General features: G+C 72.4%; 49 protein-coding genes and 2 pseudogenes (1 of these 51 cut by a window edge). 25 read left to right on the top strand and 26 right to left on the bottom strand.

The annotated features are described in order from the left end of the window. Positions 1-660, bottom strand: the 5' portion of a protein-coding gene (locus IO39_RS32800) for an endonuclease/exonuclease/phosphatase family protein (RefSeq protein WP_043631242.1). It extends 156 nt beyond the left edge of the window; the window shows 660 of its 816 coding nt (coding positions 1-660); its start codon is at positions 658-660; its stop codon lies off the left edge, out of view. 392 nt (positions 661-1,052) lie between these two features. Continuing rightward, a complete protein-coding gene (locus IO39_RS32795) occupies positions 1,053-1,541 on the bottom strand; it encodes a DUF6326 family protein (protein WP_043631238.1) in 489 nt (162 codons plus the stop codon). Between the two features lie 377 nt (positions 1,542-1,918). On the opposite strand from IO39_RS32795, the gene IO39_RS58150 reads away from it, so the two are divergent. Continuing rightward, entirely contained in the window at positions 1,919-2,599 is a 681-nt protein-coding gene (locus IO39_RS58150; RefSeq protein WP_043631235.1) for a TetR/AcrR family transcriptional regulator C-terminal domain-containing protein, read from the top strand. Here the strand turns inward: IO39_RS58150 and IO39_RS32785 are convergent. The 4 genes from IO39_RS32785 to bla form a co-directional block, all read right to left on the bottom strand. Then, complete coding sequence (locus tag IO39_RS32785) at positions 2,586-2,747, bottom strand: hypothetical protein (protein WP_157549187.1); 162 nt, start codon at positions 2,745-2,747, stop codon at positions 2,586-2,588. The two genes, IO39_RS58150 and IO39_RS32785, sit on opposite strands and share 14 nt — an antisense overlap. A 183-nt stretch (positions 2,748-2,930) precedes the next feature. Next, entirely contained in the window at positions 2,931-3,119 is a 189-nt protein-coding gene (locus IO39_RS32780; protein ID WP_043631230.1) for a DUF5708 family protein, read from the bottom strand. 246 nt (positions 3,120-3,365) lie between these two features. Next, on the bottom strand, positions 3,366-5,558 hold the full coding sequence (locus tag IO39_RS32775; protein ID WP_052423652.1) for a transglycosylase domain-containing protein: 2,193 nt from the start codon (positions 5,556-5,558) through the stop codon (positions 3,366-3,368). 44 nt (positions 5,559-5,602) lie between these two features. Next, positions 5,603-6,709 (bottom strand): class A beta-lactamase, encoded by a 1,107-nt coding sequence (bla, locus tag IO39_RS32770; RefSeq protein ID WP_245642437.1) that lies wholly within the window; start codon positions 6,707-6,709, stop codon positions 5,603-5,605. A gap of 249 nt (positions 6,710-6,958) precedes the next feature. On the opposite strand from bla, the gene IO39_RS32760 reads away from it, so the two are divergent. The 6 genes from IO39_RS32760 to IO39_RS32735 all read left to right on the top strand — a co-directional run bounded on the left by IO39_RS32760 (position 6,959) and on the right by IO39_RS32735 (position 10,142). Next, positions 6,959-7,909 (top strand): alpha/beta fold hydrolase, encoded by a 951-nt coding sequence (locus tag IO39_RS32760; RefSeq protein WP_043631224.1) that lies wholly within the window; start codon positions 6,959-6,961, stop codon positions 7,907-7,909. A 115-nt stretch (positions 7,910-8,024) separates the two neighbouring features. Continuing rightward, entirely contained in the window at positions 8,025-8,417 is a 393-nt protein-coding gene (locus IO39_RS32755; protein WP_043631222.1) for a DUF8711 family protein, read from the top strand. 128 nt (positions 8,418-8,545) lie between these two features. After that, positions 8,546-8,872, top strand: a complete 327-nt coding sequence (locus IO39_RS32750; RefSeq protein WP_043631219.1) for a YidH family protein — start codon at positions 8,546-8,548, stop codon at positions 8,870-8,872. A gap of 6 nt (positions 8,873-8,878) precedes the next feature. Continuing rightward, complete coding sequence (locus tag IO39_RS32745; protein WP_043631216.1) at positions 8,879-9,214, top strand: DUF202 domain-containing protein; 336 nt, start codon at positions 8,879-8,881, stop codon at positions 9,212-9,214. Positions 9,215-9,293: 79 nt separating this feature from the next. Next, the gene (locus IO39_RS32740; RefSeq protein ID WP_043631213.1) at positions 9,294-9,575 is read left to right on the top strand and encodes a hypothetical protein; all 282 of its coding nucleotides are present in this window, start codon (positions 9,294-9,296) and stop codon (positions 9,573-9,575) included. A 135-nt stretch (positions 9,576-9,710) separates the two neighbouring features. After that, the gene (locus IO39_RS32735) at positions 9,711-10,142 is read left to right on the top strand and encodes a hypothetical protein (protein ID WP_157549185.1); all 432 of its coding nucleotides are present in this window, start codon (positions 9,711-9,713) and stop codon (positions 10,140-10,142) included. Between the two features lie 179 nt (positions 10,143-10,321). Here the strand turns inward: IO39_RS32735 and IO39_RS32730 are convergent, their stop codons facing one another. Both IO39_RS32730 and IO39_RS32725 read right to left on the bottom strand, forming a co-directional pair. After that, positions 10,322-12,163: an ABC transporter ATP-binding protein gene (locus IO39_RS32730; protein ID WP_043631207.1), complete on the bottom strand. Its 1,842-nt coding sequence runs from the start codon at positions 12,161-12,163 to the stop codon at positions 10,322-10,324. Continuing rightward, complete coding sequence (locus IO39_RS32725; RefSeq protein ID WP_084773875.1) at positions 12,160-13,884, bottom strand: ABC transporter ATP-binding protein; 1,725 nt, start codon at positions 13,882-13,884, stop codon at positions 12,160-12,162. The genes IO39_RS32730 and IO39_RS32725 overlap by 4 nt, the downstream gene beginning before the upstream one ends. A 203-nt stretch (positions 13,885-14,087) precedes the next feature. On the opposite strand from IO39_RS32725, the gene IO39_RS32720 reads away from it, so the two are divergent. Both IO39_RS32720 and IO39_RS51930 read left to right on the top strand, forming a co-directional pair. Next, complete coding sequence (locus tag IO39_RS32720) at positions 14,088-14,573, top strand: nucleoside deaminase (RefSeq protein ID WP_043631201.1); 486 nt, start codon at positions 14,088-14,090, stop codon at positions 14,571-14,573. 36 nt (positions 14,574-14,609) lie between these two features. Continuing rightward, positions 14,610-15,923: a sensor histidine kinase gene (locus tag IO39_RS51930; protein ID WP_063765383.1), complete on the top strand. Its 1,314-nt coding sequence runs from the start codon at positions 14,610-14,612 to the stop codon at positions 15,921-15,923. 2,370 nt (positions 15,924-18,293) lie between these two features. On the opposite strand, the pseudogene IO39_RS59925 reads toward IO39_RS51930, so the two are convergent. After that, a pseudogene (locus IO39_RS59925) lies at positions 18,294-18,881 on the bottom strand (NACHT N-terminal helical domain 7-containing protein); the annotation flags it as partial. Positions 18,882-18,952: 71 nt separating this feature from the next. Here IO39_RS59925 and IO39_RS32705 point away from each other — a divergent pair. After that, positions 18,953-19,600 (top strand): TetR/AcrR family transcriptional regulator, encoded by a 648-nt coding sequence (locus IO39_RS32705; RefSeq protein ID WP_043631199.1) that lies wholly within the window; start codon positions 18,953-18,955, stop codon positions 19,598-19,600. Positions 19,601-19,627: 27 nt separating this feature from the next. Here IO39_RS32705 and IO39_RS53205 read toward each other — a convergent pair whose 3' ends face one another. Then, positions 19,628-20,098, bottom strand: coding sequence for an aggregation-promoting factor C-terminal-like domain-containing protein (locus tag IO39_RS53205; RefSeq protein ID WP_245642436.1), 471 nt, complete (start codon positions 20,096-20,098; stop codon positions 19,628-19,630). A 321-nt stretch (positions 20,099-20,419) separates the two neighbouring features. Continuing rightward, a complete protein-coding gene (locus tag IO39_RS32695; RefSeq protein WP_043631361.1) occupies positions 20,420-20,809 on the bottom strand; it encodes an aggregation-promoting factor C-terminal-like domain-containing protein in 390 nt (129 codons plus the stop codon). A 216-nt stretch (positions 20,810-21,025) separates the two neighbouring features. Here IO39_RS32695 and IO39_RS32690 point away from each other — a divergent pair, with 216 nt between their 5' ends. Continuing rightward, positions 21,026-21,511 (top strand): glutathione peroxidase, encoded by a 486-nt coding sequence (locus IO39_RS32690; protein WP_043631196.1) that lies wholly within the window; start codon positions 21,026-21,028, stop codon positions 21,509-21,511. A 103-nt stretch (positions 21,512-21,614) separates the two neighbouring features. On the opposite strand, the gene IO39_RS32685 is transcribed toward IO39_RS32690, so the two are convergent. Next, a complete protein-coding gene (locus IO39_RS32685) occupies positions 21,615-22,502 on the bottom strand; it encodes an alpha/beta fold hydrolase (RefSeq protein WP_043631193.1) in 888 nt (295 codons plus the stop codon). A 2-nt stretch (positions 22,503-22,504) separates the two neighbouring features. After that, the gene (locus tag IO39_RS32680) at positions 22,505-25,366 is read right to left on the bottom strand and encodes an AAA family ATPase (protein WP_043631190.1); all 2,862 of its coding nucleotides are present in this window, start codon (positions 25,364-25,366) and stop codon (positions 22,505-22,507) included. A gap of 161 nt (positions 25,367-25,527) precedes the next feature. Here IO39_RS32680 and IO39_RS32675 point away from each other — a divergent pair, with 161 nt between their 5' ends. The 3 genes from IO39_RS32675 to IO39_RS51180 all read left to right on the top strand — a co-directional run bounded on the left by IO39_RS32675 (position 25,528) and on the right by IO39_RS51180 (position 28,714). After that, positions 25,528-26,670 (top strand): 2,5-dihydroxypyridine 5,6-dioxygenase NicX family protein, encoded by a 1,143-nt coding sequence (locus IO39_RS32675; protein ID WP_043631187.1) that lies wholly within the window; start codon positions 25,528-25,530, stop codon positions 26,668-26,670. 113 nt (positions 26,671-26,783) lie between these two features. Further along, positions 26,784-28,031: an AAA family ATPase gene (locus IO39_RS32670; protein ID WP_043631184.1), complete on the top strand. Its 1,248-nt coding sequence runs from the start codon at positions 26,784-26,786 to the stop codon at positions 28,029-28,031. Between the two features lie 5 nt (positions 28,032-28,036). Next, positions 28,037-28,714: an RloB family protein gene (locus IO39_RS51180; RefSeq protein WP_169789163.1), complete on the top strand. Its 678-nt coding sequence runs from the start codon at positions 28,037-28,039 to the stop codon at positions 28,712-28,714. A 13-nt stretch (positions 28,715-28,727) separates the two neighbouring features. On the opposite strand, the gene IO39_RS32660 is transcribed toward IO39_RS51180, so the two are convergent. Continuing rightward, a complete protein-coding gene (locus tag IO39_RS32660) occupies positions 28,728-29,798 on the bottom strand; it encodes a LacI family DNA-binding transcriptional regulator (RefSeq protein WP_043631181.1) in 1,071 nt (356 codons plus the stop codon). 198 nt (positions 29,799-29,996) lie between these two features. On the opposite strand from IO39_RS32660, the gene IO39_RS32655 reads away from it, so the two are divergent. Then, positions 29,997-31,208: an ABC transporter ATP-binding protein gene (locus IO39_RS32655; protein WP_043631178.1), complete on the top strand. Its 1,212-nt coding sequence runs from the start codon at positions 29,997-29,999 to the stop codon at positions 31,206-31,208. Between the two features lie 124 nt (positions 31,209-31,332). Here IO39_RS32655 and IO39_RS32650 read toward each other — a convergent pair whose 3' ends face one another. Further along, positions 31,333-32,082: an SDR family NAD(P)-dependent oxidoreductase gene (locus tag IO39_RS32650; RefSeq protein WP_043631176.1), complete on the bottom strand. Its 750-nt coding sequence runs from the start codon at positions 32,080-32,082 to the stop codon at positions 31,333-31,335. 26 nt (positions 32,083-32,108) lie between these two features. Between IO39_RS32650 and IO39_RS32645 the strand changes: the two genes are divergently transcribed. Further along, positions 32,109-33,254: a PQQ-dependent sugar dehydrogenase gene (locus tag IO39_RS32645; protein WP_052423649.1), complete on the top strand. Its 1,146-nt coding sequence runs from the start codon at positions 32,109-32,111 to the stop codon at positions 33,252-33,254. On the opposite strand, the gene IO39_RS32640 is transcribed toward IO39_RS32645, so the two are convergent. Next, positions 33,214-33,549, bottom strand: a complete 336-nt coding sequence (locus IO39_RS32640) for a carboxymuconolactone decarboxylase family protein (protein WP_245642435.1) — start codon at positions 33,547-33,549, stop codon at positions 33,214-33,216. The genes IO39_RS32645 and IO39_RS32640 overlap by 41 nt on opposite strands. Positions 33,550-33,799: 250 nt before the next feature. Between IO39_RS32640 and IO39_RS32635 the strand changes: the two genes are divergently transcribed. Both IO39_RS32635 and IO39_RS32630 read left to right on the top strand, forming a co-directional pair. Beyond that, positions 33,800-34,477, top strand: a complete 678-nt coding sequence (locus tag IO39_RS32635; RefSeq protein ID WP_043631173.1) for a hypothetical protein — start codon at positions 33,800-33,802, stop codon at positions 34,475-34,477. A gap of 16 nt (positions 34,478-34,493) precedes the next feature. Further along, complete coding sequence (locus tag IO39_RS32630) at positions 34,494-37,790, top strand: AAA family ATPase (RefSeq protein WP_063765382.1); 3,297 nt, start codon at positions 34,494-34,496, stop codon at positions 37,788-37,790. 70 nt (positions 37,791-37,860) lie between these two features. On the opposite strand, the gene IO39_RS32625 is transcribed toward IO39_RS32630, so the two are convergent. Beyond that, entirely contained in the window at positions 37,861-39,084 is a 1,224-nt protein-coding gene (locus tag IO39_RS32625) for a TerC family protein (RefSeq protein ID WP_245642434.1), read from the bottom strand. A 143-nt stretch (positions 39,085-39,227) separates the two neighbouring features. Between IO39_RS32625 and IO39_RS32620 the strand changes: the two genes are divergently transcribed. Beyond that, positions 39,228-40,352, top strand: a complete 1,125-nt coding sequence (locus IO39_RS32620; protein ID WP_043631170.1) for an NAD(P)/FAD-dependent oxidoreductase — start codon at positions 39,228-39,230, stop codon at positions 40,350-40,352. 115 nt (positions 40,353-40,467) lie between these two features. Continuing rightward, complete coding sequence (gene glnII, locus IO39_RS32615; protein WP_043631167.1) at positions 40,468-41,487, top strand: glutamine synthetase; 1,020 nt, start codon at positions 40,468-40,470, stop codon at positions 41,485-41,487. A 41-nt stretch (positions 41,488-41,528) separates the two neighbouring features. Here the strand turns inward: glnII and IO39_RS32610 are convergent, their stop codons facing one another. The 6 genes from IO39_RS32610 to IO39_RS32585 all read right to left on the bottom strand — a co-directional run bounded on the left by IO39_RS32610 (position 41,529) and on the right by IO39_RS32585 (position 46,961). Then, the gene (locus tag IO39_RS32610) at positions 41,529-43,067 is read right to left on the bottom strand and encodes an aldehyde dehydrogenase family protein (protein WP_043631164.1); all 1,539 of its coding nucleotides are present in this window, start codon (positions 43,065-43,067) and stop codon (positions 41,529-41,531) included. A 32-nt stretch (positions 43,068-43,099) separates the two neighbouring features. After that, the gene (locus tag IO39_RS32605) at positions 43,100-43,969 is read right to left on the bottom strand and encodes a UTP--glucose-1-phosphate uridylyltransferase (protein ID WP_043631161.1); all 870 of its coding nucleotides are present in this window, start codon (positions 43,967-43,969) and stop codon (positions 43,100-43,102) included. A 45-nt stretch (positions 43,970-44,014) separates the two neighbouring features. Then, the gene (locus IO39_RS32600) at positions 44,015-44,977 is read right to left on the bottom strand and encodes an aminoglycoside phosphotransferase family protein (protein WP_211267252.1); all 963 of its coding nucleotides are present in this window, start codon (positions 44,975-44,977) and stop codon (positions 44,015-44,017) included. A 73-nt stretch (positions 44,978-45,050) separates the two neighbouring features. Beyond that, positions 45,051-45,959 carry an alpha/beta fold hydrolase gene (locus IO39_RS32595; protein ID WP_043631159.1) on the bottom strand — a complete coding sequence of 303 codons (909 nt, stop codon included), beginning with the start codon at positions 45,957-45,959 and terminating at the stop codon, positions 45,051-45,053. A 73-nt stretch (positions 45,960-46,032) separates the two neighbouring features. Further along, a complete protein-coding gene (locus tag IO39_RS32590; RefSeq protein ID WP_043631155.1) occupies positions 46,033-46,305 on the bottom strand; it encodes a DUF1876 domain-containing protein in 273 nt (90 codons plus the stop codon). A 110-nt stretch (positions 46,306-46,415) separates the two neighbouring features. Further along, positions 46,416-46,961 carry a cupin domain-containing protein gene (locus IO39_RS32585; RefSeq protein ID WP_211267251.1) on the bottom strand — a complete coding sequence of 182 codons (546 nt, stop codon included), beginning with the start codon at positions 46,959-46,961 and terminating at the stop codon, positions 46,416-46,418. A gap of 228 nt (positions 46,962-47,189) precedes the next feature. Here IO39_RS32585 and IO39_RS58145 point away from each other — a divergent pair, with 228 nt between their 5' ends. The 5 genes from IO39_RS58145 (at position 47,190) to IO39_RS32560 (ending at position 54,886) form a co-directional block, all read left to right on the top strand. After that, on the top strand, positions 47,190-48,716 hold the full coding sequence (locus IO39_RS58145; RefSeq protein WP_043631152.1) for an SWIM zinc finger family protein: 1,527 nt from the start codon (positions 47,190-47,192) through the stop codon (positions 48,714-48,716). Then, a complete protein-coding gene (locus IO39_RS32575) occupies positions 48,713-50,074 on the top strand; it encodes a DUF5691 domain-containing protein (protein ID WP_043631149.1) in 1,362 nt (453 codons plus the stop codon). Before IO39_RS58145 ends, IO39_RS32575 begins: the two co-directional genes overlap by 4 nt. Beyond that, on the top strand, positions 50,071-51,135 hold the full coding sequence (locus tag IO39_RS32570) for an AAA family ATPase (RefSeq protein ID WP_043631146.1): 1,065 nt from the start codon (positions 50,071-50,073) through the stop codon (positions 51,133-51,135). Before IO39_RS32575 ends, IO39_RS32570 begins: the two co-directional genes overlap by 4 nt. Before the next feature lie 95 nt (positions 51,136-51,230). Further along, positions 51,231-53,654, top strand: a complete 2,424-nt coding sequence (locus tag IO39_RS32565) for a DUF5682 family protein (RefSeq protein ID WP_043631143.1) — start codon at positions 51,231-51,233, stop codon at positions 53,652-53,654. A gap of 53 nt (positions 53,655-53,707) precedes the next feature. Next, positions 53,708-54,886, top strand: a complete 1,179-nt coding sequence (locus IO39_RS32560; protein ID WP_043631334.1) for a VWA domain-containing protein — start codon at positions 53,708-53,710, stop codon at positions 54,884-54,886. Between the two features lie 58 nt (positions 54,887-54,944). Here the strand turns inward: IO39_RS32560 and IO39_RS32555 are convergent, their stop codons facing one another. The 3 genes and pseudogenes from IO39_RS32555 to IO39_RS59485 all read right to left on the bottom strand — a co-directional run. Then, positions 54,945-55,139 carry a hypothetical protein gene (locus tag IO39_RS32555; RefSeq protein ID WP_043631140.1) on the bottom strand — a complete coding sequence of 65 codons (195 nt, stop codon included), beginning with the start codon at positions 55,137-55,139 and terminating at the stop codon, positions 54,945-54,947. Positions 55,140-55,473: 334 nt separating this feature from the next. Next, positions 55,474-55,809, bottom strand: coding sequence for a hypothetical protein (locus IO39_RS32550; RefSeq protein WP_157549183.1), 336 nt, complete (start codon positions 55,807-55,809; stop codon positions 55,474-55,476). A 69-nt stretch (positions 55,810-55,878) separates the two neighbouring features. Then, positions 55,879-56,041 (bottom strand): annotated as a pseudogene (locus IO39_RS59485) (IS630 family transposase); the annotation flags it as partial.

Below are 56,041 nucleotides of genomic sequence, written 5' to 3'. Positions count from 1 at the left end.
GTCGATGCGCCGGCCCGTCTCCAACGGCCAGTTTCCGCCCCGCACCAGGGGATTGACCGGCGTGAACGTGTGCCCGGGGTCGTCCGGGTGCGCCCACTGCCACACGTCGCGGTAGGCCACGCTCACTCCCTCCAGGGACTGCAGGCCGCTCCAGAAGCGGACGGAGGCCGACTCCGGTGGCGCGTCGAAGTCCCCGGCCACCACCACGTGCATCCGCCGGTCCCCGAGCACCTCCTCGATCAGCTCGGCCGTCCGTACGGCCTGCAGTTCGCGCTCGCGCTCGTGGCCGAGGCGGTGGGAGGGCTTGTGGTTGACGAACAGCAGCGGCTCCGGTGCGAGCACCTCGGCGAGGCCGGCCCAGCCGGAGAACTCCGCCGGATTCACGCGCGGGGTGACGACCTGCCGGAGCTGCCGGGTCGCGGCCAGGGGCAGGCGGGAGGCGATCGAGGCCCGGGTGCCGTCGGCCTCCCCGTCGCTCTGATGGACGACGTGGTAGCCGGGGCCGAGCAGGTCGATGGCCTGGTCGTAGTCGTCCGTCACGACGGACTCCTGGAAGGCCACGAGATCGGGGGAGAGGGCGCGCAGCCCCGCGATCAGCACGTCCCTGCGCTCGGGCCAGGAACCGTGCCGGGCCCAGAGGTTCAGCGTGGCGATGCGCATGATCCTGGCGCTACCCCGTCCGGCGCGGGGGTAAAGCGGTTGGTGTTCGCCGTGCGGGCCCGGATAGGTCGGGGGCGTGATCCAGAACTGCATCCGTCGTCGCGGGAACAGCTGAGACGCTGTGCCCAGCCGGTCGTCCTGAGACCGGCGGACAGCCGGACAGACGAGCAGGTTCCGCGCTGCGGCAGGTTTCGTGCTCGCCCCTTTCGTTGCTGCGGTTGGCTGGATGAGGTCTGCTGGTCGGTCAGCCACCGTTCGGCCTACGGGCGCGGCCGGCGCGGACACCGGACCGCTCGTGAGCAGGTTCTCTGCGTATACCGCGACTGAGCTGGTCACGGTCGGCCCGGTGTCCGCGGCGGCGGGCTTCACGCCGTAGGGCTTTCCACGGACACCTACTGTCGAAGGTCCTGTCGAAGGCCGGTCGTCGCGGGATCGGCTGGGACGGCGGGAGTTCGCGGCCAGGCCCAGGCGGAGCGCAGGATGAAGGCCAGGAGCAGCACCTCGATTCCGATGGAGAGGCCGTAGAAGGGGGCCCAGTTCCAGGACTCCCCTGCCGCGTTGAACACCGAGTAGGGGATGTAGAGCGATGCAACGACGAGGTTCGTGGCGCGGTTCGCCCGGGCGGGCAGCGTCATGGAGAGCATCACCATCAGGGCCGGGATCGCCACGGACGCGAGCATCACGGTCAACAACGTCGGGCTGATGTCGAACTCGAAGACGACGCCGGCGCGGAGGTTGTCGATGACGCCGGGCTTGTGGAGGTGGAAGTAGTCGACGTAGATGTAGAGGAACATGAAGCTGGTCCATGCGGCGGCGAGCTTGGCCTGCACGGGGACCGGCGGGGTGTCGAGCGGGTTCGGGGTTTTCGTTCGGATGGTCATCGGCTCTTCTTTCGAGAGGAGCGGTCCCTCCGCCGGAGTGGCGGCAGGGATGTACCGAGGCCGCGCCCACCTGGACGAGCACATCGCCTCGACCGGGCAGCGGTAGCCCGGACCTCGGACGATTTCGAGCGCTGAGGGCAGGCCGTAGCGGTGCCGGTCGGCGGCCCGCATCGTCGCCGCCCCGGCGGACTCGCCCCCGGCGCCAGGCGTACTCCGGCACTCGATCGCTGTTCGATTCCCACAGAAGCCTCACGTCCGAGCTACGACTTTCGCTGGTTCGTACATCGTACGTCGTACGCTGTACTACGAGTAGTACGCTGTACCATGACCGCACGCTGGACGATTGTCAAGCCCGGCGGGCGAGCGAGAGGAGACCCGTGTCTGCGAGGGAACAACGCCAGGTGGCGTCAGACGCGGCGCTGAGCAAGCAACGGGTGGTGGTCGAGGCGGTCCGTCTCGCCGACCGCGAGGGGGTCGGAGGGCTGAGCATGCGCCGGCTGGCCGGCGCGCTCGGCGCGGGCGCGATGTCGCTCTACTACTACGTGGCGAGCAAAGAGGAGTTGCTGGACGCCATGATCGACTTCGTGTTCGAGGAGATCGAGCTCCCGCCCGAAGAGGCCGACTGGCAGTCAGCGATGCGACGTCGGGCGGTATCCGCCCGACAGGTTCTCGCCCGCCACCCGTGGGCGATCGGCCTGATGGAGTCGCGGACATCGCCGGGGCCCGCGAACCTCCGCCACCGCGAAGCGGTCACCGCCTGCCTGCGAAGGGCCGGCTTCCCGGTCTTGATGGCGACGCACGCCAACTGGTTGCTCGACAGCTATGTCTACGGTTTCGCCCTGCAGGAAGCCGGCCTGCCGTTCGACACCGCCGATGAGTTCGCGGACATGGCCAAGGACGTCTTCCTGCCCCAGCTTCCTCCTGACGAGTTCCCCTACCTCAACGAGTCCGCCGCGGTGCTCGCCGCTGCCGGCTACGACCCGGCGGAGGAGTTCACCTTCGGCCTCGACCTCGTCCTGGCCGCCCTCGAGCCCCTGAGAGTGCCTACGGGGTCATGATGAACCTGGCGGCGCGCAGAGGGGCGGGTATGGGCTCGGCCTCGGTCTCTGCCTTCGCATCGGTCTCGGCTCCGGCCTGGGGCTCCGCATCGGTCTCGGCTTCGGCCTTGATCTTGGCTTCGGTCTTGGCCCGGGTGGCGTCTGTCACCCGATCAGTCTGCTCGATGGCGGGGTCTTTGTCGCGGTCGGCGTTCCCGGTCCGGCGGTTCCCCGCCACGTGCTCCTGGTCCGGCGGTTCTCAGTCCCGCACGCGCTGCTCCGCCCGGCCCTGTCCAGGCTCTGTCCCGGCGCTGTCCCGGTCCGGTCCCGGCTCTGCCCTGGCCTCGCCGCTTCAGGAGGCGTCGCGGCGGGACTTGTAGAGGCCGTACAACGCTTCCAGACCGCCCAGGATCATCAGCACCATGCCGAGTTTGGTGGGTGCGATCACGTGCCACCCGTCGTCGTTGCCGAACGTCCACAGCGCGGCACCGATCGCCAGGGTGGCCAGGCCGGTCAGGAGCGTCTTGCGGGCGGCTGCCATGAAGGACCCTACCTCGGTTGTCGGGATACGTCGCCACTGTAGTGACGTGCCTGATCATGGCGCTTCCTGCCCCTTGAGGAGATCGGGCTACATCTTTCGACTGACGGGGAGGTCATGGCGCATGCTCACCCCGGCCTCACGCCCGCTCCATCCCGCCCTCGCCCTCCATCCCGCCCCGCACCCGCACCCGCCCCCGCCCCCGGCTCGGGCGAGGGCGAGGGCGAGGGCGAGGGCGAAGGGAAGGGGTTACTCCAGGATGTCCTCCGGCAGGATGGTCGTCTCCGCGTCGGGCTCGGTGCCCGGCCCGGTGTCCGACTCGCTGTCCGACTCGGTGCCCGGCTTCGAGGAGGTCTGCGGCCGGCAGTGCTCGCCGCACCCCTCGAACCGCGCCGAGTCGATCGGCGTGAACCGCGTGGCCGGCACCCCGCGCAGCGCCGACACCATCGTGTCCTTCCAGATCGGGCCGGGGATGCTGGCCCCCTGCACCGCCCCGTAGTACCGGCCGCCGATCGTGACGCCGGTCAGCTTGTGGCGCTGGGAGCCGCGCGGGTCGCCGAGGCTCACGGCGCTCGCCAGGTCGGGGGTGAAGCCGGCGAACCAGGCCGAGGCGTAGTCGTCGGTGGTGCCCGTCTTGCCGGCGGCGTCCCGGCCGATGCCGCCCACGCCGCTCATCGTGCCCTCCGTGAACACGCCCGACAGCACCTCGGCCGTCGCGTCGGCGATGCCCGGGTCCAGGGCCGGGCGGCACTTGGGCCGGTAGGGGGTGGTCTTGCCGTCCCGGTCCGTGATGCGGCTGATCGCCATCGGCGCGCAGTACGTGCCGCGCGCCGCGATCGCCGCGTACGCGGCGGCCACCGTGACCGGGTCGGACTCGTTGATGCCGAGCGTGAACGTCTCGTACTCCTGCAGCTTCTTGCCGTCGGCGCGCTTGATGCCCAGCGCCTTGGCCGTCTTGACCGTGTCGCAGAGGCCGACCCGCTCCTCCAGCATCATGAAGAACGTGTTCACCGACGACCACGTGCCGCTGCGCAGCGTCTTCCAGCCGGGCGTGCCCTCGTCGTTGGTGACGGTGTGGGTGGGGTCGCCGATGTTCTCGCCCGCGCAGTTCTTGAACGTCGAGTACGCCGGCGCCCGGTAACCCGCCCCCGCCGTGAGCCCGTCGTCCAGCTTCATGCCCTCCTGCAAGGCCGTGATCAGCGTGAACGTCTTGAACGTCGAGCCCGGCTGGAACCCGATCCCGCCGCCGTGCGCGGCGTCCGCGACCACGTTGTACGAGATCTCGTTCTTGCCGGCGTTCGTCCCGTAACGCCGGCTGGCGGCCATCGCCTTGATCGCGCCCGTGCCGGGCTGGACCAGGGCCTGCGCGGCGACCGGGCGGTCCGACGGGTTGACGTAGCGCCGGATGGCGCGGTCGGCGGCGCGCTGCATGGCCGGGTCGATGGTGGTCCTGATCGTCAGGCCGCCGCGGTTGAGCATCGCCAGGCGGGCCTTGGCCGTGCGGCCGAAGTCGGGGTTGCTGAGGATCTCGTGACGAACATAGAGGCAGAAGTACGGATATTTGCTGCTCTCGCAGCCGCCGGGAATCCGGGTGCCCCGGTAACCGAGCCTGGTGGCCTTGGCCTCGGCCGCCTCCGCGGTCGTGATCTTGCCCAGTTCGGCCATCCGGTCCAGCACCACGTTGCGCCGCTTCAGCAGGCGTTCGCGGTGCTTCCCGCCCAGGTTGGGGTCCGTCGCGTTCGGGTCCTGGACGGCGCCGGCCAGCGTGGCCGCCTGCGGCAGGGTCAGGTCGGCCGCGGAGACGCCGAAGAAGCGCCGGGCCGCCGCCTCCACCCCGTACGCGCTCGCGCCGAAGTATGCGATGTTCAGATATTTCTCAAGGATCTGGTCCTTGGTGTATTTCTCCTCGATGCCCATCGCGTACCGCAGCTCGTTGAGCTTGCGCGCGTAGCTCGCCTCGACGGCCGCGCTCCGCTCCTCCTCCGTGTCGGCCGAGTTGAGCAGCACCTGCTTGACGTACTGCTGGGTGATGCTCGACCCGCCCTGGCTCACCTTGCCCGACGACAGGTTCGTGGCCAGCGCGCGCAGCGTGCCCTCGATGTCGATCGCGCCGTGCTCGTAGAAGCGGAAGTCCTCGATCGCCACGATCGCCGTCTTCATCGTCTCGGAGATCTCGTCGAAGCCGACGACCTCGCGGTACTCCTCGTAGAAGCGGGCGATCTCGCCGCCCTTGGCGTCCTGCACGATCGTGACCTCGGCCGGCGGCGGCTCGGCCAGGTCGAGCGGCTTGAGGTTCACTTCCTCGGCCGCCGTCACCAGCCCGATTCCCGCGCCCCCCACGGCCGGGATCGCGATGGCGGCCACCAGCAGGCCCGCCGCCGCGCCCGCCCCGGCCAGGCGGGCCACCATCGTCCCCCTGCGCGTCGTCCTCTTGCGCGGCATCGTGCTGCTCCCCCTGCTCGGTGTCGTCGTCCCCCGTCCGGACATCAGAGCCTGCCGAGCCCGCGGGCCAGGATGGTGGCGGTCTTCGCGACGGCCGCGTCGTCGGCGGCGGCGACCTCGCGGTTGGTGTAGACGGCCAGGATGATCGGGGCCTGCGAGGTGCCGGACGGCCAGGCGACGGCGATGTCGTTGGCCCCGCCGATCTCGCCGTTCGTGCCCGTCTTGTCGCCGATCGTCCACGTCTTGGGCAGACCGGCGCGGATGCGGGCGTCGCCGGTCTTGTTCGCGATCAGCCAGGCGTTGAACCGCTTGCGGTCCTTGGCGTGCAGCGCGTCGCCGGACGTGAGCACGCGCAGGTCACGGGCGGCGGCCGCGGGCGTGGTGGTGTCGCGCCGCTCCCTGGCCGTCCAGTCGTTGAGCTCGGTCTCCCAGCGGTCCAGGCGGGAGACCGGGTCCTTGAGGCTGCGGAAGTACCTGGTCAGCCCGGCCGGCCCGCCGATCTGCTTGAGCACCATGTTCGCGGCGGTGTTGTCGCTCTCGGTGATGGCCGCCTCGCACAGCCGCGAGACGCTCAGGCCGTCCTCGACGTGCTTCTCGGTGGTGGGCGAGTTCCGCTTGAGGTCGCCGGTCGTCCAGGTGACGACCTTGTCCATCAGGCCCGGCTCGGCGGTGCGGGCCCGGTGCAGCGCGGCGGCGCAGAGCGGGGCCTTGAACGTGGACAGCAACGGGAAACGCTCGCCCGACCGGTAGCCGACCGTCCTGCCGGTGGCCGTGTCGATGGCGTACGCGCCGATCCGGCCCTGGAAGGACGCCTCCAGCGCGCGCAGCTCCCTGGTCACCCGGGCCTGACCCGACGCCGCCGCGCGGGCGGTGGCGGTCGGGGCCGGAGCCGGCGACGCCGGCGTGACCGCCCCGGTGGTGGTGCTGATGCCGGTGGCAGCGGTGCCAGTGGTGGCGATAGTGCCGGTGGTGGCAGCGGTGCCGGTGGTGCCGGTGGTGCCGGTGGTGCCGGTGGTGCCGGTGGCGGCCGTGGCCGGGCCCGCGGTCAGGCCGCCGCCCGCCAGGAGGGAGATCGTCAGGGCGGTCACCCCGGTCGTCAGGGTTCTCGCCCGGCCGCGGGCCGGGTGGCGCCGGGCGCGAAGGTGTCGCATCGCGGTGTCCTCGCTGTCGTGCGATCGGTCAGAGGGCAGGAGCAAAGCACGCGCGATCAGCGGATGTCTAATAGCGATATCGCGAAGCAGTCGATATCGGTTCCGGTATGAACGCTGGTCACGGCCTTGTGGGGGAGGATGGGCGGCAGGCGGCCTTGCCGGAACGGCAACGTGGTTCGCGTTCCGCGCGCGTCCGGCCGCATAGTGCCAGACGTCCCTGAACAGTATGAGGCGAGGAGGCCGGGACACATGTCACAGAACGTCACCCATCGGCTGGTCGAGGTGCCGGGCGGCCGCATTCACGTGGCCGAGCAGGGCAGCGGGCCGCTGGTCCTGCTGGTGCACGGCTTCCCCGAGTCCTGGTACTCCTGGCGGCACCAGCTCCCCGCCATCGCCGCCGCCGGGTTCCGGGCGGCTGCCATCGACGTGCGCGGCTACGGCCGCTCGTCCGCGCCCGCCCGGGTCGAGGACTACCGGATGCTGGCCCACGTCGCCGACAACGCCGCCGTCGTGCGGGCGCTGGGCGGGGGCCCGGCGGTGGTCGTCGGCCACGACTGGGGCGCGCCGATCGCCGCCAACAGCGCCCTGCTGCGGTCCGACCTGTTCCGGGCCGTCGCGCTGCTCAGCGTCCCTTACTCCCCGCGCGGGCCGCACCGGCCCACCGACGGCTTCGCGGCGTTCGGCGGCGACGACGAGTTCTACGTCAGCTACTTCCAGCGGCCCGGGCGGGCCGAGGCCGAGATCGAGCCCGACGTGCGCGGCTGGCTGGCCGGCTGCTACGCCGCCCTGTCGGCGGAGGGTGGGGGCGCCGCGTTCGTGTCCCCCGGGGGCAGGCTCCGCGACCGCTTCCCCGAGCATGGCCTGCCGTCCTGGCTGAGCGAGGAGGACCTGGACGTGTACGCGGGGGAGTTCGAGCGCACCGGCCTGACCGGCGCGCTCAACCGCTACCGCAACGTGGACCGCGACTGGGAGGACCTGGCCGCCTGGGACGGCGCGCCGATCGCCCAGCCGGCGCTGTTCATCGGCGGCGCGCTCGACGAGACCACCACCTGGATGGGCGGCGCCATCAAGGCGTTGCCGCAGACCATGCCCGGCATGTCGGGCGTGCACCTCCTCGACGGTTGCGGCCACTGGGTCCAGCAGGAACGCCCCGACGACGTCAACCGGCTGCTCACCGACTGGCTCCGGGCCCTGGCCTGACCCTCCCGGCGGTCGCCCCGAGGCCCCGGGCCGTCGCGGTCCGTGAGCACAGACGGTCGCGGAGGTGATGCGCTCGGTCACAGCATGTGGCCGCGGTCTTGGGTAGTGTCGAGGTATGCGCCATCTCAAAAGCCGGTTCGTGCCCCTGGCACTGTTCGCCTCGTGTGTCCTCGCGGCCGGCTGCAGTGACGTCAACAACACCATCGACAGGGCCCAGGCCTGCCTGGAAGCCCCCAAGATCGTGACCGAGCTCGGCACGCAGATCGCCGGCCTCACCAATGACCCGCAGGCCATGGAGAAGGCCATCGACGACGCCGCCGGCAAGCTCAACGGCGTGGCCGACCAGGCCGCCAACACCACGCTCAAGGAGGCCACCGACAGCATGGCCGCCACGCTGACCGGCATCACCGTCAACGACGTCAACGACGCCGTCGACGCGGTGCAGAAGGTTGGCACCGAGAGCGCGGCCTACGTGAAGGAAGTGGCCCAGGCCTGCGGTGGCGGCTGAGCCGAGCATGGGACCAGGTCTGGGGTGACGGCCGGCTCGCGCACGTCGCCCCGGCCTGGGGTGGCGGTTGAGCCGCTACGACAATCCCGGCTTCTCTAGGGGAAAAGGGGACGAATTACCGTTTTTTCATGGAACCCGACCCGCGTTTCACCCTGGCCAACGAACGCACCTTCCTCACCTGGCTGAGCACGGCGCTGGCGCTCAGCGCGGGTGGGGTGGCCATGGCGGCGGTGCCGTCCGACGTGTTCGTGCCGTGGATCCGTACCGGGCTGGCCATCGTGCTGGTCACCCTCTCCGCGCTGGCGGCGGGCATGGCCTACCCGCGCTGGCGCAACATCCAGCGCGCGCTGCGGCAGCAGGCGCCGCTCCCGCCGCCCGCCCTGGCGGCCGTCTTCGGCTACGGCGTGGCGGCCGTGGCCGTGGTCGCCCTGGTCCTCATCATCCTGTCCGCCTGACCTCGCATGACGGCCGAAGAGGAGATCTGGGACCAGGGCCTGCAGAGCGAGCGCACCCGCCTGGCCTGGGTGCGCACGGCCGTGGCCCTGTCCACCGGCGGGCTCGGCGCGGCCGGGCTGTCCGTCCGCTACGGCCTGCCCGCGCCCGCGATCGTCGGCTTCGCCCTGGCCGCGCTCTGCGGCGGCGTACTGCTCATCAGGACCCGGGTGCGCTTCCGCCGGGTGCAGGCGGCGCTGCACGCCGGCAGGCCGCTGGACGCCGGGCTTGACGCCGTTTTCGCCTGGCTCGGTACGTTGAGCGTGGTCGCGGGCGCTTTGACCTTTGTGCTCACCGTTCGATGAGCCTGGTTGCGGGAATCCGAGAGGGAGGCGGACACTCGGAATCAGGGGGTGACCACAAGTGGAAGAAACACGAAGAAGCGTGCCTTTCGAGTGCCGTAGTTGCTGGCACGTCTGGCAGGAGGACTACACCGTCCGGCACGAGGAAGACGATCACGGCAACGCGGGCGAGGTCTGGCTGCGGGGCGGGCTGCCCGCGCCGCCGCCGTCGTCGGGCGCGGTCTGCCCGCAGTGCGGCTGCCAGCAGAGCACCACGTTCCCGGACGGCTATCTGTCGCACCATCCGGAGCTGACCGCGCAGGCCGAGCCCGGCGCGCCCGACGCGACACCGCTGCTCAGCCCGGTGCGCGGGCCACTGTACTGACCCGGAGCTGACTCGACGCTTGACTCCTGGTGAGAATTACCTGGCGTCCGGTGTCAGAAAGCGCGTCTTGCGGGAAGAACGTAACCGGACGGACACTCAGGGCGACATGGCGGCCGACAGCCGGGGGTGGTCTTGGTGCCCGACGGATTCGACACCCGTGAGACATGGCCTTTCCAATGCCTTCGCTGCCTTCACGTCTGGGAAGAGGACTTCGTCGTCAGAAGCCTCACCGACGCCTACGGCAACGAGGGCCACATCTGGCTCAGCTCGGGAGTTCCCGTGCCGCCGCCGTGGTCGGGCGCCTGCTGCCCGTGCTGCGGGGCGTACGGGGTGACCTGGTTCCCCTCCGGGTACTCCACCCGCCATCCCGAGCTGGTGCCCGCGCTCGACCCCGAGCCGGCGCCGGTCTTCGTGCCGGCGCCGGCGCCGCTGCCGGTCAGGAGCCCCGCCGTCGCGCGGACGCACCTGCCCGGCCGGCTCCTGGTGGCGCTGGGCGTGCCGCTGGCCCTGTTCGTGGGGTACGAGCTGTACACGAGCGTGGTCGCCGTGGCCCGCCCGCACCCCTGAGCCGGGACCTCCGGCCGGGCCCAGCGCCGCGCCAGGCCGGACCGGAGCCGGGCGCGGCCCTCGGCCGCGGGCCGCGCCCGGCTCACCCGGCGCGGGACCGCGCTCGTAGCTCGGTCTCCAGCCCGGCGCGGGATCGCGCTCCTAGCTCAGGCGCTCCAGCCCGGCGTGGGGCCGCGCTCCTAGCTCAGGCTCTCCAGCCAGGCGCGGTGCAGGCCGGCGAAGCGGCCCGAGGCGGCGATGAGCTGGTCGGGTGGCCCGTCCTCGACGATCCGCCCGCGATCCATCACCAGCACCCGGTCGGCGATCTCCACGGTCGACAGCCGGTGCGCGATGATCAGCGCGGTGCGCTCGGCCAGGATCGTGCGCAGCGCCCGCTGCACCAGCCGCTCGCTCGGCACGTCGAGGCTGGAGGTGGCCTCGTCGAGGATCAGCACCGCCGGGTCGGCGAGGAAGGCCCGCGCGAACGCGACGAGCTGCCGCTGCCCGGCCGACATGCGGCCGCCGTGCTTGCCCACCTCGGTGTCGTAGCCGTCGGGCAGGCCGGAGATGAACTCGTGCGCGCCGATGGCCTTGGCCGCCTCGCGCACCTGGCGGTCGGTGGCCTCGGGTCGGCCGAACCTGATGTTGTCGGCGACCGTGCCGTCGAACAGGAAGTTCTCCTGCGTCACCATGACCACGGCCTGGCGCAGCGTGGGCTCGTCGAGGTCCCGCAGATCGACGCCGTCGAGCAGCACGCGGCCGCCGGTCGGGTCGTAGAAGCGCGAGATGAGCTTGGCCAGCGTGGTCTTGCCCGCGCCGGTCGCGCCGACCAGCGCCACGCTCTGCCCGGCCGGGACGGTCAGGTCGAGGCGGGGCAGGATCGGCATCTCCTTGACGTAGGCGAACTCGACGCCGTCGAAGCGCACCTGGCCGCGCGCCCTGCCGCCCGGCAGCGCCTTCGGCTCGCGCGGCTCGGGCACGGCGGGCTCCTCCTCCAGCACGCCGGAGAGCTTCTCCAGCGCCGCGCCGGCCGACTGGAGGGTGTTGTAGAACTGGCTGATCTCCTGCATCGGCTCGTAGAACTGGCGCAGGTACAGCATGAAGCCGGCCAGCACGCCGGGGCTGACCTCGCCGCGCAGGGCGAGATAGCCGCCGTAGAGCAGCACCGCGCCGATCGTCATGTTGCCGATCAGCTTGACGCCGGTCATGAACGTCGCGCCGAGGTACATGCTGCGCGCGTTGGCCTCGCGGTAGTCGTCGTTGAGCTGCTCGAAGATCTCCTGGTTGCGCGGCTCCCTGCGGAAGGCCTGCACGGCGCGGATGCCGATCATCGACTCCACGAAGTGCACGATGACCAGGGCGACCGTCTCGCGGGTGCGCCGGTAGACCAGCGCCGACTGCCGCTGGAACCACTTGGTGAACAGCAGCAGCAGCGGCAGCGGGATCAGCGCCACCAGGCCGAGGTGCACGTCCAGCACCAGCAGCAGCACCGCCGTGCCCACCAGCGTCAGCACGGCCTTGACCAGCGCGTCGAAGCCCGACTGCACCAGCTCGGCGATGGCCTCGATGTCGGAGGTCAGCCGGGAGATCACCCGGCCCGAGGTGTAACGCTCGTGGAAGCTCAGCGACAACCGCTGGAAGTGGTCGAACACCCGCCGGCGCAGGGTCAGCAGGATGCTCTGCCCCACCGCGCCCATCAGCCGCAGGAACGCCTGCCGGGTGACCGCCTGCGTGACGGCCGCGGCCAGGATCACCCCGACCACGGTCACCAGCACCCCGGCGCCGGAGCCGTTCGTGAGCGGCGGGATGGCGTGGTCGATGCCCACCGAGACCAGGTAGGGGATCGACAGCCCGGCCGCGTTGGAGACCACGATGATCAGGACGAGCGCTGCGATCTTCCTCCGGTACGGCCTGAGCAGGTCGCCGAGCAGCCGCCGCGAGCGCGCCCGCAGCAGCACGGTCACCCTCTCGGTCAGCTCGTCCTGGTCCTCGGAGGCGACGCCGCGCCAGGAACCGTTCTTCTCCTGGACCGTCGTGGTCATCGCAGCGCTCCTTCCGAGGCGTCGTCGAAGTCGGCGTCCTGGGCCAGCAGCTCGCGGTATTCGGGCACCCGCGCCAGCAGCTCGCGGTGCTGCCCGACGTGGGTGATGGTGCCGTCGCGCAGCAGCGCGACCTTGTCGGCCAGCAGCACGGTGGAGGCGCGGTGGGCGACCACGATGCCGGTCGCGTCGCGCAGCACGTGCCGCAGCGCCTCCTCCACCAGGGCCTCGGTCTCGGCGTCGAGCGCGGACAGCGTGTCGTCCAGCACGAGGACGCGCGGGTTGCTCAGCACCGCCCTGGCCAGGGCGAGCCGCTGCCGCTGCCCGCCGGACAGCGACAGGCCCTGCTCGCCGATGCGGGTGTCGAGGCCCCACGGCAGGTCGTAGACGAACATGGCCTGCGCGGTCTGCACGGCCTGCGCCAGCTCCTCCTCGGTGGCGTCGGGCCGGCCGAGCTTGAGGTTCTCGCGCACGCTCATGGAGAACAGCGTGGGCTCCTCGAACGCGGTGGCGACCACCGAGCGCAGGGTCTTCAGGTCCAGGTCGCGCACGTCGTGCCCGTCGATCGTGACGCGGCCGGAGGTGGGGTCGATCAGGCGGGGCACCAGCGCGGTCAGCGTGGTCTTGCCCGCTCCGGTCGCGCCCACGATCGCGATCGTCTCGCCCGGCCGGACGTCCAGCCAGACGTCGCGCAGCACCGGCTCCTCGGAGTCGGCGAAGCGGAAGCCGACGCCTTCGAAGCGCAGGTGGCCGCAGGGCTCGTCGATCGTCTTTGAGCCGCCCTCGATGGCCGGGACGGTGTCCATGACCTCCATGAGCCGGTCGGCGGAGGTCATCGCCTCCTGGGCCATGACCAGGAGGTAGCCCAGGCTGGCCACCGGCCAGACGAGCTGCAGCATCAGCGTGGTGAAGGCGATCAGCGCACCCAGGGTCAGCGCGCCGGACCCGACCGCCAGCGCGCCGATCAGTAGCACCAGGGCGAGGGTGATGTTGGGGACGATCTCCAGGAAGGAGAAGAACTTGGCCGACAGGCGCACCTTGGCCATCGAGGAGTCGTACACCTTGCGCGCGGCGTCGTCGTAGCGGTCGTAGACGTGGTGGCGGCGGCCGAACGCCTTGATGGTGCGGATGCCGGTCGCGGACTCCTCGACGAGCGTGGCGAGGTCGCCCTGCTCGTCCTGGACCTGGCGGGAGATCTTGATGTAGCGGCGTTCGAAGCGCTGCGAGGTCCAGACGATCGGCACCACCGAGGCGATCACCAGCAGGCCGAGCGGCCAGTACTTGTTCAGCAGCAGCACGGTGACGGTGACGACCTGCAGCACGTTCATGACCAGGAACAGCGCGCCGAAGCCGAGGAAGCGGCGGATGGTCGACAGGTCGGTCGTCGCCCGTGATAAGAGCTGCCCGGACTGCCAGTCTCCGTGGAAGCCCATGGGCAGGCGCTGCAGGTGCCCGTAGAGGTCGCCGCGGACGGCGGTCTCCAGGCCGAGCACCGGTTTGACCTGGATGTAGCGCCGGAAGAGGATCAGCAGGGCCTCCAGGGCGCCGACGCCGATCGCGAGCAGCCCGAGGGGCAGCAGCGCGCCGGGTTCACGCTGCCTGACGGGCCCGTCGATGACCTGCTCGATGATGAGGGGGAAGACGATGACGAGGGCGACACCCACGAGCGCGGTCAGCCAGATGACGACCAGTCTGGCGACGTAGGGGCGGAGATAATGCTTCATCCGCCACAGGGAGTTGGAAGACAGCAGGGGACGGCGAGGTTTGTGCGTATCGGGAGGCATCCCTTCTAGGCTAATACGTGGGATCAACCGATTTTCTGTGACCTGAGGGTGGGGTTCCTGTACGTGACGTGGGGAAACATGAAAGCTCATGCACTTCCGGCAGGCCCTAACCCATGTTGTGACGTGTTGAAGTAGGGAGATTCATGATCGATCCATCTGAGCTGTCCCACCTGAGGCGCTGCGTCGAACTGGCCACGCGCGCCCTGGAGGTGGGCGACGAGCCGTTCGGCTCCGTGCTGGTCTCCGGCGACGGCAAGGTGCTGGCCGAGGACCACAACCGGGTGGCCGGCGGCGACCACACCCGGCATCCGGAGTTCGAGCTGGCCCGCTGGTCGGCCGAGCACATGACGCCCGAGGAGCGCGCCGCCGCCACCGTCTACACCTCCGGCGAGCACTGCCCCATGTGCGCCGCCGCGCACGCCTGGGTGGGCCTGGGCCGCATCGTCTACGCCACCTCCTCCGCCCAGCTCGTCGGCTGGCTGGCCGAGCTGGACGTGCCCCCCGCGCCGGTGCGCCCCCTGCCGGTCAACGAGGTCGCCCCCGGCGTGGTCGTCGAGGGACCGGTGCCCGAACTGGCCGGGGAGGTCCGCGAGCTGCACCGCCGCTTCCACGCCGCCCGGCGCGTCTGACCAGCGATTTGTCCGGCTCGTGGCACAGTCGGACACATGGTGCACGGCCGCTCCATCAGGGCCCGGATGACGATCGCGACGGTGGTTTCGTTCGGCGTCATACTGCTGGCGGGGGTGGGGACGATCTCGCTGACCTACCCCGCCAGGGCGCGGGCCGACCTCGCCGCCCAGGCGGCCAAGGCCAGCCGGCACCTCACCACGATGATCGACACCCGGCGCCTGCCCGCCCCCATCCCGCCCCAGGACGGCGTGCAGCTGCTGCAGATCGTCGACTCCGGCGGCCGGGTGGTGGCCGCGAGCGCCGAGCTGGCCGGCCGGCCACCGCTCACCCGGGCCCGGCCCTCAGGGGGCGACTCGCGGGTCGACGACCGGGTCTGCCGCCCGCACGGCTGCCTGATCGTCGTGGGCACCAGCAACCGCGCCACCCCGTACGGACCCGTCGTGGCCTACGCGGCGGTGCGGGAGCCGTTCCTGCTGCGCACGTCCTTCCTGCCCGCGCTGCTGTTCGGCTCGGCCGCGCTGCTGCTGGCGCTGATGGGCTGGGCCGCCTGGTACGGCGTCGGCCGCGTGCTGGCCCCCGTGGAGCGCATCCGGCGCGACCTGGAGCGGATCAGCGCCGAGGACCTCGGCGATCGCGTCGAGGTGCCCCCGGGCGGGGACGAGGTGGCCGAGCTGGCCGTCACCGTCAACGACACGCTGGCCCGGCTGGAGAACGCCGTCGAACGGAACCGCCGCTTCGTCTCCGACGCCTCCCACGAGCTGCGCACCCCGATCACGGCCCTGATCGTGCGGCTGGAGGCGGGGCTGGACGAGCGCACCGAGGCCGACTGGCGGGCGGCGCTGGACGACGCGCAGCGGCTGTCGGACATCGTGGGCGACCTGCTGCTGATGGCCCGCATGGACGCCGGCGCCGAGCCCGGCGACGACCGGTTCGAGCTGGGCCGGCTGGTCGAGGAGGAGGTCGCCCGGCGGCCCGGGCGGCTGCCGGTGACCCTCGACCTGGAGCCCGGCGTCCACGTGCGGGGGAACCGGCTGCGGCTGGCCCGGGTGTTCACCAACCTGCTGTCCAACGCCGACCGGTACGGCGACTCCATGGTCCGCGTCACGGTGACCGGCCGCGCCGGCGAGGCGATCCTGGAGGTGGCCGACGACGGGCCGGGCATCCCCGAGGAGATGCGGGAGCGGGTGTTCGAGCGGTTCACCCGGCTGGACCGCACCCGGTCACGGGACGCCGGGGGCAGCGGGCTGGGGCTGCCCATCGCCAGGGACATCGCCCGCGCCCATGGCGGCGACCTCCACGTGGCCGAGGGGCCGGAAACCCGGCTGGTCCTGCGCCTGCCGCGCGACTAGCCCGGACAGGTGGGCCACCAGCCGGTCGTCCACGTCCGGGCGGCCGGCCAGCACGCCGACGATCCGCTGCAGGCGGTCGGGGCCCGTCCAGCGCGAGCAGGCGACGGTGACGATCGCCGCCACCTGCTCGCCCGGCAGGTGGCGGGCGTCCAGCTCCAGCTGCCGCAGCACCCGGTCCACGTACTCCCAGCTCGGGCCGCGGGTCACCGCCCGCCGGTACGCGGCGCCGCTCGGGGCCTTGGCCAGCAGGATCGCCAGCAGCGCGGCGACGTGACCGTCCGGATGGGCGTCGAGGTCGTCGTCGATCTCGGCCAGGTAGGGGAACAGGCCGGTGAACAGGTGCCCGAGCGCGGTGTCGTCGCGGAAGGAGATCTCCCGCATCCACGCCACCCGCTTGGAGCGCATGGCGTAGGGGTAGCCGGCCATGGCGTTGCCCGGCCAGGTGAAGAAGACCAGCTCGTCCAGGCCGATGACCGGGTCGCGCTCGAACGACACCTCCATCCGCCGGGCCTCGCCGCTCAGGAAGTGGCGCACCCTGACCGTGCGGGTGAGCGAGTCCCACTCGGCCCGGGTGAGCTGGGAGTGCCACAGCCGGGAGATCCGGCGCCACCGCTCATTGGCCTGCTCCGGCTGCTCCTCGCGGAACAGCTCCGCGCCCGCGATCGGCTCGTCGGACGACAACACGGCCAGCAGCATCAGGTTGGCGCTGTAGGCGGCGCAGCGCGCGGTCAGCTCGGCCGGCACCGGCTCGTAGGCGTCGTAGCCGGGCCTCTGCTTGGCCCGCAGCGACTCGGCGAACAGCTCGCACAGGTAGCGGGTCAGCAGCGGGCGGTGCGCGGGCGGCAGGGTGTGGACCAGGCCGTGCCGGAGGAAGCCGACGACGGGGGCGCGGCCGGAGAGGGCGGCGAAGGACAGCAGCGCGTACAGGAAGGCGTCGTCCGGGCGGGTGGGGCGGCGGCGCGACTCGGCGAAGGCCAGCTCCTCGGCCATGTCGGCGAGCTCCCTGACGACCAGCCGGGCGACCAGGTACTCGCCGAACGTCGCGTGCAGGAACTCGTACGTCTTGAGCCGCTCGTGGTCGCGCAGGGCCTGCGTCGTGTGCATGAAGAAGAAGCTGCCGATGACGCCTTCCGCGCGGGTCAGCGCGCGGCGGAACCCCTGCGGCCGGCGCGGCTCCTGGGGGTGCAGGGCCTGCAGATCGGCCTCCAGGTCGTGCTCCGCGATCCACTGCAGGCCGCGGTTGAACATCGCGAACGCGGTGATCGACAGCCGCAGCAGCTCGTCCTCCACGGCCCGGTCCAGCTCCGCCTCGTCGAGGTACGGGCGCGACTTGCCGACCTCGCGGGCGGCGAAGCCGTGCAGCAGCCGCTCGTACAGCTCGGCCTCGTGCAGGTCCTCGCGCATGTGGCGCAGCGCGTTGGCGTCGGCGTCGTAGAGGGCCAGCATCATCAGCAGCAGGGGCTGCTCGGCGAGCTTGGGCACGGCCGACACCTTGTCCAGGGGCAGCGGCCGCAGGCCCCGCGTCGCGAAATAGCGCTGGTTCTCCCGGTTCCAGATGGTGACCCAGCGCCGGATCTGGTCGTCGTCGAACGGCTCCAGCCGGATCGTCACCGTGCCGATCGGCGCGTGCGCCCGGTCGGCCACCGCCGTCCTGGAGGTGACGATGACGGCCAGGGCGCGGCCCTTCTCCGCCTGGTCGCGCTGGAACTCGGTGACCCGCTCCAGATAGTCGGTCTGATTCACGCCGGTCGCCTGCAGCAGCTCGTCGAAGCCGTCCAGCATGACGACCGGCAGGGCGCCCTCGGCGGCGTGCACGAACTCCGGCCAGGACATCGGCTCGTCCAGCGCGGCCCGGATGCCGTGCTCGATCTGCGCCTGCACGTCGCCGTTGGCGGGCACGGCGCGCAGCTCGACCCGGAGCGGGAGGAACTCGCCGGCCGGCAGCCGGGCCGCCAGCACGCGCGTCAGCACCGACTTGCCCGCCCCCGGCTGGCCGAGCACCAGCAGGGGCGACTCGGTGGCGTACGGGAGCGTGAGATGCCCGGCCAGGAACGTGTCCAGGTCGTCGCGGCGCGGCCGTTGCGCCCACTCCACCTCGGAGGTGACCGGCTTGGGCGAATACCACAGCCGGTAGCCCGGGTTGACGTAGCCCTGGTCGAGCGTGGGGATCGTCATCCCGGCCGGCGTGCGGGCGGGCGACATGATCGGGCGGCCGAGCGCGGCCCGGTTCGACCGGACCAGCGCCGCCAGCCGGTCGGACGGGCGGCGGCCGGAGGAGATCCTGGCGAGCTGGTCCTGCACGCCGGCCAGCCCCTGCGCCAGGTTCCTGACCTCGGCCCGGGTGGCCTGGTGGTCGATGCGGTCGAACCAGCAGGCCACCTCGGGGAACTCGGCCACGAGCCGGCGGAACAGCTCTTCGTACCTGCGGATCGCCCGCTCCGGGATGCCGGTGCGCAGCCGGCTCCTCGTGGTCTCGTCCCAGCCGTCCCAGCAGGCCAGGCCGCTGAGGAAGTCGATCAGCGGGCCGGTGAACTGGTCGTACTCGAACTTCAGCTCCGCGAGCACGGTCTCGTACGGCAGGGCCGCGTCGGGCATCGGCATGTGGGCGTGCAGCGGCAGCCACGCGTCGGTGCCGGTGAGCTTGCGCTGGTCCGCGGGCGAGAGCTCGCGCAGCACGTCCATCTCGGCCAGCGCCTCAAGATAGGCCGTGATCACGATCACCGAGTGCGCCGCGGCCAGCCGCTGCGTCGTGTCGTAGCGGCTCAGGCCCTTGACCTTGTCGCGCAGCCCCCGGAGGAACGCGTCGCCCAGCCGCACCGCCTCGGCGCGGGCGTCGAACAGGTCGATCGCGCCCATGCCGAACAGCGCGAGGGAGGAGGCCTTGTCCAGCACGCTCGTGAGCGTGCTCGGCCCGCCCAGCAGCACCACGGCGTCGCGATAGGTGAGGATCTGCCGCACGTCTCCCAGTCTGCCCGGTGAGATCGTCGCGGCGGGCGCGTCTCCATAGAATCAGCTCCGTAGAATGAGCCATGCCCAGCGAGCCCCTCTCCCGAGGACGCATCGTCGCCGCGGCCATCGACCTCATCGAGCGGGAGGGCGCGGACGCCGTCTCCATGCGGCGCATCGCCGCCGAGCTCGGCGTCGGGGTCATGTCGCTCTACAACCACGTCCCCAACAAGGACGCCCTGCTCAACGGGGTGGCCGAGACGGTGCTGAGCCGGATCGAGTTCACCGACGACCCCGGCGCGCCCTGGACCGAGCGCGTGCGCGAGCAGGCGCGCGCCTTCCGCCAGATCGCCCACCACCACCCGCGCTCCACCATGCTCGTGGTCAGCCGCCAGCTCCACTCCGCCGCCGGGCTGCTGCCCGTCGAACGGGCGCTGGCCACGCTGCGCGAGGCGGGGTTCGAGGGGGCCGACGCCGTGCGGATGGTGCGGATGTTCGTCGCCTACATCGTGGGCTCGCTGCTGCGCGAGGTCGGCGTGACGCCCACGTTCGCCCCCGCCCAGACCCGCACCATCAACGCCGACGGGGTCGATCCCGTGCTGTTCCCCGAGGTCAGCTCGCTGTCGGAGCTGCTGGGGGAGTGCGACCACGAGGCCGAGTTCGAGTTCGGCCTGGAGTTGCTGATCACGGCGATCGAGGCGTACGCGGGGCGTCGGGAGGGCACCCGGTGAGCGGCTCCGGATGCCCTCCTGAGCCGGCTAGTACCAGTTGTGCGATTTCCAGTGCCCCCAGGCGCCGCACGGCCTGCCGTACCTCCCCTTGATGTAGGCCAGGCCCCACCGGATCTGCGTCTCCGGGTTCGACCTCCAGTCCCTGCCCGCGCCGCTCATCTTGCCGGCCGGCAGGGCCTGCGGGATGCCGTACGCGCCGGAGGAGTGGTTGAGCGCCTTGTGGTTCCAGTTGCTCTCCCTGGTCCACAGGTTGTCCAGGCAGCGGAACTCGCGGTAGTTCCAGGCCCGCTGCACGACGTGGCCGAGGGCGATCTTCTTGTTCCTGTTGGCCGGCCGGACGGCCGCCATCTTCGGTTGCGCTGACGTGGTCCAGGTCCGGGTCCTGATCGCAGGCCCGCTTTCTGCCCTGGCCGGTAGGGCGGTGCCGAATGTGGTCACCGCGGTGAACGAGACGATTGTGCCGCTGAGCGCGCGTTTGCCGTCCAACGTGATCCTCACGGTCGGGTCGCGTGCGGACGGGCGCACTCGGCAGGCGCCCCGCCGTCCGCGTCCGTGGCCCGGACGAGGAGGGTCCGCGTGGCCCCCCGGGATCCTGCTTCCGCCCGATCATGCTGGACGGCCCGGAGGGCACCGCGACGTGTCCTTTGGCACGATTCCTATTACGCGCCATCACCGCGGGTCATATACCGGGACACGCGAAGGACAGGTGTTTGCGTGATCGTTGCGGACTGAGTGCCGGTTCGCTGGAACGGGATTGCCCGGTCCGCCGACCCTTTGGCACGGCCTTGCCGCAATCAGCGGGCAAGCCTGGGGTTTGGCTCAGTACCAACGGTGGGATTGGAAGTGCCCCCAGGCGCGACACGGCGAGCTGTAGCGCTGCTTGATGTAGCCGAGCCCCCACTTGATCTGCGTACGCGGGTTGGTCCGCCAGTCACTGCCGGAGGAGGCCATCTTGTGGCCGGGAAGCGCCTGCGGGATGCCGTAGGCGCCTGAGCCGTTGGCGGCGCGGTGGTTCCATCCGCTCTCTCTGGCCCAGAGCCTGACCAGGCAGGTGAACTGGGCGCCGTCCCAGCCACGCGAGGCCGCCATGGGCTTGGCGAGGGCCTTGTTCCTGCCGCTGGACTGGGAGCTCTGCGCCTGTGCGGCCGTGGCGCCGCCCGTCGCCACCAGGGTGGCGGTCAGGGCCAGGGCGCCGATTCGGCGGAGCATGGGCATGCGGGATCCCTTTCGAGGGGTTTCGTGGACCGCGCCACCCTGCCCGAAGAACTACCTTTACTGCGAATTGACCATGAAAAGGTAGATCGTCAGTAAAGATCTCGATATATACCTTTTTCTGGGGTTTTGACCCGAAAATGAGGGCTGTGTCACATTTATCGCCCTGACTGGTTCTGGGGGCCGGAACGGCGTTCGGTAGTCTCGGCGGACATGAGCCTCACCGACATCCCGCTCCGCACCCTCTCCGACGCGCCGACCACGCTGGCGCAGCTCGCGCAGGGCAAGCCCGCGCTCATCGTCAACGTGGCCTCCAAGTGCGGCCTGACCCCGCAGTACGGCGGCCTGGTCGAGCTCCAGCGCCGGTACGGCCCGCGCGGCTTCACCGTGATCGGCATGCCCTGCAACCAGTTCGCCGGCCAGGAGCCGGGCACGGCCGAGGAGATCGAGCGGTTCTGCGTCACGACGTACGGCGTGGACTTCCCGCTGCTGGCCAAGGCCGACGTCAACGGCCCCGACCGGCATCCCCTCTACACCGAGCTGACCCGGGCGGCCGACGAGCAGGGCGAGGCCGGGGACGTGCAGTGGAACTTCGAGAAGTTCCTGGTGGACGGCGAGGGCCGGGTCGTGGCCCGCTTCCGTCCCCGCACCACCCCGGAGGACCCGGCGATCACCTCGGCCATCGAACGCCTCCTCTGACACCGCCGTCCGCCGGCGGTTCGCGAGGCGACCGGCGGTGACGGGCGGGCCGCAGGGCCACCGCCGGTCCGCCGGTGGCCGGTCGCCGGTGGGCGGCCGGGCGTTACCGGCGGTCGCCGGAGGTGTGGGTGAGGATGGCCCGGGCCAGCTCCTCGTGCGCCTCCGGCGGCAGCGTGTGCCCGAGGCCCTCGACCATCATCAGCCGCGCCCCCGGGATCCGCTCGGCGATGAGCGCGCCGTGGCCGGGCTTGGCGGGCTCGTGGGTGCCCTCGATGACCAGCGTGGGCGCCTTGACGCGGTGCAGCACGCCCACCGGCTCGAAGTCCGGGCTCGCCGCGGCGGCCAGGCGGTGGTTGACGACCGCGTCCAGGTCGCGGGCGCGGTCGTAGACGCGCTCCTGGAGGCGGCGGGCCGCGTCCTCGTCGAACGGCAGCGCGGTGCCGTGCAGCACGCGCTGCTCGGCGATCATGGCCTCGATGCGCTCACGCCGGTCCGCCGGCGGCGGGTTCGTGATCATGGCGCGGAAGAAGTCCACGAACTCGGGCGTCGGCTCGGGCAGGCTGCCCTCCGGCTGCGGCTGTCCCATGAGCGCCCGCATGATGACCGCGCCCTCACCGCCGCCGAGCGGCGAGGAGCCGATGACGGTGAGCGTGCGCACGCGCTCCGGCCGCTCCACCGCGATCAGCTGGCCCAGCAGCCCGCCCGCCGAATGGCAGACCAGATGCGCGCTGTCCAGACCGTGCGCGTCCATCACCCGCAGCACGTCGTCCTTGATGTCGTCCCAGGTGTACGGCTCCTTCGCGAAATCCACCGTGCCGGACCGGCCGGTGTCACGGTGGTCGTACCTGATCACCCGCCGCCCCCCGGCGGCCAGCCTGCCCACGAACTCCTCGGGCCACAGGATCCCCTGCGACATCGACCCCATGATCAGCAGGATCGGCTCGTCGGTGGGGGCGCCGAACTCTTCACTCCAGATGTTCACCGTTTGCATGCTCAGAGCATGTCCTGTCCCGCCGCCGGCGCCTTCCGTAGAACTACTAGCCGCGCCAGTTCAGTACGGGTGCCGATGCCGAGCTTCGGATAGATCTTGTACAGGTGGTACTCGACCGTGCGGGGGCTGAGGAAGAGCTGCGCGGCGATCTCCTTGCTGGACAGCCCGTCGGCGACCAGGCGCGCGATGCGCAGCTCCTGCGGCGTCAGCGCCGCGAGCACCGAGCCCGGCGCCTCCTCGGCCCCCTCGTCGGCCGTCCCCGCCGGGAACCCGCCCTCACCGGGCGAGCCCTCGCCCGCCGCGCGCAGCTCGCCCTGCGCCCGGCGCGCCCAGGGCCGGGCGCCGATCCGCGTGAACGTCTCCAGCGCGCTCCTCAGGTACGGCCGCGCGTCGCCGGGGCGGTGCGCCCGCCGCAACCGCTCGCCCAGCAGCAGGCCGGTCCTGGCCGCCTCGTACGGGTTGGACTGCAGCCGCAGCGCCGCCTCCAGCGGGCCGGGGTCCTCGTCCGGCGTCACCAGGGCGCGGCACCGGGCCAGCAGGGCGCTCGTCCCCGGGCTGACCGCGCTCGCCGACCACCGCTCGTACGCCTCCAGCGCCACCCGCGCGCCCTCCAGGTCGCCCGCGCCCACGGCGGCCTCGATGCGATCCGGCGCCGAGCGCCACACCACCGTCGGATGCCCGGCGCCGGGGCCCGCCACCGCGATCGCGGCGAAGCGGCCATGGGCGGCGGCGAAGCGGCCCATCCCCAGGTCCAGCATGGCCAGCGCGTACTCCGCCATGCCCACCCGCAGGCCGACCCGGTGCGGGATGGCGATGGCCAGCGCCTCCTGGGCCAGCCGCCGGCACGTCTCCTCCTCGCCCCGCAGCGCGGCCAGCACCGCGAGATTGGCCAGGTGGGCGGCCACCGTGTTGGTGTAGCCGGCCTCCCTGGCCAGCTCCAGCCCCTCCTCCGACAGGGCCCGGCTCTCCGCCAGCCGCCCGGCGACCCGCTCGCCGGTGGCCACGAACTCCAGCACCACCGGCAGCTGGCCGATCATCCCCGACATCCGCGCCACCCGGCCCGCCCGCGCGGCCAGCTCGGCCGCCAGGTCCGCCTCGCCCAGGTAACTCGCCGCCGCCGTCGCCCACAGGAACTCGGCCGCCTCCGTCAGCTCCCCGGTCCTCCCGAGCGCCCGCCTGAGCAGCCCTTCCCCGCCGTCCGCGCTCGGGGCCGGGCCGTCGCCGGAGAGCATCAGGCCGATGCCCGTGAGGACGTCCCGCAGGAAGCCCTCGGGGAAGGGGGCCGCCCGCCGCCCGATCTCGACGATGGCGGCGCTGTCGCCCACGTACGAGGCCGCTTCGGCGGCGTCGGCCAGCATGCCCAGGCTCTCGCCCGCGGCCAGGATCCGCATGGCCTCGGCGGCGCTGCCGGAGTTCAGCTCGAACCGGCCGCGCAACTGGGCGATCTCCATCCCCAGCGCAGCGTCGTCCCCGGCGCGCTCGCGGGCCTCGGCCAGCAGCGATCCGGCCCGCCCGGGACGGCCGCCGAGCCAGGCGGCCACCGCGGCGTCCTTGAGCCTGGCCGCCCTGGTCCGCGGGTCGGGGGTCAGCTCGGCGGCCCTGGCCAGGGCGGTGGCGGCATCGCCGTACCCGCCGCGGTCGCGGGCCCGCGCGGCGGACTCGGCCAGCGCGGCGGCCACGCTCTCGTCCTGGCCGAGCGCCGCCGCCGCCAGGTGCCGGGCCCTGCGCTCCCCGCCGGCCTGCCCGGCCAGCGCGGCGTGCGCCTCGCGGCGGGCCGCCGGGGTCGCGGCCTCGTACACCGCCGACCGGATCAGGGGGTGGCGGAAGCGTACGGCCGCGCCTTCGACGCGTGCCAGCCCGGCCGCCTCCAGCTCGTGCAGCGCCGCCCGGCCCGCGCCCATCCCTTCGGCGGCCCGCAGGACCAGGTCGAGGTCACCCTCGACGGCCGCGAGCAGCGCCACCAGCCGGGCGGGCGCGGGCAGCGCGGCCACCTGCTCGCCGAAGAGCTGGGCGCCGCCGGGCAGCGGGTCGGGCAGCGGCTCGCGGCCGGCGAGCTGGTCCGGGCTCAGCAGCCGTACGGTCTCCCGCAGCGCCAGCGGGTTCCCCCCGGTCAGCGCCACGAGCTCCCGCTTGACCCCGGCGGAGACCATCCCGCCCCAACCCGCCACCCCATCGCCCGGCCGCGACCCGCCCGGAGGCGTGCGGTCCGGGCCCGTAGCGGGCGGAATCCGGTCGTTCGAGGCAGGCCCGTCTTCCGCGGGGGGTGCGGTCGCGGGCCGGAGGGAGGCGGCCTCCAGGAGTTCGTGCGCGGCCGGCTCCGGCAGGCCGCCGAGCTCCACCGACGGCACGCCCTTGACGAAGGCCGCCGCGTCCCCCCGTACCGCCAGCAGCATGGCGATCCGCTCCGTCCCCAGCCGTCTGGCCGCGAACAGCAGCGCGTCGGCGGAGGCCCGGTCCACCCACTGGAAGTCGTCCACCACGCAGAGCAGCCCGTCCGGCGCGGCGGCCTCGGCCAGCAGCGACAGCACCCCGGCCGCCAGCAGGAACCGGTCGCCGCGGCCGTCCCCGCCCAGCCCCAGCGCCCCGCGCACCGCCTCCCGCTGGCCGCCGGGCAGCGCGTCCAGCAGGCCGGCGACCGGCCGCAGGAGCTGGTGCAGGGCGGCGAAGGCCAGGTCGGACTCGGGCTCGACGCCGATCGTGGTGAGCACCCGCATGGAGCCGCCCCTGGCGGCCGCCGCGCCGAGCAGCGCCGTCTTGCCCACCCCCGCCGCCCCGCTCAGCACGAGGGCGGCGCCCGCGCCGTCGCGGGCCCGGGAGATCAGGTCGTCAATGGCGGCGATCTCCGCCGATCTGCCGAAAAGCATAAAAACACACCTTATGTCCCGTCCTGGCCGCTCCCCAGGACGGGAAACAACCTGGACAGTAGTGGGCCGAGCACGGTACGTAGCTCGTCACGCCGGGTATCGATCCACGCTGTGGCCGATTCGCCGCCGCTCCGCCGAACGCTCGCCCAGAGGAGGTCGCGATGACGATGAACCCGTACTCCGGATCGCCCTTCAGCTACGTCGCCGAGCCGGCGGTGGCCCCGTACTCGATCGTCGAGCTGATGCCCGGCGTGCGCAACCTGTGCGACTACGTCCGGCTGGTCCCGGGGGAGCGGGTGCTGCTGCTGATGGAGCACACCGTTGACCCGGTGGTGGTGCAGGCCATCGCCGCCGCGGCGGCGCTGCGTGACGCGGACGTGCGGATCCTGTCGGTGCCGCCGTTCAGCGCGGGCGGGTGGGACAGGGAGGCGTCCCTGCGCATCGAGGCGGCCGCCTTCCAGGAGGCCGACGTCGTGATCAGCGGCACCTGGTGGGGCGAGGTGCACACGGCGCCGCTCTTCTTCGACCAGATCAGGGCGCGCTCGGCCCGCTTCCTGTCCCTCCACATGACCGCCACGGCCGGCGCGCTGCTGACCGGCGCCCGGTTTCCCGTCGAGGTCTTCTACGCCGTGCTGGCCAGGGCGCTGCGGCAGCTCTCGCCGGCCTCCTCGATCAGGGTGACCTCCGCGCGGGGGACGGACGTCACGTTCTCGGGCCTCACCTTCGAGGACCCCGGCCCCGGCGGGCTGCGTCCGGGCGACTGGCGGCCCTTCCCGTACGGGGGCGCCAACTTCTGGCCGGCCGAGACCGAGGGCGTGATCGTCGTCGAGGACAGCACCGTCACCGGCGTGCCGGAGGAGCCGCTGCGCATCACGCTCGAAGGCAACGTGGTCCGTAAGATCGAGGGCGGCGCCGCCGCCGCGCAGCTGCGCCGCTACGCCCCCGGCGGCTACTACATGCGCCACGGCCTGTTCGGGCTCAACCCGAAGGTCCGCATCGCCGGCGGCGCCCAGTTCGAGCGGGAGAAGCACGCCGGGGCCTTCTACTGCGGCATCGACGGCCTGACCGGCGGCGTGCCGGACCCCACCGAGCCCGGCTACGCCCACTGCGACTGCCAGGTGGACCGGCCGACGGTGGTGGTGGACGGGGAGGTCTTCGTCGAGCAGGGCCGGCTGCTGCTGCTCGACGAGCCGGAGATCAGGCAGGCCGCCGCCCGCTTCGGCCCCCCGGACATCATCCTCGACGACAACCCCGTCATGATCCTCCCCCGCCGCTACACCGCCGGGGGCTGGGGGCGACGCTGAGATAACCTCGGTGACCAGCCTGTAGTACGGATTTCGACGCGATATTCGAGGATTTTCCTCCAAGGAAGGCATAAACTGAGGACGCAGAGCTGGTCTTCGCAGAGGAGCGTGACATGCTCGTGGGGTTCCGGGCCGCGAATGTCCTGTCCTTTCGCGAGGAGTTCGAGCTGTCGTTGCTCGCTCCTGACGGCGGTGACCGCGCCGCCCGCTCCGTCGCGGGCCTGAATGTCTCTCCGGTGGCCGCGATCTTCGGGGCCAACGCGTCGGGGAAGACCAACGTGCTGAGCGCCATGCGCTGGATGCGGCACGCCGTTCTCGATTCCGTGGCCGACTGGGCGCGTGCCGAGGGCGTGCCGAGAAGGCCGTTCGCCCTCGAAAAGGAGGCGTCAGGTGACGCCTCCTTGTTCGAGGTGGACGTCGTCCTCGGGGGCGACAGGCACGTCTACGGGTTCGAGGTGTCCGACGAGAGGGTGGAGACGGAATGGCTGCACGTCTACCCTCGGGGAAGCCGTCGCCGCCAGGTCTGGTTCGAACGTGACGCCGACCGTCTTGGGAGCGGCGCCGGGGAATACCGCTTTCCCAGTGACTGGCTGAAGGGCGCCAAGCGGCCGGTGATCGACTACACCAGGCCGAACGCCTTGTTCCTCACGGCCGCGGGGTCACTGCACCTCAGACAGCTCGCACCGTTGCATGACTGGTTCAAGCACAACCTCTGGCTCGTCGGGCCCGGCGACGACCTGCGCAAACGCGATGCCGCCACGCGATGGCGGCTGCTGCGGCCCGAGTTCCGGCAACGGGTCGAAGGACTGCTGGGCGTCGCCGACCTCGGAGTCGTCGGGGTCGAGGTCGATGACCGGGGAGACGAGACACCGGAGGTCTCCCTCGTCCACCGCGGCAAGGACGGCCCGGTCCCCTTCGACATGGGACAGCAGGAGTCGTTCGGCACGCTGGCCTGGTTCGCCTTCCTGGGGCCGCTGCTCGAAGCTCTTGACGAGGGGGCGGCGCTGCTGGTCGACGAGCTCGACTCCAGCCTGCATCCGTTGCTGGTCGCCGAAGTCGTGCGACTCTTCGAAGATCCCGTGGCCAACCCCCATGGGGCGCAGCTCGTCTTCACCGGCCATGACGTGACCCTGCTGAGCAGGGCGCACGTCGAGCGCCCGCTCGATCGGGAGCAGGTGTGGATCACTGAGAAGCGCCGCACGGGCGAATCGGAGCTCTATCCGCTCACCTCTGTCGGCGTGCGGGCCGACGAAAGTCTCGAACGCGGATACCTGCGCGGCCGGTACGGCGGCGTCCCCCACATCGGGCTCGGTGACATGGCCCTGGAGATCGAACGACGCACGGCCGGAGGCGAGGCTTGACCCGGGTGAGAAAGAAGGGCCCACCACCGGGTGGAGCCCGGGTGCCCCGGGTGGTCGCCGAGGGCAGAAAACGCAAGGTCGTGTACGCGGTCGTCGAAGGGGAGAGCACCGAACGCGACTACCTGGGCTACTTGGAGGAACGGTTCGCCGGCGATCCGCGTACGTTCGAGATCCATGTGCTCTGGAAGCGCAAGGGGCTCAAGCCCGACGAAGTCGTGAGCTGGGCGCTGGACAAGCTCGACGAGCTGGACGATCCCCGGCGTGAGCAAGTGTGGGCGTTCTTCGACAGGGACGACCACAGCAGAGTGGCACAGTCCTATGAGCGTGCCGAATCGGCGGGGGTGCGCGTGGCGTTCTCCCACCCTTGTTTCGAGCTGTGGTTGCTGCTGCACTTCGTCGCGGGCGTGTCCGGCTCCTTGAGTTCCAGGAACGTCCAGGATCGGCTGAGGGCCGCACACAAGGCGTTCAAGGGCTTCGACAAGCATCTCGACGCCGCTGCGCCGGCTGCGCTGAGCGGGAGGGAGTCCGCGGCCGTCAGCCGGGCGAGGTCGCTGATCACCAACTGCCCCGGCATGGTCTGCACCGGCAGGGCGGGGCACGGGGACGGCTGCAAGGTTGTCGATCGTGGTCCCTCGACGGAGGTGTGGCGGCTGCTGGTCGAGCTCGGTGTCGTGCCCGGTTGAGTGGGGGAGGCGGTCAGCGGTGGGGGCCGCAGCTGCCTCTGATGATGAGCTCCGTGGGCAGGACGACCGAGCGTTGCCTGCGGCCGCCCGAGCGCAGGACGAGCTCGGCCGCGCGGTAGCCCATGTCGCGGCCCGGCTGGGCGATGACCGTCAGGGGCGGGGAGCACAGCTCGGCCCAGGGCACGTCGTCGTACATGACCAGCGACACGTCCCTCGGCACCCGCAGGTCCAGCTCCCTGGCCGCCAGCACGGCCGCCTCCCCGAGCACGTTGCCGCCGGCCACCACCGCCGACAGGTCGGGGCGGCTCTGGAACAGGCCCGAGGCGGCGGCGTAGGCCGAGTCGCGGCTGCCGGTGCCGAACACCACCAGCTCCTCGTCCACCGGCGCGCCCACCGCCTCCCTGAACGCCGCCGCCCGCCGGTCGTGGCCGGGGCCGCCGAGGAAGGCGATGCGCTTGTGGCCCAGGCCGCGCAGGTAGCGGACCGCCGTGCGGATGCCCGCCCGGTCGTCGGCCACCACGGACGGCACGTCGAGCGCGCGGCCCGGCGGCGGCGGGGCGGGGGCCAGGCCGTCGAGGAGCAGCAGGTCGTCGACGGCCGCCGCGGCGGGGTCGTCGTCGGCCGCGGGCGGCCCGGCGGGGAGGCGGTCGGCGAAGACCACCGTCATGCCCGCGCGGATGGCCGGCGCCCAGGTCTCCTCGTCGCCCGACGGGACCGCGACGAGGCGGTCGACGCTCTGCTCCAGCAGCATGCCGATCAGCTCGGACTCCTGCTCGGGATCGCCCCCCGTGGAGCCGAGCACGACCGGCTCGCCGGCCGGGCGGGCGCAGGCGAGCACGCCCTCGGCGAGCTGGGCGTGGAAGGTGTCGGTGAGGTCGGGGACGAGCAGGCCGATGCCGCCGGTGCGGCGCTGGCGCAGGTTGCGGCCCAGGGCGCTGGGGCGGTAGTCGAGCTGGGCGGCGACGGCCAGCACGCGCTCTCGGGTGCGGGGGCTGGCCGAGCCGCCCGACAGCACCCGCGACACGGTCGCGACGCCCACGCCGGCCGCCTCTGCCACATCCTTGATCGTCGCCCGCTTCTCCATGGAAACGATTCCATCATGCTTCCACGGAAACCGGAAGCCGCCGGAGCCCGCAAAGGCTGGTCACGCCGTAACCCTTGACACCGATGTCCGTTTCGGGTGAGATGCTTGAAAACGTATCCACGGACGCGGGGGCAGGGCCCGCCGGTGGATCCTCAGAACCAACGTCCGGGCCACAGCCCTGGAGCGCGAAGGAATGTCATGGCATCCATCGTTCTGACGAACGTCGACAAAATCTACGCCGGTGGCGTAAAGGCCGTGAACGGGCTCAACCTTGAGATCAAGGATGGCGAGTTCATGGTGCTGGTCGGTCCTTCCGGTTGCGGTAAGTCGACCGCGCTCCGGATGATCGCGGGCCTGGAGGACATCAGCGGCGGCGAGATCGCCATCGGCGACAAGGTGGTCAACCACCTGCCGCCGAAGGACCGCGACATCGCGATGGTCTTCCAGAACTACGCGCTGTACCCCCACATGACGGTCGAGGAGAACCTCGCCTTCGGCCTCAAGCTCCGCAAGATGCCCAAGCCGGAGATCCAGAAGCGCGTCAACGAGGCCGCCAAGATGCTCGGCCTGGAGACCTACCTCAAGCGCAAGCCGGCCGCCCTCTCCGGTGGTCAGCGCCAGCGTGTCGCCATGGGCCGCGCCATCGTGCGTGAGCCGCAGGCCTTCCTCATGGACGAGCCGCTGTCCAACCTGGACGCCAAGCTCCGCGTCTCGATGCGCGCCTCGCTCAACCAGATGCACGAGCGCCTCGGCGTCACCACCGTGTACGTCACCCACGACCAGGTCGAGGCCATGACCCTCGGCGACCGCGTCTGCGTCCTGCGCGACGGCCTGCTCCAGCAGGTCGACACCCCGCAGAACCTGTTCGACAAGCCGGTCAACCTGTTCGTCGCCGGCTTCATGGGCTCGCCCTCGATGAACTTCGTCACCGCCGAGCTGGTCCGCGACGGCGGCACCGCCGTCTCCTTCGCCGGCATCAAGCTGCCGATCCCCGAGTCCGCCTTCTCCGACAAGCCGGGCCTCGACCAGTACATCGGCAAGAAGGTCATCCTCGGCATCCGCCCCTCCGACTTCGAGGACGCCGCCTCCGCGGGCAACCACGCCAACGGCTGGGCCACGCTGCCCGTCAAGGCGGAGGTTACCGAGGAGCTGGGCTCCGAGATCAACGTGCTGTTCCTGATCGACGCCCCGCCGGTGGAGCACAAGGACACCGTCGCCGCCGCCGACACGGGCGACGACGAGGAGGCGACGCTGCCGCTGACGGGCGACAAGTCCCTGTGGACCGCCCGCGTCAACGCCCGCAGCCACGTCCGTCCCGGCCAGAACATCGACCTGGTCGTCGACACGCACAACCTGCACTTCTTCGACCCGACCTCCGGCCTGTCGATCGGCCACGAGGCCAACCGCTGAGCGACCGCTGACTCCTGATTCCCGGTCGTGGGCCCAGCCCACGACCGTCCGGGCCCCCACCGCGACCCCCTCCCGCGGCGGGGGCCCATCCTTTCCCCCAGATCGGCGGGCCTGCTGAAGCAGGTCAGCGGCCGATCCGCGACGACACGGCGGCCTGCAGGCGCCGGGGCACGAGCCGCCCGACCGCCACGATGGCCTTGTAGCGCAGGTCGGGGATCGACACCCGCCTGCCCAGCGCCAGGTCGCGCATCGCCTCGCGCACGACGTCGTCGGCCTTCAGCCACAGGAAGCCGGGGATGCCCGAGGCGTCCATCGAGGCCCGCCGGTGGAACTCGGTGCGCACGAAACCCGGGCACAACGCCATGATCCTGATGCGCGGGTTGCCCACCTCGTTCGCGGCCGACTCGCTGAAGTTGACCACCCACGCCTTGGACGCGCTGTAGGTGCCGCGGGTGAAGAACGCCGCCACCGACGCCACGTTCACGATCGCGCCCCGGTCGCGTTCCCGCATGCCCGGCAGCGCCGCCAGCGTCAGCCGCAGCACCGCCTCGCAGTGCACCTTCAGCATGCGGACCTCGTTCTCGACCGGCACGTGCGGAAACCGGCCCGCGTTGCCGAACCCGGCATTGTTGACCAGCAGGTCGACGCCGTCGCGCAACCTCGACTCCACCCTGGACAGGCCCTCCTCGGTGGCCAGGTCGGCGGGCAGCACCTCGACGCTCACGCCGTAGCGGAGCTTGAGCTGGTCGGCGGTCCTGGTCAGGCGCAGTTCGTCGCGGGCCACGAGGACGAGGGAGTAGGCGTCGGCGGCCAGGCGCCGGGCGAAGGCGGCGCCGATTCCGGAGGTCGCGCCAGTGATCAGTGCGGTAGGCATGCCTGCACCCTAACGTCCGTGGCAGGATGGACGACGTGCGCCTCGTCGTGGCAGTACTCCTCCTGGCGGCCCTCACCGCGTGTGCTTCGCAAGCGCCGGCGGGCTCGGCCACCCACGCCCCCGGGGCGACCGCCCCGCGGCCGTCCGCGTCCGCGGCCCCCGCGCCGGAGCGGCTGCGGTTCACCCGCATCGCCGAGCTGGAGCAGCCGGTCGCCTTCGCCGTGCGCAAGGGCGACGACCGGCTCTACGTGGCCGAGAAGACGGGCCGGCTGCGCACCACCGACGGCACGACCGTGATCGACCTGTCCGGCGAGGTGAGCACGGGCAACGAGCAGGGGCTGCTCGGCGTCGCCTTCCACCCCACCGGCCGCTGGGTCTACCTCGACTGGACCGACGCCGCCGGCCGCACCCACGTCACCGAATGGGCCTACGACGGGGAGCGGGCCACCGCCAGGCGCGACGTGCTCACCCAGGACCAGCCGTACGCCAACCACAACGGCGGCCAGCTCGCCTTCGGCCCCGACGGCCACCTCTACATCGCGCTCGGCGACGGCGGCAGCGCGGGCGACCCCCAGGGCAACGGCCAGGACCTGGGCACGCTGCTGGGCAAGATCCTGCGCATCGACCCGCGCGGCAGGCCGTACACCGTGCCCGAGGACAACCCGTTCGTCGGCAGGGCGGGCGCGCGGCCGGAGATCTGGGCCTACGGCCTGCGCAACCCCTGGCGGTTCAGCTTCGACCGGGAGACCGGCGACCTGTGGATCGGCGACGTCGGGCAGAACGCGTGGGAGGAGGTCGACCACCAGCCGGCCGGCTCGAAGGGCGGCGAGAACTACGGCTGGAACCTGCGCGAGGGCAAGGAGCCCTTCCAGGGCGGCGGGGGAGGGGCCGGCCTCGTCGACCCCGTGATCGTCTACCCGCTCAAGGAGGGCGGCAACTGCTCGGTCATCGCCGGCCACGTCTACCGCGGCGAGAAGATCCCCTGGTTGCGGGGCCGGTTCCTGTACGGCGACTTCTGCGCCGGCTGGGTCAGGGCCGCGCCGGTGGCCGATCCGGCCGCCTCGGCCGAGGTGGGCGAGGTGGAGCAGCTCTCGTCGTTCGGCGAGGGCCCCGACGGCGAGCTGTACGCGCTCAGTCTCCAGGGCCCGGTCTATCGCATCGATCCCGCCTGACCCGTTCGATCAGCGCCTCCACCTGGTCGTTCAGCTTCGCCCCCCGGGCCCAGCCCGCGTAGTGGGTGAGGAAGACCACGACCTCCCGCAGCTCGGCCTCGCTCGTCTCGCCGGCGCGCAGCGCGACGTCGAGCTGCACGTCCGTCATCTCGTGCAGCCCCTGGCCGACGAGGAGCCCGATGAGGAGCAGGCGGCGCTCCTTGACCGACAGGACCGGCCTCGACCAGACGTCGGCGAACTGACGCTCGGCGGTCAGGCCGAAGGAGTCGACGGTCTCCATGGCGGGTTCAGTCATTTGCGCGCTCCGGGGGTGTCGGAAGGAGATCCTCATATCTTTCGCTACTTCCCGTGTTGAACCAATGGGGGTTGCACGAACGTTGCCGCGCGGCGGCATCACCCAGACGTAGGCGGCCGGAGGATCTGTAACGAGTAAAGCCAGCCTACGGCCAAGATTTGGTCAAGATTTCTCACCGCACATAGGGCTCATTCCATCTGAAAGCGGGCACAACAACTCCGTCGGTCCGTAAAGCCGGAGGTAGGCCCTCGTGAAAAAGGCACGGGCTCTGGTCGCGCTCACGGCCGCGATCCTGGCGGCGTCCGCGTGCGGGCAGCCGGAGTTCACCTACGTGAAGGACAGGGCCGGGACCACGTATTTCAAGGTGCCGGCCACGTTCACGCGGCTCGACGCGAGCCCCATCGAGCTCTACCTGACGGGCGACCATCCCGACTCCCAGGCCGCGCTGCTGCGGGCCCAGCGGGTCTGGTCGACCGCCTTCGACCGGTCGGCCGACCCGTCGGTCGAGCACCTGCTCGGCTCGGCGGAGCCGTTCGTCTACGCCACCGTGCACCAGCTCACCGCAGAGCAACGGGACTCTATCTCCCTGAACAGGCTGCGCGACTTCATCCTGCCGGTGACGCGGGACACGCGCCGGGCCTATCTGCAGCAGGCGGTGATGACGGGCCGGCCGCCGCTCCTCCACGACTTCGAGCCCATCAGCGACGAGGTCCTGACCCTGGACGACGGCGCCAGAGGCGTGCGCGTCCGCTTCAGCTACCAGATCGGCCGCGACACACAGACGTTCGACCACACCGCCGTCCTCGACGGGCGGGGCGCCACGGTCTCCGTCCTGCTCATCGGCTGCCGGTCGACCTGCCACCGCAAGCGCGCCGCGGAGTTCGACCAGATCGCGAGCTCCTTCAAGCTGCTCCGGTCGCCTGGATAGGGGAGCGCCATTGACCATGACCACGTACCAGGGAGGGCTGCGCGCCCCCGGCAGCGGGCCCGCAGGCCGGGACCCCGCGCACAGGAGGAGGCTGCGGTTCCGGGAGCGGAGCCGGCTGCTCGCCGCGCTCGTCGCCGCCTACCTCGTCCTGATCTGGAAGGCGATGGCCGACTTCGAGGGCATCATCACCTTCCCCGAGGCCGCGCGGTGGATCGCGCGGGACCATCAGTGGATCTTCTGGCTGCTCGGCGCCGAGACCGTCCGGCAGGCGCACGTCCTGGTCGCCGAGCACTGGCCGGCCTACGACCGGCTGTGGCGCGGGCGGATCTGCGGCGGGTGCGAGCGGTGGGCGCGCCGCCGCCTCGGCGACTGGAGCCGGTTCCGGCTCGCGCGGGCGCTGCAGGCCGCCCTCCTCGTCGCGCTGATCGTCCTGGTGCTGGGGGCGGTGCTGGACACCGGCCCGCTCACCGCGCCGCCCCGGGCCGTGGTGCTGCTCTGGCAGGCGCTGCCGCCCGCCGCGATCGTGCTGATCGTGCTCGTCGCCGTCCCGCTCGCCTGGCTGTCCTGGTCCCTGTCCAGGGGCGGCGTGGAGACGTACCTTCCCGGAGACCTCGCCACCAGGCTGCGGGACGTGTGGGGGCAGGACCACGTGGTGGGGCGGATCCGCGAGCACCTCGCCCTGGTGGAGCGGCGCGGCGAGATCGAGCGGCGCGGCGGGTACGTCCCCGGCGGCCTGCTCCTGTGGGGACCGCCGGGGACCGGCAAGACCCTCATCGCCGAGGCCGTGGCCGGCGAGAGCGGCAAGCCGTACGTGTGGGTCGACTCGGCCGCGCTCGCGGGCCCGGTCGCCGGCGCCCTGCGGGTCAGGTCCCTGTTCAGGAGGGTGCGCCGGCTCGGGCTCCGGCACGGCGGCGTGGTCGTCCTGTTCGAGGAGGCCGGCGCGCTCGGCGGGCGCGGCCGTCCCGCCCGCCGGGACGCGCCGGGGCCGGGCGTGACCGGGGCGGCCGGCTGCCACGGCATGACGTACCTTTCGGAGGACGCCCGCCGGCTGCTCGCCTTCAGGGGCGGCGGTCCCGGCGAGCCGGAGCCCGGCAGCCTCCCCGCGGTCGCGGACCCGCCGGGCGGGGGCTCCGGCGCGCTGCGGGCGCTGCTCGCCGAGCTGGCCGGCCTGAGGAAGCCGCGCGGGTTCGTCAACCGCTCCGTACGCCCGCTGCTCGGCATGCGGCCCAAACCGCCGCCCGACCACCGCGTCCTCGTCATCATGACCGCCGACCGGCCCGAGTCGGTGGACGAGGCGCTGCTGCGGCCGGGCCGCATCGACCGCGTCCACCGGGTCGGCCATCCGTCGAAGGCCGGACGGGTGCGCACCTACCAGGGCTACTTCGGCAGGGTGTGGCACGAGCTGACCCGCGAGCAGCTCGACCGGCTCGCCACGCTGACCCCGTACGCGACCGGCGCCACCATGAAGGACCTGGTCAACGAGTCCCTCATCGCCGCCGCCCGCGACGGGCGCGAGGTCATCACCTGGCCGGACGTGCTGCGCGCCCGGCGGCTCATGCGCTTCGACCCGCCCGAGGACGTCGAGTACGCCGGGCGCGAACGGCACGCCGTGGCCGTGCACGAGGCGTGCCACGCCGTGGTGGCGTACGCGACCCGTCCCGGCCTCGGGATCGACGTCGCCACCATCGAGAAGGGCGCCGGCCACCTCGGGATGGTCGCCCCGATCCCGCCCGAGGAGCGGTTCGTCCGGTGGAAGAGCGAGCACGAGGCCGACATCATGGTCGCGCTCGCCTCGCTGGCCGGCGAGCGCCTGTTCTACGGTGACGACCACTCCTCCGGGGTCTCCGGGGACCTGTACTCCGCCACCCGCCTGAGCGCGATGATGGAGTCGTGCTGGGGCATGGGGGCCGGCCTCGCCTCGCTGCCCGCCCTCCGGGAGCTGCACCTCGCCGACGGCGGCACCGACGGCCGCAGTGAGGGCCGCATGGAGGGCCGCACGGAGGGCCGCCTGGAGGGCCGCGCCGCGCATGTCGAGGGGGCCCTCGCGCGGCTGCTGGAGAAGACCGGGGAGCTGCTGCGGGCACGGCGCAGAGAGGTGCTCTGCCTGGCGCACGCGCTGGAGACGCACCGGACGCTCGACGGGGACGACGTGGTCGCCGTCCTGCGGCGGGAGCGGGGGCCGTCCGTGGACGGGACCGTCTACGCGTCGGACGCCTTCTACCGGGAGCTGGAGGACTACCACCGCGACGCCGTCAGGGCGCACCGGGAGCACGGGCGGATGGGGCGTGAGCTGCCGGGTCACGGGCGGCCGGCGGCCTTCGGCAGAGTGCCCGGCGACTCCGCGCCCCCGGCGCCCCGCATCCAGCACCACCCGCCCTACCACACCCCCCACCCCGCCCTCCTTTCCCCACGCGCGCCCAGCATCGCGCCCGCGCCCGGCTCTGCACCGGCGCCTGGCGCCGCGCCCGCGTTCGGCCCCGCACCGGCGCCCGGCTCCGCACCGGCGCCCGGTTCCCCACCCGCGCCCGGCTCCGCGCCCACGGCTGTGCCTTCCGGTGCGGTTCGGTCGGAGCCGGTGGGGCAGGCCGGGGTGGCCGGGCGGGGGGCGGTGCGAGGGCCGGTGGTGGTCGAGCAGGGGGAGCGGCCGGAGTTCGTGCCGTGGGCCGCCGCGGCCCCGCCCGCGCGGGCCGCCGGGCCCGTGGCGGAGCCGGCGCCCGTCGTGGTGGGCACGTCCACGGCCACGTCCAGGTCCACGTCCACGGCCACGTCCACGGCCACGTCCACGGCCACGTCCACGGCCACGTCCACGGCCACGTCCACGGCCACGTCCACGGCCGCGCCGCCGTCGCGCGGGTGGGCCGTGAACAGGGTCTGGCTGGTCGTGGCGAGCCTGCTCGGGCTCGTGGCGCTGTCCGTCATCGCGGCGCTCGCCGTGACGGGCACACTGGCGGGCGGCGGGGCCGGCGACCGTGACGGCGGCGCCACGGCCGCCACGCCGGGGGTGGCCTCCCCGGGGCTGCTGCTCCTGCTGTTCGTGCTGGTCGTCGCGGTGATCGTGGGCACGGGGCTGGCGTACGTCGCGATCAAGGGCATCCGTACGGCACGGGTCAGGGCGGAGCGGGAGCGTGACCAGGCCCACGCCAGGGCGCAGCTCCTGGCCGCGGCGATGGACCCGGACACCGCGATGCGGCTGCTCGGCTACGACGGCTACGGCTACGGCAACGGCAACGGCGGCAACGGCGGCAACGGCAACGGCAGCGGCAGCGGCAGCGGCAGCGGCTACGGCGGCAGCGGCTCCGATCGCCGCCCGTAGCCGGGACGACCGGCGGGCCGGGGCGTTCCGGCGCCACCCCTGACCCCCTGCCCCCGGCCCGTCCGGCAGGTCAGGGGTGGCGGTCGTGCTGCTCGTGGGCGCGGCGCAGCAGGCCCATCAGCTTGTCCTGCTCGCGGATCCCCGCCCGGTGCTTCTCGGGGAACATCCTGAGCCGCGCCTCCTCGGCGAGCAGCTTGCCGTAGATCTCCTCGCGCACCTCCGGGTCCTGCTCGACGTCGAGGTACGCCTGCGCGTACCGGCGTGCCGCGGACACCGTGTTCTGCACCCGGCCCTTCATGCTGGCCAGCGAGGCCACCACCGTCACCAGCAGCACCCCGATGATCACCGACAGGGACAGCCCCGTGCTGATCTCGGCCACCTTCACCGGCTCGCCGTCGTTGATGAACGGCACGTTGTTCTCGTGCAGGGCGTGCAGGATCAGCTTGACCCCGATGAAGCCGAGGATGACGGCCAGGCCGTAGGTGAGGTAGATCAGCCGGTCCAGCAGCCCGTCGATGAGGAAGTAGAGCTGCCGCAGGCCCAGCAGCGAGAACGCGGTGGCGGTGAAGACGAGGTAGACGTTCTGGGTGAGGCCGAAGATGGCCGGGATCGAGTCCAGGGCGAACAGGATGTCCGTGCCGCCGATGGCGATCATGACAAGCAGCATCGGCGTCATGACGCGCTTGCCGTCCTGGACGGTGAAGAGCTTGTCGCCGTCGTACCGGTCGCTGGTGTGCAGCAGGCGGCGCGCCGCGCGGACCATGAAGTTGTCGGGGGAGTGGCTCTCCTCGCCCTCGGGCTTGATCAGGTTGCCCGCCGTGAGCAGCAGGATGAGCCCGAAGAGGTAGAAGACCCACGCGAACATGTTGATCAGCGCCGCCCCGACCAGGATGAACCCGCTCCTGGCGATCAGCGAGAAGACGATGCCGAACAGCAGCGCCTTCTGCTGGTCGGCGCGCGGCACCTTGAAACTGGCCAGGATGACGAGGAAGACGAACAGGTTGTCGACCGACAGCGCCTTCTCGGTGACGTAACCGGCGAAATACTCCGCTCCCGGGTCGGCCCCGCCGAACGCCCAGACGCCGACGCCGAACAGCAGGGCGATGCCGACGTACAGGGCCGACCAGATCGACGCCTCGCGCAGCGTGGGGACGTGCGACTTGCGGACGTGGAAGACGAAGTCGAACACCAGCAGCCCGACGATCCCGAGAATCGTCAGCCACCACACAGCGGCGGTCACGTCCATCCAGCGGCTCCAGGTGTGCGGGCCGTCGTGGAGGGCGGCGACGGGCACGGTCGCGTGTCTGTCGTCGCAGGTGGTACCCGGTCTCGCGGCACCCAAGCCCGCCGGGGGCCGCGCCGCGCGCCGTGGATAGCCTGCGGAGTGCGGATCCCGGGAGCAGCCGGGGACCACGGGAAAGACGGGAGAGAAAGATCTTGGCAGCACACCGCGTCATCGTCATCGGCAGCGGCATCGCCGGCGCGAGCGCCGCCTTCGCGCTGGCCCGCAGGGGAGCGGCCGTCACGGTCGTGGACTCCGGCGCGGACGGGCAGGCCACGGCGGCGGGCGCGGGCATCATCTCGCCCTGGGCCACCACCGCCGAGGGCCCGTACTACGACCTGTACGCGGCGGGCGCGGCCTACTACCCCGAGGCCGTCGCGCTGCTGGGCGAGGCGGGCGTGACGCGCACCGACTACCGGCGCACCGGCGCGCTGCTCGTCCACGAGGACCCCGCCAGGCTGGCCGAGGCGCAGGCCCGGGTCGAGGCCCGCGCGGGCGCGGCCGGCGGCGCCGTGGGGGAGGTGCGGCGCATCGGCAATGATGAGGTGCGCGCCCTGGTGCCCGTGCTCGCCCCCGGCCTGGAGGGCGTGTTCATCTCCGGCGGCGCCCTGGTGGACGGCCGCGTCATGCGCGACGCCCTGCTCCAGGGCGCGGCCCGCCACGGCGCCCGGCGGGTGCGCGGCCGGGCCGTGCTGGCGCCGCGCCCGCACGCGGCGCCCCTGGTCGAGGTGGGCGCCGAGACGCTGGAGGGCGACGACGTGCTGGTGGCCTCGGGCGCCTGGGCGAACGAGGTGCTGGCGCCGTACGGGCTGAAGCTGGCGGTCGAGCCGCAGCGCGGCCAGATCACCCACCTGCGGCTCGACGGCGTGGACACCAGCGGCTGGCCGTCGGTGGACCCGCTGTCGCACCACTACCTGGTGGCCTTCGACGACTCGCGGGTGGCGGTCGGGGCGACCAGGGAGACGGGCAGCGGCTTCGACGTGCGGGTGACCGCGCGCGGGCAGTGGCAGGTGTTGTCCGACGCGCTGCGCATCGCGCCGGGGCTGGCCGAGGCGACGCTCGTCGAGACCCGCGTCGGGCTGCGCCCTCTGGCCTCGCCGAACGTGCCCGTCGCGGGCGCGCTGCCGGGCGTCGCCGGGCTGCACGTGGTGACGGGGTTCGGGGCGGCGGGGCTGACGATGGCGCCCTTCACGGGGGACGCGCTGGCCCGCTCGATCCTGGACGGCGCGACCGTGCCGGAGCTGGCGGCGTTCGCCCCGGAAGCCCACGTTCGTCCCTGAGGTCACGGCGGCCGGCGGGCGTCCGGATTAACACGGCGTTCACATTCGGGCAAAAAGCGGGAAACGGCCCTCCGTAAGACTCGGCGTGGCTGAGAAAAACCCCGAAAGGACCGCCGTGAGCTACAAGGCTGAGTACATCTGGATCGACGGCACCGAGCCCACCGCTCTCATGCGCTCGAAGACGAAGATCCTTGCCGACGGCGCCGAGCCTCCGGTCTGGGGCTTCGACGGTTCCAGCACCAACCAGGCCGAGGGACACTCGTCGGACCGCGTGCTCCGCCCGGTGTTCGTCTGCCCCGACCCGATCCGCGGCGGCGACAACAAGCTCGTGCTGTGCGAGGTCGAGGAGATCGACGGGGAGCCGCACGCCAGCAACACCCGCGCCCTGCTGCGCCCGATCGCCGAGCAGTACGCCGCCCAGGAGTCCTGGTTCGGCATCGAGCAGGAGTACACCTTCTTCAAGGGCAGCCGCCCGCTCGGCTTCCCCGAGGGCGGCTTCCCCGCCCCGCAGGGCCACTACTACTGCGGCGTCGGCGCCGAGGCCGTGTTCGGCCGCGAGATCGTCGAGCTCCACCTCGACCGCTGCCTCGCCGCCGGCCTGAAGATCTCCGGCATCAACGCCGAGGTCATGCCCGGCCAGTGGGAGTTCCAGATCGGCCCGGCGGGCCCCGTCGAGGTCGCCGACCACATGTGGGTCGCCCGCTACCTGCTCTACCGGACCGCCGAGGAGTACGGCGTCGAGGCCACCCTCGACCCCAAGCCCGCCCGCGGCGACTGGAACGGCGCCGGCGCGCACACCAACTTCTCCACCAAGGCCATGCGCGAGAGCTACGAGGCGATCATCACGGCCTGCGAGGCGCTCGGCGAGGGTGACAAGCCGATGGAGCACGTCAGCCAGTACGGCGCCGACATCGAGCTGCGCCTGACCGGCCACCACGAGACCGCCCCGTGGAACAAGTACACCTACGGCGTCTCCAACCGCGGCGCCTCCGTGCGCATCCCGTGGCAGGTCGAGGTGGACAAGAAGGGCTACATCGAGGACCGCCGCCCCAACGCCAACGTCGACCCGTACGTGGTCACCCGCCTGCTGGTGAACACCTGCTGCGCGGCGCTGGAGAAGGCCGGCCAGGTCTGATCCCCGTGAGAAGGGGGCCCCTCGGCGAGGGGCCCCTTCTCTCATGACAGGCGGAAGTCCAGATCGGGGGTGATTTCCGCCACGTCCATCTGCGCCTTCTGCAGGCGTCCGGAGTGGTCCCAGTTCATCGCCTGCCAGCGGGTAAACTGGTCGAGCACCCACATGCCCGACTGGCGGCTGCCGTTGCCCGACTTGCCGTTGCCGCCGAACGGCAGGTGCGCCTCGGCGCCGGAGGTGGAGTTGTTGACGCTGACCATGCCGGCCGAGACGCCCTCGCGGAAGCGGAAGGCGTGCCGCGCGTCGGTGGTGTAGATGGAGCTCGACAGGCCGTAGCCGGGCAGGTTGGCCAGGTCGATGGCCTCCTCCAGGGTCGAGAACGTCGTCACGCCCACGATCGGGCCGAACGTCTCCTCCATGAACAGCCGGTCGCCGGGCCGCACGCCGTCCACCACGACCGGGTGGTAGTAGAGCCCGTCGCCGCCGTCGAAGCCGCCGTGCGGGCTGTCCTTGGTGATCCGGCCGGTCGGGCCCGTCACGACCCGGTGGTGCGGCTGGATCCAGGTGAGGTACTCCTCGTAACGGTCGGCGAACTTCCGGTCGAGCAGCGGGCCGGCCAGCACGTCCTGCGCCGGGTCGCCGATCCGGGCCGCGCCCACCGCCCGCGCGAAGCGCGCCACGAACTCGTCGTGCACGCTCTCGTGCACGATCACCGTGCCGAGGCTGGTGCAGCGCTGGCCCGCGGTGCCGAAGCCGGAGAAGAGCGCGCCCTCCACGGCCAGGTCGAGGTCGGCGTCCGGCATGATCACCATCGGGTTCTTGCCGCCCAGCTCCAGGCAGGCCGACTGCAGGTGGCGGCCGGTCAGCTCGCCCACCTTCCTGCCCACCTCGCTGGAGCCGGTGAAGCCGACCTTGTGCACGCTGCCCTCGCCCAGGGCCTGCTCCAGGCCCCGGAACGTCTCCGCGCCGTCGGCGAAGACGATGTTCAGCACGCCGTCGGGCAGGCCCGCCGCCGCGAACAGCCGGAACATGGCGTGGGCGGAGGCGGCGGCGTACTCGGCGGGTTTCCAGACCACGGCGTTGCCGCACAGCAGGGCCGGGACCAGATACCACGACGGCACGGCCACCGGGAAGTTGCCCGCGGTGACGACCGCGGCGACGCCGACCGGGTTCCGGAACGTGAACAGGTTCTTGTCCGGCATCTCCGACGGGACCGTCTGGCCGTACAGCCTGCGGCCCTCGCCGAGGAAGAAGTCGCACGTGTCGACGATCTCGCGGACCTCGCCCAGCGCCTCGGCGTACGGCTTGCCGATCTCCTCGGTGACCAGCCGGGCCAGCCGCTCGGTGTTGGCCTCCACCAGCCGCCCGATGGAGGCGATCACCCGCCCGCGCACCGGCGCCGGCACCTTGGCCCACTCGCGCTGCGCCTCCCTGGCGGTGCGGCAGGCGGCGGCGAACGTCTCCGCGTCCGCCAGGCCGACCCGCGCCACGACCTCGCCCGTGCGGGCGGGGTTGATCGAGTCGTACGTGCTCGCCGCGGCGGCGTCCTTGCCGCCCACGATGGAAACGATTTGTCGGCTCACCGGGGTCCTCCTCGTAAGTTCTCCGGTAGACGCTAGCCTTCCAGGGCCAGTTTGCGCAGCTCCGGGCCATAGGCCGGATGGGCGAGCACCGCCGCGAACTGGGCCTTCAGGTAGTTCAGCGGCGATCCCGTGTCATACCAGGTGCCGTCGATGACCTGCCCGTACACCGGGTTGCCCGTGGCGTGGCGGTGCAGCGCGTCGGTCAGGTAGATCTCGCCCGCCGGGTCGTCGTGCCAGCGCCGCGTGGCGGCCTCCAGCTCGGTCACGACGCCCGGGGTGACGACGTAGCCGCCGATGGCGGCGTACCGGGAGGGGGCCTCCTCCGGGCGCGGCTTCTCCACCAGGCCCGAGATGCGCAGGCGCCCCCCGCCGAGGTCCTCCTCGACGATCGGCACGCCGTAGCGGGCCGCGTCCTCGACCTCCATCGGCATCAGGGCCAGCACCGGCGCCCGCGTCGCCTCGTAGGCGGACTTGAGCTGCTGCGCCCGGGGCACCTCGGCCACGAACACGTCGTCGGCCCACAACACCATGAACGGCTCGTCGCCGATGACGCGGGCGGCGTTGAGCACGGGGGTGCCGTTGCCGTACGGGCCGTTCTGGTACAGGTACGTGATGTGGGCCAGCGACGACAGCTCGGCCACCGCGTCGGCCAGCCCGTCCTTGCCGGTGGCGCGCAGCTCCCGCTCCAGGTCGCCGTCCGGCGCGAAGTGCCGCTGCACCAGGTCCTTGCGGGCCGAGGTCACGATCGTGATCTCGTCGATGCCGGAGTCGACCAGCTCGCGGATGGTGTGCTCGATGACCGGCTTGTCGCCGATGGGGAGCATCTCCTTCGGCAGCGCCTTCGTCAGCGGCAGCAGCCGGGTGCCCAGCCCGGCCACGGGGATCACGGCCTTGCGGATCATGCGTCTCTCCTTACGCGACGGCGCGACGGCGCGACGGAGTGGACGTTACCCCAGGGGTTCCCCGCTGATCGCGCCGGCAGGCTCCGCGCCGGCCGTTCCCGCACCGGCAGTCCTGGCGTCGGCCGTCCCGGCGTCGGCCAGCACCGCGTCGATGACGTGTCTGGCATTGGCCGCGATCGCCGGGTTGGTGCGCAGGTAGTAGGGGAGCTGGATCAGCGCCATCGACAGCGCCCGCCCGCGCCCGCGCACCCATGTCGCGTCGTCGGCGCCGAGCGCGGCGCGGAAGACCTCGCGGGCGGCGGGCGTGAGCAGGTTCCAGGCGGGGATCAGGTCGGAGGCCGGGTCGCCGAGCCCCATGGTGGCGAAGTCGATCACCCCCGCCAGCCGCCCCTCCGTGACCAGCAGGTTGCCCGGCATCAGGTCGGAGTGCACCCACACGGGCGGCCCCGCCCACCGGGGCGCGCGCACCGCCGCCTCCCACACGGCGGTCGCGGCGGCCTGGTCGATCAGCCCGCCGAGCCGCCCGATCGCCTCCCTGGTCGCCGCGTCCGACTCAGCCAGGGGCCCCGCCCGGTACGCCGCCGGCCCGTCCGGCAGGCCGATCCGCCGCATCGCCCCCACGAACTCCGCCAGGTCCCCGGCCAGCGCCTCCGGCTCCGTCAGCCCGCCCTCCTTCGGGTTGGCGCCGGCGATCCACCGGCTGACCGACCACGGCCAGGGGAAGTCCGCCGACGGGGCGCCCGCGTCGAGCACCTCCGGGACGGCGACGGGCAGCAGCGGGGCCAGCCTCGGCAGCCAGCGCTGCTCCTTGGCGATGTCGGCGACGCCGCCGGGCAGGCGCGGCAGGCGTACGGAGAGGTGGTCGCCGAGCCGGTAGACCGCGTTCATCGTCCCCGAGGAGGGGAACGGCTCGACGGGCAGCTCCGCCCACTGCGGGAACTGCGCGGCCACCAGCCGGCGGACGAGCGGGACGTCGATCTCCGCCTCGTCGGCGTGCATCCTGCCCATGAATGCCTTTCTCAGGGAGAACCGGGCAATATCATCGCCACTTTAGCCGTATATCGCATGTGGGCCCCCTCGCTCAGGCGCCCGTGTGGCGGAGGACGAGCTCGGCGATCCGGCGCGGCAGTCCCGGCGACAGGAACGAGTGGCCCATGCCCGCGACCGCCTCCAGCCGGGCGTGCGGGATCGCGGCGGCCACCGCCGCGCCGTGCGGCAGCGGGAGCAGGGGGTCCTCCGTGCCGTGCACGACCAGCGTGGCGGCCTTGACCGAGGACAGCGCCGCGCGCCGGTCCTCGGTCATGATCCGCCCGGCCAGGTCGTGGTTGAGCGCCGCGCCCGGGTCGGCCGCGCGGTCGTAGGACTCCTCGACCAGCCGCCGCGCCGCCTCCTCGTCGAACGGCAGCGCCTCGCCGCTCAGCACCCGCCAGGTCTCCAGCCCCGCCGCGAGGTGCTGCTCACGAGTGGTGCGCGGCAGGGCCGCCGCCCGCATGAGGTGCTCCAGGAAGCGGGGCGCGGGCGGGGGCAGGTCGGCCGGGTCCGGCTCCCGCCCCGACAGGGCGCGCTCCCAGACGGGGCCCGCCTCGGCGCCCATCGGGCTCGACATGATCACGGTCAGGGTCGCCACCCGCCCAGGGCGGTGCACGGCCAGCCACTGCGCGACCGCGCCGCCGAGCGAGACGCCCACGACGTGGGCGGCTTCGACTCCGTACGCGTCCAGCACGGCCAGGGCGTCGCCGGCCAGGTCGGCCAGGGTGTACGGGTCGGCGGTGAAGTCGACGTGGTCCGACCTGCCGGTGTCGCGGTGGTCGAAGCGGATCACCTGCCTGCCGCCGGCCACGAGGGTCTCGACGAACGCGTCCGGCCAGCCGGCGCCCGGGGTGGAGGTGCCCATGACGAGCAGCGCCACGGGGTCCCCGGGGTGGCCGAAGCGCTCGGCCCACAGACGCAATTTCCCGGAGGTGATGAATTTCGCATCGGGGATGGCCATGGCCATCAATATAGCGATTTATCGCTTATTTTCGAGAAAATGCGGAATTTCGGGTTTTATGGTATAATAAGATTTACCACGAGCGGTTGGTGGTGGGGGATTCGGCGGTTGATTCGGAAATGTCGTGCTTTGTCATGACGGCAAGTCGTTCCGCCAGGTCCGCCAGCGCGCGCGAGACGGCCAGCTCGTCCCCGATCTCCGGCACCGACGGGTCGGCGGGGTTGCGGCGCGCCCGCCCGCTTCCGGTCACGCGCCGGCCGTCCCCGGTGGTCAGCGTCGCCTGCGCCGAGGTGTCGTCGCCGGCCTCGGCGAGAGCGACGCGCACGGTCCATTCCTTGGCTTTCATGGCATACCTCCTGCACCAGCGACGCTGCCCCGCCCTCACCCCCTAAACCTCGTACCGCCGACACGCGCCGAAGGCCGTGGCTCAGGCGGTGAAGGCTCGGGGGTGAAGGCTCAGGCGGTGAAGTCGGCGAAGTCGAAGCCCGGCGAGACGATGCAGCTCACCAGCACCGCTTCGTCCCCCGCCGGGCGCGCCGACTGCCACACCCCGCCCGGCACGACCGCCTGCGGCACCTGACCGTGCTCCACGTCCTGGCCAAGGATGACGGTTTCGTCCCCGATCGTCAGGTCGAGCGGGCCGCCACGGTGCCACAACCAGAGCTCCGCCGACCTCACCACGTGCGGCACCGACTCCTCGCCGGGGTGCAGCAGGAAGTAGATGGCGGTCGCGCTGGCACGCGGCCCCGGGTAGCCGTCCGGCGCGAACGTCACCGGCGATCGCCACGTCTCCCTGAACCAGCCGCCCTCGGGGTGGGGGAGGAGGTCGAGCGACTCGGCGATGGGCGGGCGTTCGACGAACGCGACCGGCGCGCCGGTGACGTCCCTGCGCAGGAAACGGGTGCCGTCGAGGACGAGCTGGCCGTCGAGCGGGCTGGCCAGGGCCGCCGCCTCGTCGGGCACCTCGGTGGACGGGCCGTCGGGATAGATCCGTAGCTCCACCTAGCCGAGTTTATGAGGATGTTTCAGGACAAGTGGGGGTCGGCCTGCGGCCGAGCCCGTTCGCCGGCTGTCCCTCACGAGCCGGACAAGCGGGACGATCTGTCGACTGGCCCGTTCGCCGGATCTCCCGCGCGGGCCGGACAGGTGGGACGGTCTGTCGGCCGGCCCGTTCGCCGACTCTCGCGCGCGGGGCGCGAATTGTCGGTCGGCCTGGCTAGTCTGCGGCAGGTGATCGAACGGTGGAGCCGCGATCAGGTGCTGGCCCTCGCCCCTGACGCGTCGTCCCAGAAGGCGGCCCAGGGGGTGGCGGCGGCCGGGAAATGGTCGCTGCGCGGCACGACGGGCATGGTGCTCTATGGCGAGTGCAAGGGCAGCGGGGCCAAGCCCTACCTGGCCGCCGTCGACCTGACCGAGCCCGCCTACCGGTGCAGCTGCCCGAGCAGGAAGTTCCCGTGCAAACACGCGCTCGGGCTGCTGCTCCTGTGGTCCGCCGAGGGGGTCCCCGCCCTGGAGGCGGCGCCGCAGTGGGTGACGGAGTGGCTGGAGGGCCGGGCCGAACGCGCCGCGAAGTCCGCCGCCCGCCTCGAGGCCGCCCGCGCCAACACCGCCACCGAGACCGCCGAGACCGCCGAGGGCGCTAATGGTGGTGCCGAAGGCCGCCGAGCCGCAGACGGTGGTGGCGTGGAAGGCGCTGGTGGCCGTGGTGCCGTTGGCGCGGATTCGGCGGATTCGGCGGGTTCGGGTGGTCCGGCGCGGGCCGGTGCCGGTAGCGGGGGCGGTGTCGGGAAAGGGAGCGGTCCGGGGAGAGGGGACGGGATCGGGGGCGGGGCGGAGTCCGTGCGTCATGGGCGGGTCGCCGCCGGGCTGGCCGAGCTGGAGCGGTGGCTGGCCGACCAGGTGCGGCACGGCCTGGCGGGGGCGGCGGAGCAGGACTGGGACGGTCTGGCCAAGCGGCTCATCGACGCCCAGGCGCCCGGGGTGGCGGGCATCGTGGCGCGGTTGTCCCGGGTGCGGGCCGAGGAGGGCTGGCCGGGGCGGCTGCTGGAGGAATACGCGCTCATCAACCTGCTCGCCATCGCCTACCGGCGGCGCGCCGAGCTGCCCGGACCGCTGGCGCAGACCGTGCTGACCCGCGTCGGGTTCCCCGTCACCAGGGAAGAGGTGCTGGCCGGCACCCCGGTGCGCGATCACTGGGACGTGCTGGGCAGGCGCGACGAGGCGCAGGACCGGCTGACGGCGCGCCGGGTCTGGCTCCGGGGCCGCCGCACCGGCAAAGCCGCCCTCATCCTGTCGTTCGCGCCCCAGGGCCAGGCGCTCGACGCCTCCCTGGTGACGGGCACCACGATCGACGCCGATCTCACGTACTATCCGGGCGCCGCCCCCCTGCGCGCCCTGGTCGCCACCCGCCACGGCCCCGTCCCGCCCGTGCCCTCCCCGGACACGCGGCCCGCCACCCCACCCACCGGTCCACCGCCGGACGTGCCGCCGGGGATGTCGCCCGCGGAGGCGCTGGACGAGGTGGCGAGGGTGCTGGGTGAGGACCCGTGGACCGAGACGTGGCCGCTGGTCCTCGAGGACGTGGTTCCCGGGCGGACCTCGATCGGCGGCCTGCCGCTGCACCCCCGGGCGCACGACTCCTGGCGGCTGCTCGCCGTCTCCGGCGGGCACCCGCTCACGGTGGCCGTCGAGTGGACCCCACGCGGTCTGCGCCCGCTGCTGACCTGGGACGACGACGGAACGGCGGTGATCCTTTGACCGGCTGGGAAGAGCTGGCCTCGACGGCGCTCGTGGGCACTGATCGGCGACCGTACCGGGGCGATCTGCTCGAAGCGGCGGCGGTCGAGGTGGCCAGGCGCCGCGCGGGACAGCGCGTCCGCGAGACCGACCGGCCCGAGCCCGCCCCGGAGGGCGAACGCGCGCCTGCGGAGGAGCGGGAGGCCGTGGGAAGGCGGGCGGCCGAGCGGCTCGGCAGGCTGCTCGGCGGCGAGCACGAGAGGCTGATCCCCGAATGGCTGGCCGCGGCCGCCGCGACCGGCCGCCGGGTGCCCGCGTACGTGCTGCCCGAGCTGCTGGAGCGCGGCAGGCGCGACCGCTCCATCCGCGTGCACCTCGGCGTGCTGGCGGGGCAGCGCGGCCGCTGGCTGGCCGGGCTCAACCCGGCCTGGGACTACCTCCTGGAGGAGCCCACGGGCGAGACATGGGAGCTGGGCGGCGCCGCCGACCGGCGGGCCCACCTGCGGGCGCTCAGGGCGGCCGACCCCGCGCGGGCCAGGCGGCTGCTGGAGAGCACGTGGGAGCGCGAGACGCCCGACGACCGGGCGGAGTTCGTCGAGGTGCTGGCCGACGGGCTGAGCATGGAGGACGAACCGTTCCTGGAGGCGGCGCTCGACGACCGCCGCCGCGAGGTGCGCCAGGCGGCGGCCAACCTGCTCACCCGCCTGCCGGGCTCCGGCCTGTCCCGGCGCATGGCCGCGCGGGTGCGCGCGTGCGTGACGATCACGGGTGACGTCATCGCCGTCGAGGCCCCCGAAGCCTGCGACAAGGCGATGGAACGCGACGGCGTGCGCCCCAAGCCGCCCCGGGGCATCGGCGAGCGCGCCTGGTGGCTGCAGCAGATCATCGCGCGCGCCCCCCTCTCCGTCTGGGAGCGCCCGCCGGGGCGGCTGCTCGCGATGAGGATCCCCGAATGGGACGCGGAGGTGAAGGCGGCCTGGGTGCGTGCCGCGGTGCTGCAGCGCGCCCCCGAGTGGGCGCGGGCGATGTTCGGCTGGGACCCGATCGCCGACCTGCTCGGCGCCCTTCCGCCGGAGGAGCAGCAGGAGCTGGCCGCCCAGTTCGTACGCCGGCACGACCTCGACAGCCAGTTGATCATGGTGCTCGGCGGCGTGTCGTCGCACTGGCGCGAGGGCCTGGCCACGGCCGTGCTCGGCAAGATCGTGAAGGTGAACACCACGCAGCCGTGGAACCTCGGCGAGCTGGTCAAGCTCGCCGGCGAGCACATCGACCCGGCCCTGTGGGAGCTGGCCGAGGACCACTCGCCGTGTGAGCCCGTCCAAGAGGTCGCCGCTCTGCTGCGGTTCCGTGCTGACATGTACAAGGAGCTCTCCCCATGACCGTTCTGCGCCCGCATGCCGAAGACCAGTACTCCGAGGAGCTGGCCGTCCTGGCCAAGGACGACGACCGGCCCAGGCCGCCGGGCTGGAAGTTGTCGCCGTGGGCCGTGACCACGTACATCCTGGGCGACGGCGACCGCATCACGCCCAAATACGTGGGCGCGCGCCGGATCGTCGAGGTGGCGGTGGCGACGCTGGCGACCGACCGCGCGCTGCTCCTGCTCGGCGTGCCCGGCACGGCCAAGACGTGGTTGTCGGAGCACCTGGCGGCGGCGATCAGCGGCGACTCGACGCTGCTGGTGCAGGGCACGGCCGGCACCGCCGAGGAGGCCGTCCGGTACGGCTGGAACTACGCCAGGCTGCTGGCCGAGGGCCCGTCGATGGAGGCGCTGACCCCCTCTCCGGTGATGCGCGCGATGGCCGAGGGCCGGGTGGCCAGGGTCGAGGAGCTGACGCGCATGCCGTCCGACGTGCAGGACGCCCTGATCACCGTGCTGTCGGAGAAGACGCTGCCGATCCCCGAGCTCAACCGGGAGGTCCAGGCCCAGCGCGGCTTCAACGTGATCGCCACGGCCAACGACCGCGACCGGGGCGTCAACGAGCTGTCCAGCGCGCTGCGCCGCCGCTTCAACACCGTCGTGCTGCCGGTCCCGGCGACGGCCGAGGAAGAGGTCGACATCGTCGCCCGCCGCGTCGCCCAGCTCGGCCGCTCCCTGGAGCTGCCGGAGACGACCACGGGGATGGCGGAGATCCGGCGGGTGGTGACGGTGTTCAGGGAGCTGCGCGCGGGCGTCACCGAGGACGGCCGCACGAAGGTCAAGTCGCCCAGCGGCACCCTGTCCACGGCCGAGGCCATCTCGGTCCTGACCAGCGGCATCGCCCTGGCCGCCCACTTCGGTGACGGGGTGCTGCGCCCGTCCGACGTGGCCGCCGGGATCGTCGGCGCGGTGGTGCAGGAGCCGGTGTCGGACCGGGTGGTGTGGCGCGAATACCTGGAGACCGTGGTCCGCGAGCGCGCCGACTGGCGCGACTTCTACCGCGCCTGCCGCGAGGCGTCATGAGCGCTGTCCCGGCCACCGGTGCTGTCCCGGCCATCGGTGCTGTCCCGGCCATCGGTGCTGTCCCGGCTTCGAGCGGAAGCTCCGGCGGTGTCTTCGTGCTGGGCGTGCGGCACCACGGGCCCGGGTCCGCGCGGGCGGTGCGGCGGGAGCTCGAACGGCTGCGTCCCGACGCGATCCTCATCGAGGGCCCGCCGGAGGCCGACGCCCTCGTGACGCTCGCGCCCGGCCTGGAGCCGCCGGTCGCGCTGCTCGCCCACGTGCCGGGAGCCCCGGCCCGTGCCGCGTTCTGGCCGTTCGCCGCGTTCTCGCCGGAGTGGCAGGCCATCCTGTACGGCACGTCCGCCGGCATCCCGGTCCGCTTCTGCGACCTGCCCGCCGCCCACTCCCTGGCCACCGACGACCCCCGGGACATTCGGGACGGCTCCCCCGACCCCGGGGACGGTGCCCCCGGCCCCCGGGACGGCGGGAGCGAAGGTTCCCCGGGCGGAGGGGAGAGTTCGGTCGTGCCGGTCGATCCGATCGGGTCACTGGCCGCCGCGGCCGGCTACGACGATCCGGAGCGCTGGTGGGAGGACGTCGTCGAGCACCGGGGCGACACGCCGTTCGAGGTGATCGCCGAGGCGATGGCCGCCGTACGCGAGGGATACGTGCCGGACGGCCGGGAGGCCAGGCGCGAGGCGTACATGCGCAAGACCCTCCGCGCGGCGCTCAAGCAGGGGCACGGGCGGATCGCGGTGGTCTGCGGCGCCTGGCACGTGCCCGCGCTGGCCGGGCCGCTGCCGCCCGCCGCGGCGGACAACGCCGTCCTGCGCGGCCTGCCGAAGGTGAAGGCCGAGCTGACGTGGGTGCCGTGGACGTACGGGCGGCTGGCCTCCTGGAGCGGGTACGGCGCGGGGATCACCTCGCCCGGCTGGTACCACCACCTGTTCGAGGCGCCCGACCGGCCGGTGGAGCGCTGGCTGGCCGAGGCGGCCGGGGTGCTGCGCGACGAGGGGCTGGCGGTGTCGTCCGCGCACGTCATCGAGTCCGTACGCCTCGCGGACAGCCTGGCGGCCCTGCGCGGACGGCCGCTGGCCGGGCTGGGCGAGGTCACCGAGGCGGCCAGGGCCGTGCTGTGCGAGGGCGACGACCTGGCCGTGGAGCTGATCCGGCGGCGCATGGTCGTCGGCGACCGGCTCGGCCACGTCTCCGACGGCACCCCGATGGTGCCGCTCCAGCGGGACCTGCGCGAGCAGCAGCGGCGGCTGAAGCTCAAGCCCGAGGCGCTCGACCGGGAGATCGACCTCGACCTGCGCAAACCCCTCGACCTCGACCGCAGCCACCTGCTGCACCGGCTGCGGCTGCTCGGGGTGGGCTGGGGCACGCCGGGGCAGGCGCGCGGCAAGGGGACGTTCAGGGAGGCGTGGACGCTGCAGTGGCGGCCCGAGCACGACCTCGCGCTCATCGAGCACGCCGCCCTGGGCACCACCGTGGCCACCGCCGCGACACAACGCGCCAGAGACCTGGCGGGCGCGTCGTCGCTGACGCCGGGCCTACCGGGCGCTCCCGCGCCCGGTCCGGCGAGTGTTCCCGCGCCGCCCGGTGCGGCGGGGGCGGGCACGGTGACGCTGGCCGATCTGACGGCGCTCGTGGAGCAGTGCCTGCTCGCCGACCTGCCGGAGGCGCTGCCCGAGGTGCTGGCGGCCCTGTCGGCCAAGGCGGCGCTGGACACCGACGTCACCCACCTGATGGCGGCGCTGCCCGCGATGGTCCGGGCCCACCGCTACGGCGACGTGCGTGGCACCTCGGCCGACGGGCTGGCCGTGATCGTGCGCTCGATGCTGGAGCGGATCTGCGTCGGGCTGCCGGTCGCGGTGACCGGCCTCGACGACGACGCGGCGGCGGACCTGCTCAAGCACGTGGACGCGGTCCACTCGGCCGTCGCCCTCCTCACCGACGCCCCACCACCGCACACCGACGCCCCCGGACCGGCCGGGTCCGACGGAGAACCGGCCGCCGACGCCCCCGAACCGACCCCGGCCGGCGGAGAACCGGCCGCCGGTGATGGGGCGGCGCCGAGGGCGCGGTGGATGGCCGCATTGCGCGGCATCAGCGACCGGCAGGACCTGCACGGGCTGATCGAGGGCCGCCTCACCCGGATCCTGCTGGACTCCGGCGAGCTGGACGACGCGGGTGACCGCATGTCCAGGGCCATGTCCCGGGGGCAGGCCCCGGCCAGGGCGGCGGCGTGGGTCGAGGGGTTCCTGTCCGGCGGGGGGCTGCTGCTGGTGCACGACCCGCGCCTGCTGGGCCTGGTGGACGGCTGGCTGACGGGGCTGTCCGGCGAGCAGTTCGTGGACGTGCTGCCGCTGCTGCGCCGTACGTTCGGCGGCTTCGCCGCACCCGAGCGCAGGGCCATCGGCGAGCGCCTGCGCTCGGCCGGCCGCGACGAAGGGACACGGGAGCAGGACGTGGACGAGCGCCGCGCCGCGGCGGCCGTCGCGACAGTCCTGTCGATCATCGGAAGAACCGGCGGATGAGCACGGCGGGAGAGCGCGCGCGTGATGACGGCGACGGACGAGCGGGTGTGGTGATGAGCGCGGCGGACGAGCGGTTGCGGCGGTGGCGGCTGGTGCTCGGTGGCGGGGCCGCCGACGGCACCGGCTGCGGCCTGGACGGTACGGACGCGCAGATGGACGCCGCCCTGGCCGCCGTCTACGACCAGGGCGGAGTCGGCGGCGGAGGCGGCGACGGGAGCCGGGGCGGCAGGGAGGGCGGGCTGGGCGCGTCGGCGCCGAGGGTGGCCCGCTGGCTGGGCGACATCCGCGCCTACTTCCCCTCCACCGTCGTCCAGGTCATGCAGAAGGACGCGATCGAGAAGCTGAACCTCACCCGTCTCCTCCTCGAACCCGAGATGCTCGAGGCCGTCGAGCCCGACGTGCACCTGGTCGGCACCCTGCTCGCGCTCAACAAGGTCATGCCCGACCAGGCCCGCGAGTCGGCCAGGGCGCTGGTGCGCAAGGTGGTGGAGGAGCTGGAGCGCAGGCTGGCGCAGAAGACCAGGGCGGCGGTGAGCGGGGCGCTCGACCGCTCGGCCAGGACCCACCGCCCCAAGCGGGTGGCCGACATCGACTGGGACCGGACGATCAGCGCGAACCTCAAGAACTACCTGCCGGAGCGGAACACGGTCGTCCCCTCCCGCCTGATCGGCTACGCCCGCAGGCAGCGGTCGGTGCAGCGCGAGGTGGTGCTGTGCATCGACCAGAGCGGGTCGATGGCGGCGTCGGTGGTGTATTCGAGCGTGTTCGGGGCGGTGCTGGCCTCGATGCGGTCGCTGAAGACGTCGCTGGTGGTGTTCGACACGGCGGTGGTGGACCTCACCGACCGGCTGCACGACCCGGTGGAGCTGCTGTTCGGCACCCAGCTCGGCGGCGGCACCGACATCAACCGGGCCATCGCCTACTCCCAGGGCCTGATCACCCGCCCCACCGACTCGATCTTCATCCTGATCAGCGACCTGTACGAGGGCGGGGTCAGGCAGGAGATGCTGCGCAGGGTGGCGGCGATGACGCAGGCCGGCGTGCAGGTGATCGTGCTGCTGGCGCTGTCGGACGAGGGCGCGCCGTTCTACGACCACGAGAACGCCGCCGCGCTGGCCGCGATGGGCGTGCCCGCGTTCGCCTGCACCCCCGACGCCTTCCCCGACCTGATGGCCGCCGCGATCGAACGCCGCGACATCGGCCAGTGGGCCGAGCGCCACCTCGCCCGGTGATCGCACCCCCAAGGAGCGGGGGCACACGCCGTGGCGCGATCGGCCCGCAAGCCGCGCCTCAGGCGTGCTCCTGGCGGCGGGCGTGGCGGGGCAGCAGGTACGTCAGCGCGAACGTCAGCGCCAGCAGCCCCACCTCGACCCAGACCGTGGCCTGCATCGAGGCGCCGAAGCCCCATTCGCGCGCGAGCAGGTTGAAGCAGATCGTGCCGAGGACACTCCTCCCCTCGGGTCGGTCGACCCGAGGTGGCGGCACGGTTGGTGACGGGGTTCGTCAGCCACCAACCGCGCGTCTGTGCCGGGAGCCCTGGCCGGGAATGGACGTGGTGTGAGCCAGGCGACCAGGACTCCCAACCCCAGCGGGAAGGTGCTGGGGAACTGCACCCCGGCTGAGCGGCGTCGTGGACCGGTCGAGACTTCCGGTTAAGGGCAACTCAGCCGGGGCTGTCTCTGCACGAGGCCCCCAGCCGAAGGCCACGGCTGGAGGAGTCATGGCCTTCTCGACGGGAGCACTGAGGGCCTCGCTTCCTGGAGGGTTCCAGGCGTGTTACCCCCGGCCGGGTCCCCTCCGAGCCCGAACCGGGGGTAGCTCATGCAGCCCCGTTCAGGGCCTTGGCCTGCTCCTCGTCCAAGGTCCCCCCGGCCCAGATCCACGGCCCGTGCGGCTGGCCGGCCGGTACAGGGCTGAGCCCGTCGAACCTGCCCATATGCGCGGCATTCTGGAACACCTCGAACGCCAGTGCGGTGGTGTAGACGCGCTGGACGGCCTTGCTCACCTGCCGGTCCTGGATCTCGATGATGACCTGCTCACCATCAGACAGCGGCGTGAAGAGACCTTGAGCAACCTCGTCCTTCCAATCGCACCAGCCCTTGGCGCTCATCAGGACCAGACGATCGGGGCACGTCAGGTCGCAGAGCTGGACCATCGTGGTCCTGGCCACTCGACGGACAGCTAGTGCTGTGACCGGAAACGATCACCGGGTTGGGTGAGGATTTCAGGCGGCCGGTGAGAGGGGCCGGCCGCCCCAGCGGAGACCCTTCTCGCTTCGGACGCGGGCGCGTTCGCGGCGTTGGGCGGCCAGGACGTCGGGGTGACGGGCGTGGGCGTTGCGCCAGCGCAGGTAGGCGTGCAGAGCCTTGGTCTGCACGGTGTGGTTG

It is taken from the genome of Nonomuraea candida (genome assembly GCF_000725485.1).
Taxonomy (GTDB): Bacteria; Actinomycetota; Actinomycetes; order Streptosporangiales; family Streptosporangiaceae; genus Nonomuraea; species Nonomuraea candida.
The sequence above is the reverse complement of the archived record's forward strand: the minus strand, read 5'-3'. Positions and strand labels throughout refer to the sequence as shown.

What these genes read in the sequence shown, in the direction of transcription:
- IO39_RS32745 (WP_043631216.1), top strand. Translation starts at nt 8,879, where the DNA reads ATGACGGCCGAAGAGGAGATCTGGGACCAGGGCCTGCAGAGCGAGCGC.
- IO39_RS32670 (WP_043631184.1), top strand. Translation starts at nt 26,784, where the DNA reads ATGCTCGTGGGGTTCCGGGCCGCGAATGTCCTGTCCTTTCGCGAGGAG.
- IO39_RS32775 (WP_052423652.1), bottom strand. Translation starts at nt 5,558, where the DNA reads ATGCCGCGCAAGAGGACGACGCGCAGGGGGACGATGGTGGCCCGCCTG.
- IO39_RS32645 (WP_052423649.1), top strand. Translation starts at nt 32,109, where the DNA reads ATGGACGACGTGCGCCTCGTCGTGGCAGTACTCCTCCTGGCGGCCCTC.
- IO39_RS32720 (WP_043631201.1), top strand. Translation starts at nt 14,088, where the DNA reads ATGATCGATCCATCTGAGCTGTCCCACCTGAGGCGCTGCGTCGAACTG.
- IO39_RS32650 (WP_043631176.1), bottom strand. Translation starts at nt 32,082, where the DNA reads ATGCCTACCGCACTGATCACTGGCGCGACCTCCGGAATCGGCGCCGCC.
- IO39_RS32705 (WP_043631199.1), top strand. Translation starts at nt 18,953, where the DNA reads ATGCCCAGCGAGCCCCTCTCCCGAGGACGCATCGTCGCCGCGGCCATC.
- IO39_RS32550 (WP_157549183.1), bottom strand. Translation starts at nt 55,809, where the DNA reads ATGGTCCAGCTCTGCGACCTGACGTGCCCCGATCGTCTGGTCCTGATG.
- IO39_RS32640 (WP_245642435.1), bottom strand. Translation starts at nt 33,549, where the DNA reads ATGACTGAACCCGCCATGGAGACCGTCGACTCCTTCGGCCTGACCGCC.
- IO39_RS32595 (WP_043631159.1), bottom strand. Translation starts at nt 45,959, where the DNA reads ATGGCCATCCCCGATGCGAAATTCATCACCTCCGGGAAATTGCGTCTG.
- IO39_RS32605 (WP_043631161.1), bottom strand. Translation starts at nt 43,969, where the DNA reads ATGATCCGCAAGGCCGTGATCCCCGTGGCCGGGCTGGGCACCCGGCTG.
- IO39_RS32795 (WP_043631238.1), bottom strand. Translation starts at nt 1,541, where the DNA reads ATGACCATCCGAACGAAAACCCCGAACCCGCTCGACACCCCGCCGGTC.
- IO39_RS32755 (WP_043631222.1), top strand. Translation starts at nt 8,025, where the DNA reads ATGCGCCATCTCAAAAGCCGGTTCGTGCCCCTGGCACTGTTCGCCTCG.
- IO39_RS32780 (WP_043631230.1), bottom strand. Translation starts at nt 3,119, where the DNA reads ATGGCAGCCGCCCGCAAGACGCTCCTGACCGGCCTGGCCACCCTGGCG.
- IO39_RS32750 (WP_043631219.1), top strand. Translation starts at nt 8,546, where the DNA reads ATGGAACCCGACCCGCGTTTCACCCTGGCCAACGAACGCACCTTCCTC.
- IO39_RS32600 (WP_211267252.1), bottom strand. Translation starts at nt 44,977, where the DNA reads ATGGGCAGGATGCACGCCGACGAGGCGGAGATCGACGTCCCGCTCGTC.
- IO39_RS32730 (WP_043631207.1), bottom strand. Translation starts at nt 12,163, where the DNA reads ATGACCACGACGGTCCAGGAGAAGAACGGTTCCTGGCGCGGCGTCGCC.
- IO39_RS32695 (WP_043631361.1), bottom strand. Translation starts at nt 20,809, where the DNA reads ATGCTCCGCCGAATCGGCGCCCTGGCCCTGACCGCCACCCTGGTGGCG.
- IO39_RS32675 (WP_043631187.1), top strand. Translation starts at nt 25,528, where the DNA reads ATGACGATGAACCCGTACTCCGGATCGCCCTTCAGCTACGTCGCCGAG.
- bla (WP_245642437.1), bottom strand. Translation starts at nt 6,709, where the DNA reads ATGCGACACCTTCGCGCCCGGCGCCACCCGGCCCGCGGCCGGGCGAGA.
- IO39_RS32655 (WP_043631178.1), top strand. Translation starts at nt 29,997, where the DNA reads ATGGCATCCATCGTTCTGACGAACGTCGACAAAATCTACGCCGGTGGC.
- IO39_RS32760 (WP_043631224.1), top strand. Translation starts at nt 6,959, where the DNA reads ATGTCACAGAACGTCACCCATCGGCTGGTCGAGGTGCCGGGCGGCCGC.
- IO39_RS32685 (WP_043631193.1), bottom strand. Translation starts at nt 22,502, where the DNA reads ATGCAAACGGTGAACATCTGGAGTGAAGAGTTCGGCGCCCCCACCGAC.
- IO39_RS32660 (WP_043631181.1), bottom strand. Translation starts at nt 29,798, where the DNA reads ATGGAGAAGCGGGCGACGATCAAGGATGTGGCAGAGGCGGCCGGCGTG.
- IO39_RS32630 (WP_063765382.1), top strand. Translation starts at nt 34,494, where the DNA reads ATGACCACGTACCAGGGAGGGCTGCGCGCCCCCGGCAGCGGGCCCGCA.
- IO39_RS32680 (WP_043631190.1), bottom strand. Translation starts at nt 25,366, where the DNA reads ATGCTTTTCGGCAGATCGGCGGAGATCGCCGCCATTGACGACCTGATC.
- IO39_RS32560 (WP_043631334.1), top strand. Translation starts at nt 53,708, where the DNA reads ATGAGCGCGGCGGACGAGCGGTTGCGGCGGTGGCGGCTGGTGCTCGGT.
- IO39_RS32570 (WP_043631146.1), top strand. Translation starts at nt 50,071, where the DNA reads ATGACCGTTCTGCGCCCGCATGCCGAAGACCAGTACTCCGAGGAGCTG.
- IO39_RS32690 (WP_043631196.1), top strand. Translation starts at nt 21,026, where the DNA reads ATGAGCCTCACCGACATCCCGCTCCGCACCCTCTCCGACGCGCCGACC.
- IO39_RS32590 (WP_043631155.1), bottom strand. Translation starts at nt 46,305, where the DNA reads ATGAAAGCCAAGGAATGGACCGTGCGCGTCGCTCTCGCCGAGGCCGGC.
- IO39_RS51930 (WP_063765383.1), top strand. Translation starts at nt 14,610, where the DNA reads ATGGTGCACGGCCGCTCCATCAGGGCCCGGATGACGATCGCGACGGTG.
- IO39_RS32725 (WP_084773875.1), bottom strand. Translation starts at nt 13,884, where the DNA reads ATGAAGCATTATCTCCGCCCCTACGTCGCCAGACTGGTCGTCATCTGG.